Annotated in this window: 44 protein-coding genes and 3 tRNA genes; 35 read left to right on the forward strand and 12 right to left on the reverse strand. The window is 60.1% G+C overall.

Features of this window, described 5'->3' with window-relative positions:
- The first annotated feature begins 14 nt into the window (after positions 1-14).
- A tRNA-Met gene (locus tag ACR0KM_RS20190) sits at positions 15-91 on the forward strand.
- Between the two features lie 268 nt (positions 92-359).
- Here ACR0KM_RS20190 and ACR0KM_RS20195 read toward each other — a convergent pair.
- The 3 genes from ACR0KM_RS20195 to ACR0KM_RS20205 form a co-directional block, all read right to left on the reverse strand.
- The gene (locus ACR0KM_RS20195) at positions 360-1,193 is read right to left on the reverse strand and encodes a hypothetical protein (RefSeq protein WP_480824906.1); all 834 of its coding nucleotides are present in this window, start codon (positions 1,191-1,193) and stop codon (positions 360-362) included.
- Positions 1,194-1,386: 193 nt separating this feature from the next.
- The gene (locus tag ACR0KM_RS20200) at positions 1,387-3,132 is read right to left on the reverse strand and encodes an FkbM family methyltransferase (protein WP_480861540.1); all 1,746 of its coding nucleotides are present in this window, start codon (positions 3,130-3,132) and stop codon (positions 1,387-1,389) included.
- Between the two features lie 192 nt (positions 3,133-3,324).
- A tRNA-Thr gene (locus tag ACR0KM_RS20205) sits at positions 3,325-3,399 on the reverse strand.
- An 82-nt stretch (positions 3,400-3,481) separates the two neighbouring features.
- On the opposite strand from ACR0KM_RS20205, the gene ACR0KM_RS20210 reads away from it, so the two are divergent.
- The 22 genes from ACR0KM_RS20210 to ACR0KM_RS20315 all read left to right on the forward strand — a co-directional run bounded on the left by ACR0KM_RS20210 (position 3,482) and on the right by ACR0KM_RS20315 (position 19,875).
- Positions 3,482-3,637, forward strand: a complete 156-nt coding sequence (locus tag ACR0KM_RS20210) for a hypothetical protein (protein ID WP_480824902.1) — start codon at positions 3,482-3,484, stop codon at positions 3,635-3,637.
- Between the two features lie 6 nt (positions 3,638-3,643).
- The gene (gene murA / locus ACR0KM_RS20215) at positions 3,644-4,912 is read left to right on the forward strand and encodes a UDP-N-acetylglucosamine 1-carboxyvinyltransferase (protein ID WP_480861541.1); all 1,269 of its coding nucleotides are present in this window, start codon (positions 3,644-3,646) and stop codon (positions 4,910-4,912) included.
- Positions 4,909-5,385, forward strand: a complete 477-nt coding sequence (locus ACR0KM_RS20220) for a DUF2948 family protein (protein WP_480861542.1) — start codon at positions 4,909-4,911, stop codon at positions 5,383-5,385. Before murA ends, ACR0KM_RS20220 begins: the two co-directional genes overlap by 4 nt.
- A gap of 68 nt (positions 5,386-5,453) precedes the next feature.
- Positions 5,454-5,903, forward strand: a complete 450-nt coding sequence (locus ACR0KM_RS20225) for a GNAT family N-acetyltransferase (protein WP_480861543.1) — start codon at positions 5,454-5,456, stop codon at positions 5,901-5,903.
- Between the two features lie 60 nt (positions 5,904-5,963).
- Complete coding sequence (gene hisD / locus ACR0KM_RS20230) at positions 5,964-7,265, forward strand: histidinol dehydrogenase (protein ID WP_480861544.1); 1,302 nt, start codon at positions 5,964-5,966, stop codon at positions 7,263-7,265.
- Positions 7,266-7,360: 95 nt separating this feature from the next.
- Positions 7,361-7,840, forward strand: coding sequence for a UPF0262 family protein (locus ACR0KM_RS20235; RefSeq protein WP_480824892.1), 480 nt, complete (start codon positions 7,361-7,363; stop codon positions 7,838-7,840).
- A gap of 3 nt (positions 7,841-7,843) precedes the next feature.
- A complete protein-coding gene (locus ACR0KM_RS20240) occupies positions 7,844-8,296 on the forward strand; it encodes an arsenate-mycothiol transferase ArsC (protein WP_480861545.1) in 453 nt (150 codons plus the stop codon).
- Positions 8,297-8,298: 2 nt separating this feature from the next.
- Complete coding sequence (locus ACR0KM_RS20245) at positions 8,299-8,697, forward strand: ketosteroid isomerase-related protein (protein ID WP_480824888.1); 399 nt, start codon at positions 8,299-8,301, stop codon at positions 8,695-8,697.
- Positions 8,690-9,283, forward strand: coding sequence for a GNAT family N-acetyltransferase (locus tag ACR0KM_RS20250; protein WP_480861546.1), 594 nt, complete (start codon positions 8,690-8,692; stop codon positions 9,281-9,283). The genes ACR0KM_RS20245 and ACR0KM_RS20250 overlap by 8 nt, the downstream gene beginning before the upstream one ends.
- A 128-nt stretch (positions 9,284-9,411) precedes the next feature.
- Positions 9,412-10,089: an SOS response-associated peptidase gene (locus ACR0KM_RS20255; protein ID WP_480824884.1), complete on the forward strand. Its 678-nt coding sequence runs from the start codon at positions 9,412-9,414 to the stop codon at positions 10,087-10,089.
- A gap of 104 nt (positions 10,090-10,193) precedes the next feature.
- A complete protein-coding gene (locus tag ACR0KM_RS20260; RefSeq protein ID WP_480824882.1) occupies positions 10,194-11,069 on the forward strand; it encodes a carbon-nitrogen hydrolase family protein in 876 nt (291 codons plus the stop codon).
- A gap of 89 nt (positions 11,070-11,158) precedes the next feature.
- A complete protein-coding gene (gene infA / locus ACR0KM_RS20265; protein ID WP_005978431.1) occupies positions 11,159-11,377 on the forward strand; it encodes a translation initiation factor IF-1 in 219 nt (72 codons plus the stop codon).
- Positions 11,378-11,388: 11 nt separating this feature from the next.
- A complete protein-coding gene (locus ACR0KM_RS20270) occupies positions 11,389-11,967 on the forward strand; it encodes a Maf family protein (RefSeq protein WP_480861547.1) in 579 nt (192 codons plus the stop codon).
- Positions 11,964-12,986, forward strand: coding sequence for a ribonuclease E/G (locus tag ACR0KM_RS20275; RefSeq protein ID WP_480861549.1), 1,023 nt, complete (start codon positions 11,964-11,966; stop codon positions 12,984-12,986). Before ACR0KM_RS20270 ends, ACR0KM_RS20275 begins: the two co-directional genes overlap by 4 nt.
- Positions 12,983-13,165 carry a DNA gyrase inhibitor YacG gene (locus tag ACR0KM_RS20280; protein WP_480824876.1) on the forward strand — a complete coding sequence of 61 codons (183 nt, stop codon included), beginning with the start codon at positions 12,983-12,985 and terminating at the stop codon, positions 13,163-13,165. Before ACR0KM_RS20275 ends, ACR0KM_RS20280 begins: the two co-directional genes overlap by 4 nt.
- A 79-nt stretch (positions 13,166-13,244) precedes the next feature.
- Positions 13,245-13,319: transfer RNA gene (locus ACR0KM_RS20285), tRNA-Phe, on the forward strand.
- Positions 13,320-13,533: 214 nt separating this feature from the next.
- Positions 13,534-14,547, forward strand: coding sequence for a GlxA family transcriptional regulator (locus ACR0KM_RS20290; protein WP_480861551.1), 1,014 nt, complete (start codon positions 13,534-13,536; stop codon positions 14,545-14,547).
- A 132-nt stretch (positions 14,548-14,679) separates the two neighbouring features.
- A complete protein-coding gene (locus tag ACR0KM_RS20295; RefSeq protein ID WP_480861553.1) occupies positions 14,680-15,819 on the forward strand; it encodes an aromatic ring-hydroxylating oxygenase subunit alpha in 1,140 nt (379 codons plus the stop codon).
- Positions 15,816-17,351, forward strand: a complete 1,536-nt coding sequence (gene betC, locus ACR0KM_RS20300; RefSeq protein WP_480861555.1) for a choline-sulfatase — start codon at positions 15,816-15,818, stop codon at positions 17,349-17,351. The genes ACR0KM_RS20295 and betC overlap by 4 nt, the downstream gene beginning before the upstream one ends.
- Positions 17,348-18,142, forward strand: a complete 795-nt coding sequence (locus ACR0KM_RS20305; RefSeq protein WP_480861557.1) for an SDR family NAD(P)-dependent oxidoreductase — start codon at positions 17,348-17,350, stop codon at positions 18,140-18,142. Before betC ends, ACR0KM_RS20305 begins: the two co-directional genes overlap by 4 nt.
- Before the next feature lie 66 nt (positions 18,143-18,208).
- Positions 18,209-18,949, forward strand: coding sequence for an SDR family NAD(P)-dependent oxidoreductase (locus tag ACR0KM_RS20310; protein ID WP_480861559.1), 741 nt, complete (start codon positions 18,209-18,211; stop codon positions 18,947-18,949).
- A complete protein-coding gene (locus ACR0KM_RS20315) occupies positions 18,949-19,875 on the forward strand; it encodes a 3-hydroxyacyl-CoA dehydrogenase NAD-binding domain-containing protein (RefSeq protein ID WP_480861561.1) in 927 nt (308 codons plus the stop codon). Before ACR0KM_RS20310 ends, ACR0KM_RS20315 begins: the two co-directional genes overlap by 1 nt.
- 6 nt (positions 19,876-19,881) lie before the next feature.
- Here ACR0KM_RS20315 and ACR0KM_RS20320 read toward each other — a convergent pair whose 3' ends face one another.
- Entirely contained in the window at positions 19,882-20,979 is a 1,098-nt protein-coding gene (locus ACR0KM_RS20320) for a Gfo/Idh/MocA family protein (RefSeq protein ID WP_480861563.1), read from the reverse strand.
- 12 nt (positions 20,980-20,991) lie between these two features.
- The gene (locus tag ACR0KM_RS20325) at positions 20,992-21,717 is read right to left on the reverse strand and encodes a GntR family transcriptional regulator (RefSeq protein WP_480861565.1); all 726 of its coding nucleotides are present in this window, start codon (positions 21,715-21,717) and stop codon (positions 20,992-20,994) included.
- A 91-nt stretch (positions 21,718-21,808) separates the two neighbouring features.
- On the opposite strand from ACR0KM_RS20325, the gene ACR0KM_RS20330 reads away from it, so the two are divergent.
- Genes ACR0KM_RS20330 through ACR0KM_RS20355 form a run of 6 tightly spaced genes read left to right on the forward strand, consistent with a single transcriptional unit; the run spans position 21,809 to position 27,386 of the window.
- Entirely contained in the window at positions 21,809-22,963 is a 1,155-nt protein-coding gene (locus ACR0KM_RS20330) for an LLM class flavin-dependent oxidoreductase (protein WP_480861567.1), read from the forward strand.
- On the forward strand, positions 22,963-23,853 hold the full coding sequence (locus ACR0KM_RS20335; protein ID WP_480861569.1) for an aldo/keto reductase: 891 nt from the start codon (positions 22,963-22,965) through the stop codon (positions 23,851-23,853). The genes ACR0KM_RS20330 and ACR0KM_RS20335 overlap by 1 nt, the downstream gene beginning before the upstream one ends.
- Positions 23,853-24,368 (forward strand): flavin reductase family protein, encoded by a 516-nt coding sequence (locus ACR0KM_RS20340; RefSeq protein ID WP_480861597.1) that lies wholly within the window; start codon positions 23,853-23,855, stop codon positions 24,366-24,368. Before ACR0KM_RS20335 ends, ACR0KM_RS20340 begins: the two co-directional genes overlap by 1 nt.
- A 53-nt stretch (positions 24,369-24,421) precedes the next feature.
- Entirely contained in the window at positions 24,422-25,009 is a 588-nt protein-coding gene (locus ACR0KM_RS20345) for a TRAP transporter small permease (RefSeq protein ID WP_480824854.1), read from the forward strand.
- A complete protein-coding gene (locus ACR0KM_RS20350) occupies positions 25,010-26,299 on the forward strand; it encodes a TRAP transporter large permease (protein WP_480824852.1) in 1,290 nt (429 codons plus the stop codon).
- Positions 26,300-26,324: 25 nt separating this feature from the next.
- On the forward strand, positions 26,325-27,386 hold the full coding sequence (locus ACR0KM_RS20355) for a TRAP transporter substrate-binding protein (protein ID WP_480861571.1): 1,062 nt from the start codon (positions 26,325-26,327) through the stop codon (positions 27,384-27,386).
- 30 nt (positions 27,387-27,416) lie between these two features.
- Here ACR0KM_RS20355 and ACR0KM_RS20360 read toward each other — a convergent pair whose 3' ends face one another.
- Positions 27,417-27,887 (reverse strand): tetratricopeptide repeat protein, encoded by a 471-nt coding sequence (locus ACR0KM_RS20360; RefSeq protein WP_480861573.1) that lies wholly within the window; start codon positions 27,885-27,887, stop codon positions 27,417-27,419.
- Between the two features lie 42 nt (positions 27,888-27,929).
- Here ACR0KM_RS20360 and ACR0KM_RS20365 point away from each other — a divergent pair, with 42 nt between their 5' ends.
- The 3 genes from ACR0KM_RS20365 (at position 27,930) to ACR0KM_RS20375 (ending at position 31,805) form a co-directional block, all read left to right on the forward strand.
- Positions 27,930-29,171 carry a cytochrome-c peroxidase gene (locus ACR0KM_RS20365; protein WP_480861576.1) on the forward strand — a complete coding sequence of 414 codons (1,242 nt, stop codon included), beginning with the start codon at positions 27,930-27,932 and terminating at the stop codon, positions 29,169-29,171.
- Positions 29,172-29,247: 76 nt separating this feature from the next.
- On the forward strand, positions 29,248-30,633 hold the full coding sequence (locus ACR0KM_RS20370; RefSeq protein WP_480861578.1) for a bifunctional enoyl-CoA hydratase/phosphate acetyltransferase: 1,386 nt from the start codon (positions 29,248-29,250) through the stop codon (positions 30,631-30,633).
- Entirely contained in the window at positions 30,633-31,805 is a 1,173-nt protein-coding gene (locus ACR0KM_RS20375) for an acetate/propionate family kinase (RefSeq protein ID WP_480861580.1), read from the forward strand. The genes ACR0KM_RS20370 and ACR0KM_RS20375 overlap by 1 nt, the downstream gene beginning before the upstream one ends.
- Before the next feature lie 212 nt (positions 31,806-32,017).
- Here ACR0KM_RS20375 and gph read toward each other — a convergent pair whose 3' ends face one another.
- Positions 32,018-32,692: a phosphoglycolate phosphatase gene (gene gph / locus ACR0KM_RS20380; protein ID WP_480861582.1), complete on the reverse strand. Its 675-nt coding sequence runs from the start codon at positions 32,690-32,692 to the stop codon at positions 32,018-32,020.
- Between the two features lie 225 nt (positions 32,693-32,917).
- Between gph and hemP the strand changes: the two genes are divergently transcribed.
- Both hemP and ACR0KM_RS20390 read left to right on the forward strand, forming a co-directional pair.
- Positions 32,918-33,085, forward strand: coding sequence for a hemin uptake protein HemP (gene hemP, locus ACR0KM_RS20385; protein ID WP_480732285.1), 168 nt, complete (start codon positions 32,918-32,920; stop codon positions 33,083-33,085).
- Positions 33,082-33,558, forward strand: a complete 477-nt coding sequence (locus ACR0KM_RS20390) for a hypothetical protein (RefSeq protein ID WP_480861584.1) — start codon at positions 33,082-33,084, stop codon at positions 33,556-33,558. Before hemP ends, ACR0KM_RS20390 begins: the two co-directional genes overlap by 4 nt.
- A 46-nt stretch (positions 33,559-33,604) precedes the next feature.
- Here the strand turns inward: ACR0KM_RS20390 and ACR0KM_RS20395 are convergent, their stop codons facing one another.
- From ACR0KM_RS20395 to ACR0KM_RS20415, 5 genes are all read right to left on the reverse strand, one after another.
- Positions 33,605-36,664 (reverse strand): aminotransferase class III-fold pyridoxal phosphate-dependent enzyme, encoded by a 3,060-nt coding sequence (locus tag ACR0KM_RS20395; RefSeq protein WP_480861586.1) that lies wholly within the window; start codon positions 36,662-36,664, stop codon positions 33,605-33,607.
- A 112-nt stretch (positions 36,665-36,776) separates the two neighbouring features.
- Complete coding sequence (locus ACR0KM_RS20400) at positions 36,777-37,649, reverse strand: NAD(P)-dependent oxidoreductase (protein ID WP_480861588.1); 873 nt, start codon at positions 37,647-37,649, stop codon at positions 36,777-36,779.
- Positions 37,650-37,742: 93 nt separating this feature from the next.
- Entirely contained in the window at positions 37,743-38,132 is a 390-nt protein-coding gene (gene cueR / locus ACR0KM_RS20405; RefSeq protein ID WP_480732293.1) for a Cu(I)-responsive transcriptional regulator, read from the reverse strand.
- Entirely contained in the window at positions 38,129-40,603 is a 2,475-nt protein-coding gene (locus ACR0KM_RS20410; RefSeq protein ID WP_480861591.1) for a heavy metal translocating P-type ATPase, read from the reverse strand. The genes cueR and ACR0KM_RS20410 overlap by 4 nt, the downstream gene beginning before the upstream one ends.
- A gap of 106 nt (positions 40,604-40,709) precedes the next feature.
- Complete coding sequence (locus tag ACR0KM_RS20415) at positions 40,710-41,342, reverse strand: pyridoxamine 5'-phosphate oxidase family protein (protein WP_480861593.1); 633 nt, start codon at positions 41,340-41,342, stop codon at positions 40,710-40,712.
- A 191-nt stretch (positions 41,343-41,533) separates the two neighbouring features.
- Here ACR0KM_RS20415 and ACR0KM_RS20420 point away from each other — a divergent pair, with 191 nt between their 5' ends.
- Positions 41,534-42,691, forward strand: a complete 1,158-nt coding sequence (locus ACR0KM_RS20420) for an acyl-CoA dehydrogenase family protein (protein WP_480861595.1) — start codon at positions 41,534-41,536, stop codon at positions 42,689-42,691.
- Positions 42,692-42,772 lie beyond the last annotated feature (81 nt).

Genomic DNA, 42,772 nt, shown 5'->3' on the forward strand with positions numbered 1-42,772 from the left:
CCACAAAAAAGTGTCGCGGGATGGAGCAGCCCGGTAGCTCGTCAGGCTCATAACCTGAAGGTCGCAGGTTCAAATCCTGCTCCCGCAACCAATATCCAAACAGCCCGTTCAATCTACAAAAAGCCCACCAGACTGCGTGCTTAACGTCCTCACCGCGGCAGCCTCATAACCTGAAGGTCGTAGGTTCAAAGACAAACTGCCTAACAATCACGGCCCAGAAAATGCAACTCAAGCCGCCCTAGGGTGGATTTGTTTATTCCAGGTCAGCTTCGGAAATTCTTATCGATGACCCGAAAACTCTAACTCTGGAATTGCAACCTGATAGCAGCAAATTTGCGGGGTGGCTGCAACCGATAACTTTAATTTTGGATGCGCGTGTTAGTGTATCGCTGGTTTAGTTTTTCAATTTTCGACGCTTCGAGAAGAGATTCCTCAGAGTAGCCGAGTTTTGTTCCAAGCTCGATGACAGCATCTACCAAGCGGGGTTCCGGCTTTTGGATTTGCTGCGGCAATTTCCATTGAAGTTTGTCTTCAGGGGTGGCTTGGAGGTTATATTCCGCTTGCCCAACCAGATCGTTCAATAGCAGCGGCAGCTTGGGTTCGCTTCCTCGATACAAGTCTTCAAATCTGTAGAGCCCGACAAAACCCGATCTGTCGTGTTGTTCGGACATGAATTGATTCAATTCAAGCCAATGAAAAAGGTTGCGCTCAAAAGGTGAGAAGTTTTCGCCGATGGCCGCGATTTCGGTAAAATGCACCCTTGGATCATTTGTGTGCACCATCGCAATGCGTTGAAAGCGACCGCCGCGTTTGACCTGTGGCACAAACAGGCCATGCGTCGTAAGCGATGCGGCGACTTTGAAAGGGTTCCTGACCAGGTGGGCAAATCTCAATTGACTTGGGAAACGGTCCGCCAAATAGGGCAGCCATGCGTATGATGGCCAACCTACATCGAGATATGTTTTTCCAGCAGCCACAGCGTTTTCTATGTCGATCAGTTTTCGCTGGATCGGAACGTGTGCGCCCAGAACCCGGTGGAATTTTCTAGGTTGTCTGAAAACTCTTCGGGAAAAGTAATTCGGACCCAAGCCTTCGTGATCAATAACAGCATTGGGATGAGCGCGCTGTGCAATGGCAGCGATGTTTTGCGTGGATGTTCGTCCAGTTGATAGAATAAATCCAACTGTAGTCATTCAACTGGCTCCTGACCTTGACTTCTTTTCTTGACTGTTTTCCGGCCCAAACCATGCCGCAAGCGTTGTCTGAAGGCAGGCGTAACTGAATTCCGGTGAGCGCCGTTCGCCAGCCTCTGCCGTATGTAAGAGATTTTCTGAGCGTACCATATATCAGCCTGACGAATTGAGCGGGTATTGGTTCAGAAACGGCCTAGCGTCTGACACCAACCGGCAGGAGAGAGAAGTAGTGTTCACAATCTGCCGCATTGATTTCTCCCCTGTCCTTAAGCTCCTCCAAGCATAGACATGCAAGGTCAAAAGCCCCCATTACACTATCGGCCAAGACGCAGAGCTTAGACAGTTGCTCGTCTGAATACGTGTGAAGGGATCGTGGGTCTCTCACAAAGAACGCGTCCCCGTCCACGACCTGGGAAAAGGCGCGCCGACGAAACTTTTTTCTAAGAGCACGCTTGCCAAGGACCCTCTTGAGGAAATCAAAACTATGAAAAAACAACTTCTGTTCGCGAAGTTCTTTTTCCAGATCGCCAAATCCGGGTTCATTCTCATACAGAGGAAAGAACCGAACTTCGGTTTGCACAACCAAGGCTTGCGAGAGCTTATCGCGCCCATTTCGAATAACATCGAACTCTCCACCTTGAATGTCGATCTTCAGAAAATCGACAGGTCGTACGAAATCAAGATCGTCCAAGCGCTGGGTTTCAACCGCCTCTGTCCTTGTTACTTTCATATCCTTTCGAAAGCCCAGGTATTCGCCACTTGAATCGTCTGGTGGATACACGGATGAAAAGCCCGAATGTTGCGTCAAATGCAGGTTCGCCTCGCCACCTTTGCCAATCGCGAGACAATGATACTGCTCATTGATACCTTTCGATTTCATAAGCTCTTCGAAGGCGGCTTCATTAGGTTCGAAACCAACAAGGTTCGCCTGACCGGCCTCCAGCAAATGCGCGTAATTTGCGTCCCCCTCTATCGGGTTCGCGCCGACATCGACGATTTCAACCGGATTAAAGGACTTCAGCAGATTGATCAAACAACTCAGTCGTTCGGTTTTTTCATGCTGGTTTATCACCTTTTTACTTGGAGCCCCCTGGGACCGCTCGCGCGCTCTGACCAATGCTCGACCAACGTGATCTGGAGCTTCGCGCATGACGCGTCTGAGCCTATGTGGCGAGTATCTCTTTTCCCCGCTCGAGAACCGGCGAATTACTGTGGCCACAGTCGTCACCGGGTGATAAACGCGTTCACTGTCCTGAAGGTCCCGCACCGCCTCATACAAGTGCGGAGGATTGGTTGCAAAGCACCCCTTTTCGAAAACCCGTTCAAAATCATATAGGTTCGTGCACGTCACGCCCTTTGAATGTGCGACGCTTGCCAATATCGCTTCATCATTCACCCGTAACGGTGTGTGGTGGTTTTGAACCCGGTGTCTCAGCTTAAACAGATCTTCGATCAAGTCTTTCTGGACCCGAGTAAAGGAAAAAATACACCCGAAGTTCGGACTTTCACCCAGCAAAGCCAGGTCTTTTGAGAACCGAGGCGGCTTTTCGAACCGCCGAAGATCAGCGGCCAATGCTGCACTTTCATTTCCTTGTAGCACGGCCTTGACCGCCTGAATTTCTTTGGCGCCAAGGTAAACGTCCGCCTCAATCAAACAAAAGAAATCAAAGCCATCAATTTTTTCTGCCGCCGCATAGTAGCAATAGTCGCCACAGAGCCACCCCCAATCTCTTGGGTGCCGGTCGAACTTCCAATTGCTGGTCACTTTAGGGGAAAGTGAAATCTTGGGTGTATCCGGGATATCGACATGGCCAGCGCCTTCGTCGCAAACGACGAAGACGTTGTTGGACATATGCCTCTTGAGATTGCGCACCAATTCCTCAACTTGCCAGTTGTATTTGTGGGTGCGAACAAGGAAAGCTGTACGGTCGGTGGTCATGGAAAATCTATGCAGTCAAACAGACTGCGTCGCAACTTGATATTGTCGATAGTCGGATAGGCGTGTTCTGCCGACAAAACACGGTCCAAATCGGTCAATTTTAAGGTAGGTCGCCCAGCAACAATTCTTTGGGAATTTAAACGGGCGAAAGCCAAGGAAGCATCGCCAACGGTCAAATTTAGCAGGAAATCATGGTGCTGCTGGAGAGAATTGAACTCTCGACCTCTCCCTTACCAAGGGAGTGCTCTACCTCTGAGCTACAGCAGCGCCGTGGCGGGTGATTAGACTCAAACGAAACGCGGCGCAAGGGTGTCTGGACGGTTTTTTTCCACTCCTGTAGAGAAAGGCAATGGCAGATAAAAATTCACCTAAAAAGAACGGCAAATCCGGGGATGCGCGCGAAGAGAGGCTGAAGGCGGCGCTCAAGGCGAATATGGCGCGGCGCAAGGCGCAGGCCAAGGCACGCGCGGCATCTGGAGGCAAGGCCGGTAAGGACGAGGGATAAGAGCAAATGGATTCAATTCTGGTGACGGGCAACGGCCCATTGAACGGGCAAATCCCCATAGCAGGGGCAAAGAATGCATGCCTGACACTGATGCCAGCGACATTGCTCAGTGAAGAGCCGCTGACCCTGACCAATGCGCCCCGGCTGAGCGATATCAAGACCATGACTGAGTTGCTGCAATCGCTTGGGGCCGAGGTCTCGGCCCTGCAGGACGGGCAGGTGATCGCCATGTCCAGCCATGACCTGACCAGCCATGTCGCCGACTACGATATCGTGCGCAAGATGCGCGCCTCGAACCTTGTGCTGGGCCCGTTGCTGGCGCGGTTCGGGCAGGCGGTCGTCTCGCTGCCCGGTGGCTGCGCCATTGGCGCGCGGCCCATGGACCTGCATGTCGAAGGGCTGGAAGCGCTCGGGGCCGAGATCGAGCTGAAAGACGGCTACCTGCACGCCAACGCCCCCGACGGGCTGAAAGGTGCGGTGCATGAGATGCGTTTTGCATCCGTGGGCGCGACTGAGAACATCGTCATGGCCGCCACGCTGGCCAAGGGCACCACGGTGTTGAAAAACGCCGCGCGCGAGCCCGAGATTGTCGATCTGGTCGAATGCCTACGCAAGATGGGTGCGCAGATCTCGGGCGAAGGAACCTCGACCATCGAAATTCAGGGCGTTGACCGCCTGCATGGCGCAACTCATCAGGTCGTGACCGACCGGATCGAGCTGGGCACCTATATGCTGGCCCCGGCCATCTGCGGTGGCGAGGTCGAACTGCTGGGCGGCCGGATGCGGCTGGTCGAAAGCTTTGCCGCCAAGCTGGATGCGGCGGGGATCAATGTCGCCGAGACCGAGAAGGGCTTGAAAGTCGCTCGTAAGAATGGGCGGGTTCGGGCCGTGGATGTTGTCACCGAGCCGTTCCCCGGTTTCCCGACCGACCTGCAGGCGCAGATGATGGCGCTGATGTGCACTGCCGAAGGTGTGTCCGTTCTTGAAGAGCGTATTTTCGAGAATCGCTTTATGCATGCGCCAGAGCTTGTGCGCATGGGTGCGAATATTGAGGTGCATGGAGGTACGGCGACCGTCACCGGGGTTGAGCGCCTCAAAGGCGCGCCGGTGATGGCAACGGACCTGCGGGCCTCGGTCTCGTTGATCCTGGCGGGACTGGCGGCGGAAGGTGAAACAACGGTCAGCCGGGTCTATCATCTGGATCGCGGATATGAGCATGTGGTGCGCAAGCTGGAAGGCGTGGGCGCAAAGATTGAACGGATTAAGGGCCAATGACAGACGCGAGTTTCAAAGATGGCCGCGAGGCACCGCTGAACCTTGGGGCCGAGGATACCGATGACCTGCAGGTTATCGCGACGCTGACGCAGGACGCGATCTTCCCGGTGACCGAGATGACATGGCAACCGGCCCAGCGCCGCTTTGCCCTGCTGCTGAACCGGTTCCGGTGGGAGGACCGCGACGCCGCCACCAAACGTGGTCGCGCGTTCGAGCGGGTGCAGGCGGTGCTGATGTTCGGCTCGGTCCTGTCGGTGGCCAGCCAGGGCATCGACCGCAGCGACAAGGACATGATCCTGTCGCTGTTGTCGGTCGATTTCGAACCGGCCGAGGATGGCGCGGGCCAGATCCTGCTGACACTGGCCGGCGACGGCGCGATCCGTCTGACGGTCGAGGCGGTGGATGCCACGCTCAAGGACGTCACCCGCCCCTATATCGCCCCCTCGGGCCACGCCCCCCATCACCCCGAGTGACCAACAAACGCGGCATTGCGCAGGCCTTTCCCAACCCCCCGCAGGGTACTGAAATACGGCGGGCGACCGTGTTTGATGTTTTTGGCATCAGCCGCGTCCTGACCCGTTCGATCCGCGATCTGTGTCAGGCCGATCATCTGGATGATCCCGAAAAGCTTGACCAGTGGACCGCCAACAAGGACCCTGCCAGCATCCGCAGCTGGATCGACGGCGGAGCGGAGCTGTGGGTGGTAACCCGGGCTAACGAGGTCGCAGCGGTCGGCGGATTGCGCACTGGCGGAGAGGTCACACTACTTTATGTCGATCCCGATCACACCGGGCGCGGGCTTGGCGCTGCGCTGCTGGCCCGTATAGAAGATGCCTTGCGCGCACAGGGCTGCAGGCAGGCGCATCTGCACGCCACAAAAACCGCGCATGACTTCTATCTTGCGCAGGGGTGGCATGATCACGGCGACCCCGCAGACTGGCATGGCATCCCCCAATTCCCGATGCGCAAATCGCTGCACCCCTCGGGCTGAGGGTTGAGGACACCCCGCGCGGGCGATAAGACCCGGTGAAACGCCTTTCGGAGTACCGCCATGCCCGTTTTCCTCGACACCACCGCGCCCGATTTCGAGACCGCGTTTCAGGCGCTGTTGACCGCCAAGCGTGAGGACAGCCCCGATGTTGATGCGGTTGTGGCGCAGATCATCGACGACGTGCGGGCGCGCGGCGACATGGCTGTGATCGAACTGACCTCTAAATTCGACCGGCTGGAGCTGACGCCCGAAACCATGGCCTTCAGCGTCGATGAGATCGCTGAGGCCGTCGCGCAGGTCACGCCCGAGGATCGTGCCGCGCTTGAACTGGCCGCCGACCGCATCCGCGCCTATCACGCGCGCCAGATGCCCGAAGATCAGGAATGGACCGATGCGGCGGGCGCAACGCTCGGCTGGCGTTGGTCGGCGGTTTCGGCGGCGGGCTTGTATGTGCCGGGCGGGCTGGCCTCCTACCCGTCCTCTGTGCTGATGAACGCGATCCCGGCCAAGGTGGCGGGGGTTGAGCGGCTGGCCATCGTCGTGCCGACGCCGGACGGGCAAGTGAACCCTCTGGTCCTGCTGGCCGCGCAACTGGCGGGCGTGGATGAGGTCTATCGCATCGGCGGCGCGCAGGCGATTGCCGCGCTGGCTTATGGCACCGACACGATCGCGCCGGTCGACAAGATCACCGGGCCCGGCAATGCCTTTGTCGCCGCCGCCAAACGCCGCGTGTTCGGCAAGGTGGGCATCGACATGATCGCGGGCCCGTCCGAGATTCTGGTGATTGCCGACAAGGACAACGACCCCGACTGGATCGCTTTGGACCTGCTCAGCCAGGCCGAACATGACGAAAGCGCGCAATCCATTCTGATCACCGACGATGCCGGTTTTGGTCAGGCCGTCGCGCAGGCGGTTGAAAAGCGCCTCGAAACCCTGCAACGCCGCGCCATCGCGGGGGCAAGCTGGCGCGATTTCGGCGCGGTGATCACCGTGCGCGATCTGGATGAGGCCGCAGCGCTGTCCAACCGTATCGCCCCCGAACACCTTGAGCTGTGCGTAGCCGACCCGGTGGCGCTCAGCAAGAAAACCATCCACGCCGGTGCCATATTCCTTGGCCAATACACGCCCGAAGCCATCGGCGATTATGTCGGCGGGCCCAACCACGTGCTGCCCACGGCCCGCTCGGCACGGTTTTCCTCAGGCCTCAGCGTGATGGATTTCCTCAAACGCACCACGCTCAGCCAGATGACGCCAGAGGCGCTGCGCGCGGTCGGTCCTGCGGCTGAAACGCTGGCCCGATCCGAAAGCCTTGAGGCGCATGGCCTCTCTGTGACCGCGCGCCTGAACCGCTTGAATGGCTGAGTGCGCAATGACCCTGCGCCCGCGCGCTTCTGTGCGTTGCCCATTGAAATCCATTGCTATAGGTCTGTGCTGACGTAAGGATTGTGACCGTAAAGATGACCCGTATCTCGCATATCGAACTGGACGACCGAAACCTGCCCCCGCCGACCCCCGAGATCGAGCAGGAGCGCAAGGTTGCCATCTATGATCTGCTCGAACAGAATTCATTCACTCTGCCTGCCCGCGACGATCGTACGACCCCGGAGGGGCCGTATCATGTACAGCTGTCGATCCGCGACAAACGGCTGGTTTTTGACATCGAAACCGAAGCCAGCGAGAAGGCTGCCGAGTTTCACCTGTCGCTAGGTCCGTTCCGGCAGGTGGTCAAGGACTACTTCCAGATCTGTGAGAGCTATTTCAACGCGGTGAAGAACCTGCCCCCCAGCCAGATCGAAACAATCGACATGGCCCGGCGCGGCATCCACAACGAAGGCAGTCGCGTTTTGCAGGAACGGCTGGAAGGCAAGGCCGAGGTTGATACAGACACTGCCCGTCGCCTGTTCACGCTGATCTGCGTGCTGCATTTCGGAGGCTAACGGGTGACGCCTCTGCCGCAGTCGATCCTGTTCTGCTGTGACCATAACTCGGTCCGTTCGCCGATGGCCGAAGGCATCATGAAGAAATTCTACGGCACCGGCACCTATGTTCAGTCTGCCGGGGTGTACAGCGATCTGGAGATCGACGGCTTTTGCATTGCCGTTTGTCATGAGATTGACGTTGAACTATCGCGCCATCGCAGCCGCTCGTTCGATGAAATGGAAGAATGGGGCGACGACCTCAGTTCGTTTGACCTTATCGTTGCGCTTTCGCCTGCAAGCCAGCGCCGGGCGCTGGAACTGACCCGGATTTTTCACCTCGATGTCGATTATTGGCCAATTATGGACCCTACCGGATTAGGCGAGAGCCGCGAAGACAAGCTACGTCACTACCGACAGACCCGCGACCAGATCATCTCGCATCTGAAAGACCGCTGGGGCGAACCGACGGAGTGACCATGAACCCGACTGTAAGAACCTATTTCGATGCTTTTAATGCCGGTGATGTGGACGGCATGCTGAACTGCCTGTCCGATGACGTGGCCCATCACGTCAACGAAGGCCAGATCCGCGTCGGTAAAGAGAAATTTGCCGCGTTCTGTGCCCATATGAACCGCTGCTATCGCGAAAACCTGACCGACATCGTGATCTTCGAGGCCGAAAGCGGCACCCGCGCAGCGGCAGAATTCATCGTCAACGGCACTTATCTGGAAACCGACGAAGGCCTGCCCGAGGCACATGGCCAGACCTACCGTCTGCCCGCCGGATCTTTCTTTGACCTGAAGGATGACAAGATCACCCGCGTGACCACCTTTTACAACCTTGCCGACTGGACCAAACAGGTCTCGAATGGGTGAGATTTCAGATGTCCGTCCGCTGACAGGCGCTGCGCTCGAAGCGGCGCTGGATGATGTGGCCCGTCTCAGGATCGAAGTATTCAGGGTCTGGCCGTATCTCTATGATGGTGATCTGGCTTACGAACGGGACTATCTGCAATCCTATCGCGACAGCGATAGGGCCATTGTGGTTGGGGCCTTTGACGGCGATACGCTGGTCGGCGCCTCGACCGGCGCACCCCTGACCGATCATGCGGATGATTTCGCGGCAGCGTTCGAGGGGTCGGGGCTGGATCTTGGCCAGATCTTCTACTGCGCCGAATCCGTCCTGCTGCCCGCGTATCGTGGCCATGGCGTTGGCCACAGGTTCTTTGACCTGCGCGAGGCGCATGCGCGCGCGCTCGGGTTCTCAAAATGTGCCTTCTGCAGCGTACAGCGCCCCACCGACCACCCGAACCGCTCGACGCAGTACCGCCCACTGGATGCGTTCTGGCGGGCGCGTGGTTATGCCCCTCTGGAGGGTGTCGTGGCGCAGTTTTCCTGGAAAGATGTCGGGGAAGACGTTGAAAGCCCGAAGCCGCTGCAATTCTGGATCAGGGATCTGTAGCGCAACACCCGCATCTTCGGGCCGCGTAAATTCTGAAAGCTTCCGCCCCGGTTTGTCTAAGGAAATCGTGTCCCGCTGGCGATGATGTGCTAAGCCTGCAGCTATCGTGAACCACAAAGGCTATGTCCATGTGTGGCAAGTTTGCAGCCGGTCACCTGACACAACGCCAGATGCTGGCGATCATGGAGCATTTTCTTTTTGGCAAGGTTTCACCGCATCTTCCTGATCCGTTACCTGCTGGCGGCTATAACATCTCGCCCACCAATCGGGTGGGCATGGTTCGCTGGGATGGGGACAATGCAAAGCTAACGACTGCTCGCTGGCAGATCAAAGACCCGCGTAGCAAAAAACCGATGATCAATTCCAAGATAGAAAACACGGGGTTCTGGCAGGATTACTGGGATCGGGGCCGCTGTCTCATCCCGGCGATCGGGTACTATGAATGGCCCAAGGATCAGGGTCATGACTGCCCGGTCTACATTTCAGTTAAACGAAACGCGCCGGTGATGTTTTTCGCTGGATTTTACCGAACGGATGGCGGCAGTCACAGTTGCACGATCCTGACCCGCGAACCCAGTCCCCAGATTGCACATATCCACAATCGGATGCCGGTGATCCTGACTCCGGACGAGATCGAAAACTGGCTGTCGGGCGTCACCACAGCGCAAGATGCGCAACAGACTCTGGGCACGAAGTACGAAGGCCGGTTTGAATATCACACGGTGAAGCCGATCAAATCAGGGGCCGACGGTGAAGAGTTGATCGAAGCCTACACGCCGCCTGTTCAAACTGGTTTCGATTTCTGATCCGGCCTATGCCGTCCCGCTCACGAATGTGACGCGATCAGGCTATACATCTTACCGCCGCACGCCTAAACCTCGCGCGAAACCGAAGTCAGAGGACTCCGCCCATGAAAGTCGCAACTGCTGCATATGACCTCGATTGGCTCGATAGCTGGGCGCAGTATGAGGACAAACTGGACCGTTGGGTTTCTCAGGCCGTTCGTGCCGGAGCCGACTTGCTGGTCTTTCCCGAATACGGTGCGATGGAGCTTTCGACGCTGGACGGTCCTGAAACCGCCGCGGATCTTGAGCGCTCGATCCGTGCGGTGTCTGACCGCATGGAGGAGGTACAAGCCCTGCATCAGCGTCTCGCGACCGGGTACAAAACCTATATCCTGGGGGCGTCCGCCCCTGTGATCGACGGACCGGGCCGTCCCGTGAACCGGGCTGCGTTCTACGCGCCGCATGGCGGCGTTGATCATCAGGATAAACAGATCATGACCCGCTTTGAGCGTGAGGCTTGGGATATTGCGCCGGGGGGGCCGCTGAAACTGTTCGACACGGCCTTGGGCAGGATCGGCGTGCTGATCTGCTATGACAGCGAATTCCCTTTGTTGGGTCGCGCCTTGCAGGAGGCCGATCTGATCCTTGTCCCGTCCTGCACCGAGGCGCTGTCGGGGTACTGGCGTGTGCGCATCGGTGCCATGGCCCGAGCGTTGGAAAATCAATGTGTGACCGTTATGGCGTCGTTGGTTGGCAACAATGACTGGTCCGAGGCGGTGGACACGAATACGGGCGCGGGTGGTGTGTTTGGACCGCCTGACAAAGGCTTCCCGCAAACCGGGGTTTTGGCCGAAGGGGTCCTGAACCAGCCCGGCTGGACCTATGCCGACGTTGATCTGGATGCAATCGCTGCCGTTCGCGCCGACGGCCATGTTCTCAACCGCAGTCATTGGGCCGAGCAAGAGCCGCGAGTCCGTTCAGTCACAATATCACCCCTTTAGGTGATTCCGCCCTTGAAATAAGGGACAAATAGGCTCATTTAACGGCATCCTCGCAGATTCTGCGAGTGCAACGTAGTGATGGAGACAACATGGCCAAGGAAGATACGCTCGAATTTCCCGGTGTCGTGAAGGAACTCCTGCCTAATGCGACGTTTCGGGTCGAGCTGGAAAACGGCCATGAGATCATCGCACATACGGCAGGCAAGATGCGCAAGAACCGCATCCGTGTTCTGGCTGGCGACAAGGTGCAGGTCGAAATGACCCCCTATGATCTGACCAAGGGTCGGATCAACTACCGTTTCAAGTAACGCCCCACCCCATGGCGTTTATCCTCGGATCGGGCAGCCCAAGGCGGCTGGACCTGCTGGCGCAGCTTGGCATTAAACCCGATGCGATCCGCGCCCCGGATATTGACGAAACACCCCTTAAAGGTGAATTGCCCGTCCCGTATTGCCGACGGATCACGCGGGCAAAGGTTCAGGCGGTGACGGCGGACGACGATGATATCACGCTCTGCGCCGATACCACCGTCGCGCTGGGACGTCGAATTCTGGGCAAGCCCGCAGATGCTGCCGAGGCTGCCACATTCCTCTATGCCTTGTCGGGCCGCCGCCATCGCGTGATCACCTCGGTCGCGCTCAGACGCGGTGAGAGGATCCTGCAGCGCGATGTCGTTTCGCAGGTCAAGGTCAAGCGCCTGTCGGATGTCGAGATCAACGCCTATCTTGCCACCGGCGACTGGCAGGGCAAGGCGGGTGCCTACGCCATTCAGGGCCCTGCCGGGGCCTTCATCCCGTGGATTTCCGGTTCATTCACCGGTATCGTCGGCCTGCCCTTGTCCGAAACAGCCGCATTGCTACAGGCCATTGGTTATCCCTTGTACCGCGAGGCATCATGAAGGGTCGCACTATCATTCTGGACCATATCAACGACCGCGAAGCTGCGGCGTTGATGGTTGATGGCATCCTCGAGGATTTCCTGATTTCGGCAGATGCGCCCGTACCCGGTACAATATATCGGGCCCGTGCCGATCGCCCGGTCAAAGGCCAGGGCGGTATGTTTCTGTCGACCCCGGATGGCCCTGCCTTTCTGAGGCAGGTCAAAGGTTTGGCCCCGGGCGCGACGCTTCTGGTCCAGGTGACAGGCTACGCTGAACCCGGCAAGGCCATCCCTGTCACCAACCGCATTCTGTTCAAAAGCCGCTATGCGATCATCACGCCAGACGCGCCCGGCCTCAATATTTCGCGCCGAATCCGCGACGAAGAGGCGCGCGACCGCCTGCTCGAAGTTGCACATGAGCAGATGGGTGACAGCGCGCCCGGCCTGATCCTGCGGTCGTGTTGCCGGGAAGCGGATGTAGAAGATATTGCCGAAGATATCTCGGCAATGCTGGCACTGGCCGATCAGGTTCTGAACGATCCGGGAACCGAGCCTGAAACGCTCAGCCAGGGCGATGGGCCGCATATCCTGGCTTGGCGCGACTGGACTGATCCGGCCGAAGTCATCACTTCCCCCGGCGGCTTCGAAGATCACGGCGTTCTGGATGCGCTTGATACAGCCCTTGGCGTATCAGAGCCTCTGGCTGGCGGGGGGCATATATTTATTCAACCCACGCGCGCTTTGGTTGCCGTGGACGTGAACACTGGTGCGGACACTTCTCTGGCGGCCGGAACCAGGGCCAACTTCGCCTGCGCCAAAACCCTGCCGCGGGCTCTGCGCGTGCGGGGGCTGGGTGGTCAGATCACCTTGGATCTTGCCCCGATGCCCAAGAAAGACCGCCGCGGTTTCGAGGCCGCCCTGCGCGCCGCTTTCAAATCCGATCCGGACGAGACCATTCTGGCGGGTTGGACCCCGCTGGGTCATTTCGAATTGCAGCGAAAGCGAGCGCGATTGCCGCTGGCGGAGGTGATGAAATGAGCTGCCCGATCTGCGGCGAAGACACGATCCATGCGTTCCGTCCCTTCTGTTCGAAACGCTGCGCGGATATTGATCTAGCCAAATGGCTGAACGGCTCGTACGCGGTCCCATCTCAGCGTGAAGAGGACGCGGAAGCGGAGGTTTCTCAAGAGGAAACAGGGCCTGCGCTGCGACATTGAAAAAATGTCAAAAAGCCTCTGGACACTGCCTGTGGCAAGTCATAGAACGCCTCCACCCAACGGCGCGTGCCGTTCCCATGCCCGGGTAGCTCAGGGGTAGAGCAGTGGATTGAAAATCCTCGTGTCGGTGGTTCGATTCCGCCCCCGGGCACCATTTTTCAACAATACCCACCCTGTCTCAGCATCGGCCTTAGCGGTGAAAATGCGCCTTTCAGGTCGAAAGAGGAAGCCGGCTATCATGTGGTCGGGCGGTAAAATCGTCTAAATCCATCTTGCGCGCGCGAAGGTTTGCGTGCTCGATAACCGCGCTGCGGAAAAAGGTGTGGGCGTTCTGCATGGGCGAGGCGCGCGCGAGACAAGGTGACAGGATGTCAAAGGCCGAGTTATCAGGGACGCGCCTGCTGCTGCTGGTGACGCCGAGTTTCAATATCTCTGCCACAATGGGCTTTGTGGATCCCTTCCGGGCGGCGAATTACCTCGACGGCAGAACCTATTTTACATGGGAATTCGTTACCGAGACCGGTGGCTATTGCATTTCAAGCAACGGGGCTGGGACGGACACGATTGCGCTGAACAACTTTGATGCGCTGCCTGGCGATGTCCTGATTGTGTCGTCCAGCTGGACCCCTGAACGGCATCTGACCTCAAGAATTGCGACGGCCTTGCAGCAATGGGCGCGTCAGGGTGCGATCCTGGGCGCGCTGGATACTGGGGCGTTCATCTTGGCGCAGGCCGGGTTGTTGAATGGGCGGCGCGCGACTGTGCATTACGAACATATCGATGCATTTCAGGAACTCTACCCCAGTGTGGAAGTGACCGAGAACCTCTATGTGATTGATGGCAACCGGGCCACGTGCTGCGGTGGGGGCGCTTCGGTCGATTTTGCCCTGCAGTTGCTGAAAGGCATGCGCGGCAATGCACTGGCGAATGCCGCTGCGCGCTACATCTTTCACGACCGGTTTCGGGGGCCATCCGCGTTGCAGCAGCCCGAAGGGCTTGAGCCCTTGGGCGCTGCTGTCCCTGCAAAGCTAAAAGCGGCGATCCAGATTATGGAAGCGTATCTGGAAGATCCTCTGCCGATACCGGAGATTTGCAGGCAGGCGAATATCTCGCATCGGCAGCTTGACCGGTTGTTTGCTGCTCATATCCGAAAAACCCCGGCGCTGTATTACCGCGACATCCGACTGGACCGGGCGCGCGGATTGGTGACCCAGACAGACCTCCCGATTGCCGAGGTCGCGCTTGCATCGGGCTTTACCAGTCAGGTGCATTTCAGCCGGGCCTACAAAGAGCGGTTCGGCTTGCCACCCCGGCAGGACCGTGTCGCGGGTCGCGTGCCATTCGAATACAGAGCGTGGCCCATGCACCGTAAGCCGAGTTGAGCAGCGCCCGCGAATGGCGATAAAAATCATGAATATGGCGAAAAAAGTTTAGAAGCGGTATTGGATTCAGACAATCATATGCGACGAAAACCAAGCCAAGGGCTCTGAGCGGCCCCAATTGTGGAGACGTACATGAGCGAGCTGCCGTCCAGAGAACAGTTCCAACATATTTCCGATGGGTATAGCTCTGATCCATCTAACACTCAGTCGTTGAAGGCCGAAGCATATGTCGATCCGGTCTGGTATCAGGCAGACCTGAGAGAGATCCTTGCCAAAACCTGGCAATGGGTCTGCCATGTCGAAAAGCTGCGCGCGCCGGGATCGTATGTAGCGGTCGAGATTGCAGGCCACCCCATCGCGGTGGTCCGCGATCGCGAGGGCGTTCTGCGCGCGTTTTACAACGTCTGCAAACACCGCGCCCATCACCTGCTGACCGGCGAGGGTGAAACGACCCGTATCATGTGCCCCTATCACGCCTGGGTGTATAAGCTGGATGGCCAGTTGGTTCGCGCACCCGAGACGGAGAACCTCAGCAATTTCAGCACTCAGGATATCTGTCTGGATCAGGTTCAGGTCGAGGAATTCGCGGGCTTCATCTACGTCAATCTGGATCCCGACGCGCGTCCGCTGCGTGAGGTCTCGGGTGATCTTGAGACCGAGATTCGCCATTGGGCCCCAGATATCGAAAGCCTCACTTTCGGTCACCGTCTGACCTATGATATCAAGTCGAACTGGAAGAATGTGGTCGACAATTTCCTTGAATGTTACCACTGTCCTACGGCGCATAAGGACTTCTGCGATCTGGTCGATATGGACACCTACAAGGTGACCACCTACGGGGTTTATTCCAGCCACATGGCTGAGGCTGGCAAGGGCTCGAATACAGCCTACGACGTGTCCAATGCGACTGTGCGCACCCATGCGGTTTGGTGGTTGTGGCCCACGACCTGCCTGATGCGCTATCCGGGGCGGTCTTCGATGATTGTGCTGAACATCATCCCCATTGGCCCGGACCGGACGCTGGAGACATATGATTTCTTCCTGGAAACACCAGAACCGGATGCGGCAGAGCTGGAAGCGATCCGTTATTTGGATGAGGTCTTGCAGAAGGAAGACATCGACATCGTCGAAAGCGTGCAGCGCGGGATGAGCACGCCGGCCTTCACCCAAGGGCGGATCGTTCACGACCCCAGCGGTTCGGGCAAATCGGAACATGCGGTGCATCACTTCCATGGGCTTGTTCTGGACGCCTACGCAAAGGCGGCTCCGTGAGGCGGCCCAATATCGTTGTGGTCATGGCCGACCAGCTGGCACCGCAGTTTTGTGGCACCTATGGGCATCCGACCGTGAAGACACCACATATCGATGCTTTGGCCACAAGGGGCATGCGCTTCGATGCGGCCTATTGCAACTCACCGCTCTGCGCGCCGTCGCGCTTTGCGTTCATGTCCGGGCAGTTGATCAGCCGGATCGCCGCCTATGACAATGCCAGCGAATTCCGCGCCTCGGTTCCGACATTCGCACATTACCTGACGGCGCTGGGCTATCGCACCTGCCTTTCGGGCAAGATGCATTTTGTGGGCCCCGATCAGAAGCACGGGTTTCAGGACCGGGTGACCACCGACATCTACCCCGCCGATTTCGCCTGGACCCCGGATTGGGAGGCCCCGGACGAGCGCATCGACAAGTGGTATCACAACATGCAAACGGTCAAGGAAAGTGGCGAGGCAATCGCCACCTTCCAGACCGATTACGACGACGAGGTCGAGTTCGCCGCCCGCCGCTGGCTGATCGACCGGGGGCGGGATCGGGCGGCGGGGGACGAGGCCCCGTTCTGCCTGGTGGCCAGTTTTATCCACCCACATGACCCTTATGTGGCCAAGCCGGAATGGTGGAACCTCTACTCCGATGCCGATGTTCCAATGCCGGACTTCACGCTGACGCCTGATCAGCAAGACCCGTTCTCGCGCCGCGTCATGGACGGGATCGAGGCCAGCACGGTGCCGCTCAGCGAGACAGAGGTGCTGCGCGCACGTCGGGCCTATCTGGCGAATGTCAGTTATTTCGACAGCAAACTGGGCGCCATGGTGAAGACGTTGAAAGATATCGGAGAGCTGGACAACACGATCCTCATCGTCACCGCTGATCATGGCGATATGCTGGGTGAGCGGGGATTGTGGTACAAGATGAACTTCTTCGAACACTCCGCCCGCGTACCCCTTGTAATGGCCGGACCCGGTGTTGCGCAGGGCTCTGCTGCCAACGCATGTTCTCTGATTGATCTACTGCCGACTTTCGTTGATATCGCCGGGGGATCGACTGACATGCTGGGTGAACCCGTCGATGGGCGCTCGCTGATGCCTCTGGCGCGGGGCGAGGACGATCCGGTGGATGAGGCAATCGGCGAATACTGTGCCGAGATGACGCCTTATCCGGTCTTCATGATCCGACGCGGGTCGCTGAAATACATCCATTGCGACCCGGACCCGCCGCAGTTGTATGATTTGTTGCACGACCCGTTGGAGAAGGTGAACCTTGCGGATGATCCGGCCTATGCGGATGCGTCAGCGGCCTTTGCTGACGAAGTCGCGCGCCGTTGGGACAGCGAGAAGCTGCGCGCGGATGTAATCGCCACACAGAAATCCCGCCACGCACTGCATGCGGCGATGGAGGCCGGGGCGGGCGAGGCTTGGGATTACAATCCGCCGCGCGATGCCTCGCAGGAATATGTTCGCAATCACATGGATTGGACCGTGGCGGCAACCCACTATCGCTATCCACCGCTGAAGGAGAGCAAATCATGATACTCGACGGCAAAACCGCGCTGGTCACCGGCGGGCGCGGTGGGATCGGGCGCGCTATCGTTGCCCGGTTTCTGCGCGAAGGCGCGCGAGTCTATGCCGCTGATCTGACGCCACAGGGTTCGCTGGACGCCCATGACGATGACGGCAGCACTTTCGTGCGTCTGGACGTGACGCAAGAGGCCGATGCCATCGCCGCGATGGAACAGATCGGCCAAGAGGCGGGCCAGTTGGATATTCTGGTCAACGCGGCGGGGATCGAGATCGAAAAGACCATCGAGGACACCTCTCTGGAAGAATGGAACCTGTCGTTTGCGGTCAATGTGACGGGGACGTTTTTGACCTCGAAACACGCCTTGCCACTGATGCGCAAGGCGGCCGCATCGGGGTCCACGGCGTCGATCATAAATTTCGGCAGCTATGACGGGTTTATCGCCGATCCCGGCCTTGCGGCCTATTGCGCCACCAAGGGCGCGGTGCATGCGCTGACCAAAGCGATGGCCTGTGATCACGGCCCCGAGGGCATCAGGGTCAACGCGATCTGCCCTGGTTACGTGGACACGCCGATGTTGCAGAGCTTTTTCACCGGCGAAGGCTCGGGCGCAGGCGGCAAGTCCATTGATCAGTTGCAGCAGGCCGTACGCGATGTGCATCCGATGCGCAGCTACGGCACGCCCGAGGATATTGCCAATCTGGTCAACTGGCTGGGCTCGGACGAGGCGCGCTATGCCAGTGGCCAGCTTTGGGTTCTCGATGGCGGCCTGTCTGCGCAAGTGCAGCAGATGCGGCTATGAACCGGTGACGGAGGCAAAGGCGTTGGGCTCTTATCTGCCCACATATCATTTGATGGAGGGTCGTTGATGCGATTGGCAGGAAAAACGGCTCTGGTGACCGGAGGTCGGCAGGGGATCGGGCGCGGCATTGTTGAGGCGTTCAAGCGGGAAGGGGCCGACGTGGCGACCTGCGGTCGAGGCGCGCGGCCCGACGGTCTGGCGGATGATATCCTATGGCACAGTCTGGACGTTACGGATGTCGCGGCAGTCGATGAATTGGCGCGCACGGTGGAGGGGCTGGATATCCTCGTCAATAACGCAGGCGTTCAGGTTGAAAAAACCGTAACCGACAGTTCGGATGCCGATTGGGAGGCCGTGATCGGCACCAATTGCCGAGGCGTGTTCAACCTGTGCCGCGCTTTCATCCCGCGTATGTCCGAGGGTGGGTCGATCATCAACATCGGCTCCATCTCCGGCAGCGTCGCCGACCCATCCATGGCGCTTTACAATGCATCCAAGGCTTTTGTGCATGGGCTGACGCGTTCGATCGCGGTCGACCATGGCCCCCTTGTTCGATGCAACGCGATCTGTCCCGGTTGGATTGAAACCGGAATGCTGGATGCGGGCTTCGATCTGGCCGCCAACCCGCAGGCAGCCCGCGAGGATGCGCTGGCGCGGCATGCGACCCGCCGGTTTGGCAAGCCCGAGGATATTGCCAGCATGGCGGTCTGGCTGGCCTCGGATGAGGCCGGTTTCGCGACCGGACAACTCTTCACATTGGATGGCGGCATGACTGCGGCCTCGCCGCTGAACCCGGGATTGTTCTGATGGATGTTCAACACACGGCCTGTCTGGGTGGAGGCGTGATCGGAGCCAGTTGGGCTGCGCTGTTTCTGGCCTCGGGTCGCTCGGTCGCCCTCTATGATCCCGACCCAAAGGTTGCGGAAACCGTACGCCGCTATATCGATACCGCTTGGCCCGCAATGACCGAGCTGGGGCTGACCGACAACGGCACCCCGGACGCGATCCGCTTTTGCTTAAGCGCCGCTGCGGCGGTCGAGGGGGCTGGGTTCGTGCAGGAGAACGTCCCGGAACGGATGGAGATCAAGCACGCCACCTTCCGCGCCATCGAGCCTGCTTTGTCGCCCGAGGCTATCGTCGCCAGTTCGGCCTCGGGGCTGACGCTCAGCCAGATGCAGCCGGGCTGGCAGGACCCGGGGCGGTTTGTGCTGGGCCATCCGTTCAATCCGCCACATCTGATCCCGCTGGTTGAGGTGCTGGGCAATGGCCGCACCGCCGATGGTGTCGTCGAACGGGCGCAGGCGTTCTATCAGTCCGTCGGCAAGACCACGATCCGCCTGCACAAAGAGGTGCCCGGCCATGTTGCCAATCGCCTGCAGGCTGCGATCTGGCGCGAGGCGATACACCTTGTCACCTCAGGTGTGGCCTCGGTCGAAGATGTGGACAAGGCGGTCTGGGCGGGGCCGGGTCTCAGGTGGGCGGCGATGGGTCCGACCATGCTGTTCAACCTCGGTGCAGGCGAGGGTGGGCTTCAGGCGTTTTGCGATCACTTCGCCGACACGTTCAACGGATGGTGGGATGATCTGGGAGAGGTTCAGTTGACCGAAGATGTGACCCGCACGTTGGTCGACGGCGTCATGGCCGAAGCCCAGGGCGAAACACCCGCCGCGCTGTCGCAACGGCGGGATGCGCTGATCGTCGCGCTGCAGAAATCCGTCGCGAGCCTTCGCTGAGCGGCCTTAGGCGCTGAGGGTAACGGTTTCGCCGCACTCTGCCGCTTGCTGTGCGGCCAGCCCGACGCGCACCGCCCAGATGCCATCAGCCAGCGAGACATCCGGGGCCTGACGCTCACCACGCAGCAGCTCCAGAAAGCCCTTGTGCTGATAGTAGGTCGATCCGTTGTGGTCGCCTGCGGCCAGCAATTCGGGGTCAACCGGAATGTCGCGGGTGACCGGGCCTTTGGGCGCGCGCGGACTTACGATCAATTGAGGCACCGGGGGCTCGCCCAGATGGTCTGGCCAGAACCGCCCCGGTCCGGGGATCAGGGCCTCAAGTTTGGCGGCGGGGCCGATGGCGCAGATCTCTTCCTGATAACGTGATCCTTCGGCGAACATGCATAGCTCGAGCATTGCCCTCGCGCCCGAGGCAAAATCGACGATGACATAGCCGTTGTCCAGAATGTCCGGGGTCTCCCCCGCATATGCCTCATCCAGGTGGTTCACCGATTGTCCGCCGCTGGCCGATACACGCACCGGGTCCGATTGCAGGATCAGGCGCATGAGGTCGAAGAAGTGGCAGCACTTTTCGACAAAGGTCCCGCCGGTATTGCGGTTGAACCGGTTCCAGTTGCCGACCTTCTCAAGGAACGGAAAGCGGTGTTCCCGGATCGACAGCATCTTGACGCCACCGGTCGTCTGCGCCTCATCAATCAGCGCCGCGATGGGGGGCATATAGCGATACTCCATCGCCACCCAGATCGGGTGCGGGTAGGTGCGTTCCAACTGCTCAAGCCGGTCCAGATCGGTGGGATCGGTGAACAGCGGTTTTTCCACCAGCAGGGGCAGGGGGCGAGTGTGCGCGATCTCGACCAGCTGCTCGATATGCAGGTGATTGGGGCTGGCAATCACGAGGCAATCGAGATCATCGACCGCTAGCAGGTCTTGGATTGATGCGACCATCTTTGCCTCGGGCGCGATGGCCTGCGCCTTTTGCGCCATCTCCGGGTCGGGTTCGAGAATTGCGGCGACGCGCGTGCCTTCGAGCAACGCGATATTGTGCAGATGTTCCTGCCCCATCATGCCGCATCCGATCAGCCCGTAGTGGATGGTCTGGGTCATGCGCAGTTCCTTTTACTTCAGGCGTTGGACATAGGTGGCCCGATCGGGATCGAACCATGTTTTTGAAAACTCGATAGGTTCGGCCCTCTCGGACCAGCTGAACCGTTCAATATACCCTGCGGTTTGTCCTGCGGGTTTGGTGAAGCCTTCCGGCGTCCAGTCGGGCAAGGCACCGACCGACACACGGTCTTCGGCCCGGGTGATCCAGAAGCCAAGCTGCTGCTGGTAATAGCGATAAAGCGAGTCCGACAGCAGGCTCTGGTCGATGGTTCCGGCCGATTCGTCCAACCAGATTTCCTCGACCGCGATGATTGTGTCATTCAGATATCGCATCCGCCGTACCCGCGATCCGTGCTTGGATTGGCCGAAATCGGGCAGGTCAGATGGCTTCTCCAGATGATCGACCGAAAGAATATCGGCGCGCGGCAGGCCTCCGCCCTCAGGCAGTTCCAGCCGGAACATCGCGTAGACGCTGTTCTGCGTTCCAGTCTCGCGGATGTAATTGCCCGAGCCTTGAATACGCTCCAACATGCCTTTTTTCTCAAGCTCTGCCAGCGATTTTCGCAAGGTCCCGACCGAGACATTCAGGTTGGCGGCCATGTCCCGTTCAGGCGGCAGGCGTTCGCCATCGATCAAGCGACCCGCTGCGATATCACGGATCAGCAGCTCGGATATCTGCACATAGATCGGCAATGCGTTGGGATTGCGGCTGTTTGGGGTCACTGTCGCGCGCTTCATTCGGTCGCAGGAAAAATTGATACACTATTGATCTACATCAATGTGGTTGCTACGCAAGAGAAAAGTAAAAGACGTACGGAGCGCGAATCAAATGACCATCGTCCCCATCACATCCCCCGATCTGGATGCGGCTGAGGTCTCGTGGTTTGCCGCACTTTGCTCGGACGATTATCAGTTCCTTGGGGTGCCCGATGGCGATCTTCGGTCCAGTTGGGATCACTGTTCCGGCATCGTCAAAGAGGCCGAGGCGCAGGGGTTCCGCAACATCCTGTGCCCGTCCTCGTATCAGGTCGGTCAGGACACGCTGAGCTTTGTCGCCGGTTGCGCGCCAATCACCGACAAGATCAACCTGCTGGCCGCCGTGCGCTGTGGCGAGATGCAGCCCATCATGCTGGCGCGCACCATTGCGACGCTGGATCACATGCTGAAGGGGCGGCTGACCGTAAACATCATCTCGTCCGACTTCCCGGGTGAGAAAGCCGACAGTGCCTACCGGTATCAGCGTTCCCGCGAAGTGGTGGAGATACTCAAACAGGCCTGGACCCAGGACGAGATCAATCATGCGGGTGAGGTCTATACCTTCTCGGGCCTGACCACCGATCCGGCCCGACCCTATCAGACCGGTGGCCCGCTGCTCTATTTCGGTGGCTATTCCCCATCTGCTTTGGAACTGTGCGGCGAGCATTGCGATGTCTACCTCATGTGGCCCGAAACCAAGGACCAGCTGGCTGAACGGATGAAGGCCGTCCACGCGGTGGCCGAGAACTACAACCGCACGCTGGATTACGGCCTGCGCGTCCACATGATCGTGCGCGATACCGAGGCCGAGGCGCAGGAATATGCGGATTACATCGTCTCGAAACTGGATGATGACTATGGCCGCGCGATCCGGGAACGGGCGCTGGATGCGACCTCGCTGGGCGTGGCGCATCAGGCCAAGAACCGGGATCTGGCGGATGAATATGGCTATGTCGAACCGGGTCTGTGGACCGGCGTTGGCCGTGCGCGGTCGGGCTGTGGTGCTGCGCTGGTTGGGTCAACTGATCAGGTGATGACCAAGATCGAGGAATATCAGAAGATGGGCATACGTGCCTTTATCTTCTCTGGCTACCCGCACATGGATGAGGCTAAGCATTTTGGCGCGCGCGTGTTGCCCAACCTGAAAACCTGCTCGCTGCCCGAAGCCTATGGGCGCGTGCCTGCAACCACCCCGGCGACCCCGCTGGGCAACGGAGTTCGTCGCTGATGGAACGTGTGAAACTGTCCGAGACGCTGGAAATGAGCCGCCTTGTCTATGGCATGTGGCGGCTGGGCGATGACAGCGATACCTCGGCAGCGCATGTTGAGGCCAAGATACAGGCCTGTCTGGATCAGGGCATCACCACCTTCGATCAGGCGGATATCTATGGCGATTACAATGCCGAGGCCGTTCTGGGCGCGGCCCTGCGCGAAAATCCTGCGTTGCGCCAGAAGATGGAGATCGTCACCAAATGCGATATCGTCGCGCCATGCGGCAGGTATTCGCATGCCAAGGTCAAATACTACGACACGTCGCGGGACCATATCCTGAAATCGGTCGATACCTCGCTGACCGGGATGGCGATTGATCATATCGATCTGCTGCTGATCCACCGTCCCGATCCCTTCATGGATCACCATGAAACCGGCGCGGCACTGGATGAGGTCGTGGCCAGCGGCAAGGTTGGTGCGGTGGGTGTGTCAAACTTTCGTCCATGGGATTGGTCGCTGCTGCAATCGGCCATGAAAACGCAACTGGTCACCAACCAGATCGAGATTTCCCTGGGCGAGATCAGCCCCTTTACCAACGGCGATCTGGCCTTTCACCAGCAGCATGGCCACCCGCTGATGGCATGGTCTCCGCTGGGTGGGGGCGTGCTGATGGCCGGAAACCCGCCCGTCGGTGTTGTCGCGGATGAGATCGCAGAGGAGTTCGGCGTGGACCGCGCTGCTGTCGCGGTTGCTTTCCTGCTGGCGCATCCGGCCCATATCCTGCCCGTTCTTGGCACAAACAATCTGGACCGGATCAAACGCGCGTCGGACGCATTCAAGGTCAAACTGGACCGGGAAAGCTGGTTCCGCCTGTACGAGGCGGCGCTGGGCCAAGAGGTGCCATGATGAATGCAATCTCACGCGATATGACCCACACTTTTGTGCCGCACAAAGACGACACCCGCACCTTGCGCGACGCGTTTGGCCGCTTTGCCACCGGCGTCACCGTTGTGACCTGCGACAGCGAGGATGGGCCGATTTGCATCACCGCGAACAGCTTTTCGTCCCTGTCGCTGGACCCACCGCTCGTGATGTGGGCGGGCGACCGCAACTCGCGCCGGTTCCGCTATTTCCACGCGGCGCGACATTTCAGCGTGCATGTCCTGTCTGCCGAACAGGCCGAGCTGTGCTTTGGCTGTTCAAAAGACGCCCATGCGTTGCGGGACATCGAACATGACCGTTGTGAAAACGGCACCCCTTTGCTGCCGGGCAGTCTTGCCCGGTTCGAATGCGAGCAGCACGCCTACCACGACGCAGGCGATCACGTGATCATGGTGGGCAAAGTTCTGAAGGTCAGCATGGCGGATGGAGACGCGTTGACTTTCTTTGCCGGAAAACTCGGCCAATTCGCGCAAAGCTAGGCGCGATATGACGATCGCGGGAAACACCCGCGGCTGACAGTGGGAGGATCCGCATGGGCGGACTGGCATCGGCGTTGACGCCGATTGCATTCGTGAACGAAGCCGTGCTGCGACTGGGCCGCGCGGTAGGGGTTGTTGCGATTGCTTTCATGGTGATCGCAATCCTGATTCAGGTGTTCTTTCGATATGTCCTCGGCAATGCCCTGCCTTGGCCGGATGAAGCTGCCCGGTTCTGTATGCTGTGGATGACGGGCCTGATGGCCCCCACTGCATTCCGGCGCGGCGGGTTCGTGGCCATCGACATGGTGCCTATGATGCTGCCGCGTGTTCTTGGGCAGATTCTGATGCTGTTTCTGTTGTTTGTCTCTTTGGCGGTGCTTCTGGTTGCCGTGAATATCGGCTGGTCCGAGGTCACCGGCTTTGGCGGTCGTTTTGCAACTGCGGCGCTGTATCTTCCCACATCTCTTGGGTTCGACGAATGGTACCGCATCCCCCGCAGTTGGATGATGGCCTCTTTGCTTGTGGGGGTCGTTCTGCTGATCGCGGTGAATATCGAGCTGATCCTGCGCGCCGTCATCACTTTGCTGGGCGGAGGCGATCTGTTGCCGGAAATTGCAGACGCTCCGGTGGGGGCTGAATAGATGCTGATCTGGTTCCTACCCACCTTCCTCGTCTTCCTGATGATCGGCCTGCCGGTCTTCTTTGCGCTTCTGGCGGCCCCCGGCATCCTGTTGTGGCTGAACGGTCAAACCGCTGACATCACGCTGCTCTATCGCAATGTCTATAACGGTATGGACAGCTTTCCGCTGATGGCGATCCCGTTCTTCATGCTGGCGGGCGAGTTGATGAACCGCGGTGGCATCACCATCCGCCTTGTCGAGTTCAGCCAGGCCCTGATGGGCCACCTGCGGGGCGGCCTTGCGCATGTGAATGTGCTGAGCTCAATCCTGTTCGCCGGGCTTTCGGGGTCCGCCGTGGCGGATACCTCGGCGCTGGGCTCGATGCTGATCCCGGCGATGGAAAAGCAGGGCTACTCGCGCAAATTCGCTGCGGCGATCACGGCGGCGAGCTCGGTGATCGGGCCGATCATTCCGCCCTCGGGCATCATGATCATCTATGCCTATGTGATGGGCGAAAGCGTGGCGGCGTTGTTTCTTGCGGGCATCGTGCCGGGCGTGATGGTAGGCGTCGGCCTGATGCTGATGATCAAATTCATGGCCGACAAGTACGACTTTCCGGTTGCCAGCCGCAAATACACATGGGGCGAGCGTCGGCAGGCCAGCCTTAAGGCATTCTTTCCGCTAATGACGCCCGTGATCATTCTGGGCGGCATTTTGGGCGGAATCTTCACCCCGACCGAGGCCGCTGCGGTGGCCGTGGGCTATGCCTTCATCATCGGGTTCTTTGTCCTGCGGACGCTGACCCTGAAGGAGGTGCCCGAGATTCTCAGCAACGCGGGCCTGACCTCGGCCGTTGTGCTGCTGCTGGTGGGCGCTGCGATGGCGTTCAAGACGGTAGTCAGCCTCAGCCATGCGCCCGAGCAACTGGCCTCGCTGATCCTCAGCTTGTCCGAAAACCCGCTGATCCTGCTGTTTTTGATCAACCTGCTGCTGTTCATCGTGGGCATGTTTCTGGACGCGGGCCCCGCGATCATTATCCTCGGCCCGATCCTTGGCCCCATCTTTACCAGTCTCGGTGTAGACCCGATCCATTTTGCCATTATCATGAGCGTCAACCTGACCGTTGGTCTAGCGACGCCGCCTATGGGCCTGGTGTTGTTCGTGGCCGCAGCCGTATCACGCGAGAAGGTCGAGACCATTGCCAAGGCGATCCTGCCGTTTCTGGCTGTCGAAATCATAGTGATCTTCCTGATCACCTATGTCCCCGCACTATCCATGACGATCCCGAGGATAACGGGATTTGCAAACTGAACTGAGTATCACAGGGAGGAAACGCATGCTCAGAGATTTCATTAAAACCGCAGCGGTGGCCACGTCGCTGGTGGCTGCGTCCGCCATCGCCGCCACGGCCGCCGACTATACGCTGCGCGCCACTGCGAACTCGAACGAAAACGACGAGGACTATGACGGCCTGATCGTGTTCAAGAACTATGTCGAAGCCGCGTCGAACGGCGCGATTGAGGTGGAGTTGTTCATCGGCACGCAGCTGTGTTCGAACGGGGCCGAATGTCTGCAGGGCGTGGCTGATGGCACGATTGATATCTACATTTCGACCTCGGGCGGGGCCTCGGGCATCTTCCCCTACGTGCAGGTTCTGGACCTGCCTTACCTGATGGCCGATGATCGCATTGCCGAGCATGTTCTGTCTGGCGATTTCACCCGCACCATGCGCGACATGGCGCTGGAAGACTCTGGCGGCGCGATCCGTCTGATGACCATTGGCAACACAGGCGGCTGGCGCAACTTCGCCAATACGCAGCGCCGCATTGCAGAGCCTGCCGACATGGAAGGCCTGAAAATCCGCACAGTGGTCGCCGACCTGCCGCAGGAACTGGTCAAAGCCCTGGGCGCGTCGCCGACACCGATCCCATGGCCGGAACTGTTCACCAGCTTCCAGACCGGCGTGGTTGAGGGCTCCAAGAACGGCATCACCGACATCATGGGCATGAAATTCCCCGACGCGGGTCTGCAATATGTCACGCTGGACGGCCATGCCTATATGGGCGCGCTGTGGTGGATGAATAACGCCAAGTTCCAGGAGATGCCTGAGGATATGCGCCGCGTCGTTGTCGACGGTTTCTATGCGCTGCAACAGGCCACCTTTGCCTCGCCCAAGCGCAAGTCGATCCAGGCCTATGAGGATTTCGTGGCAGGGGGCGGCGATCTCTACGTCCTGACCCCTGACCAGAAAGCCGCTTTCAAAGAGGCTGCAACGCCTGTCTATGACTGGTTCCAGTCCAACGTGGCCCGCGGGGACGAGATCTTTGCGGCGCTGACCGAGGCTGTTGCTGCGGCTGAGGCCGATGTGAACGCGTCGCGCGATGCGGACCTGAACTAACCAAACAGGGCCGGGCGTCGCGTCCGGCCCTCACCGAAACGGGTACATCCACCCTTTGTAGTCGTTGACCAGAACATGCGCCCTTTCGATCTGCTCCGGCGACATTTTCTTGACCACTTCTTCAAGGCTGATCGCCGCATCGGGATCGCCGCCAATGGCGCTGAGCGTGTACCACATATAGGCGCGCACCAGATCGGGCGCGGGCATGCCCAGACCCAGCTCATAGTACCAGCCGATGCCCGATTGCGCGCCCGGATGCCCCTTCATCGACGCGCGCAGATACCACTCGAACGCGCGTTCATAATCCTGCTCGACCCCAAGACCCAGCCCGTACATGACCCCGATCAATTCCTCGGCCTCGGCATTGCCGGACCGGGCCGCTGGCAGCAGTTCTTCGCGCGCGGCTTCGAACTCTCCGGCCTCCATCATGTCGCGGGCCTGTTCCAGTTCGGCGAGCGCTGGGGATGCAAGGCAGCAAAGGGCAAATACAAGCTGGCGCATGGGGTTGTTTTCCTATTGGCCGGGGCGGCCGGAGCGCAGGAATTGCCGCGCCCGCTGACCGATGATGACTTTATTCCCTTTGATATGGAACAGGCCGCCATCGGTCATCAACTGTTTTACGATCCCATCCTGTCAGGCAACCAAAACATCAGCTGCGCCCATTGCCACCACCCCGATTTCGGCACGTCGGATGGGCTGTCTTTGGGCATCGGAGAGGGCGGGCAGGGGCTGGGGCCCGAGCGCACCCCCGGCACCGGAGCGGACAGGATACGCAAGCGTATCCCGCGCAACTCGCCGGGGCTTTGGAACCTTGGTGCCAAGGACATTCATACTGTGTTCCATGACGGGCGGCTGAGCATCTCGGACGTCTACGACAACGGCTTCAACTCGCCCGCGCAGGAATGGCTGCCCGAGGGGCTGAATTCCCTGTTGGCTGCGCAGGCGCTGTTTCCCCTGACCTCACAATTCGAAATGGCTGGCAATGTGGCTGAGAATGAGGTGACCGGCGCGGTGCATGACCGGATCGACAAGGGTTGGCCTATCCTTGCGAAACGGGTGCGCACCGATCCGCGGTATGGCCCGGCTATGGTCAAGGCGTTCGATGACATCGACACGACCGAGGACATCACCATCAGTCAGATCGCCAACGCACTGGCCGCCTTCATGGCGCTGGAATGGCGCAGTACCGACAGCCCGTTTGACCAATACCTGGCTGGCGACAGCACGGCCCTGACGCAGCGCCAGAAGACGGGCATGGATTTGTTCTTTGGCGAGGCAGGATGCGCAACCTGCCACTCGGGCCCGTTGCTGTCGGATCAGGAATTCCATGCGCTGGGCCTACCGCCCTTCGGACCCGGCAAGACCCGCCAATGGGACCCGTATGCCCGCGACGTGGGCCGTATGGGCGAGAGCAATCGTCTTGAGGATGCCTATCGCTTCCGCACTCCGATGCTGCGGAACGTGACCGAAACCGCCCCCTATGGTCACAACGGGGCGTTCCCCGACCTTGAAGGCATCATTCGCCACCATCTGAACCCGCTGCAAAGCCTCGATAGCTGGACGCTTGAGATGGCTGCATTGCCAGAGGTCCCGTGGCTGGCGCGCGTGGATTTCATCGTCTGGCAGGACCGGTTCGAGATGGATCGCCAGCGCCGGAAGATCGATATACGGCCGCAGGTGTTGACGGACACGCAGATTGCGGATCTTGTGGCCTTTCTGGGCGCGCTGAAAGGCACAACGCTTGATAAGCCGCTATTTGGTGTGCCTGAGGGTTTCGAGCCCTAGAAAAGCCCGTCCAATGTCATTGGATATTTACCCGAAATCTCATAATGCTCCGGGGAAACCAGCCGACGAGGACTTTATGCGGTATCACAACAAGCCATACGATCAGCTTAAGGTCGGCGACTCGGCCGAGTTGGCGCGGATCTGTACGGAAGATGACTTCTATGCCTTTGCCTCGAATTCGGGCAACCATAACCCATTGCATCTGGCTGACGAAGATGGGGATGGCGACGACAAGAACGAGGCGATTGCGCCTGCGATGTTTGTGGGGGCACTGATTTCAGCTGTGCTGGGGAACATCCTGCCGGGGGCTGGGACGCTCTACAAATCGCAAAGCCTGAGCTTCAGCACCCGCGCCCATGCAGGCGAGGAATTGGTCGCATGCGTTACCGTCGTGGAAAAGCGTGCCGATCGCGAGGTGGTGCTGGAAACCAAGGTGACCCGCCCCAGCGACGATGCCGTGATTGTTTCGGGCATTGCCGTTGTGATCGCGCCGGAACAAGAGATGTCGTTTCACGAGATCGAAGTGCCCGGCCTCGTGGTGCAGCGCCACCGGCACTTTGATGCCTTGCTTGACCGGTCGCGACCTCTGCCGCCCATTCCCACTGCGGTGGTTGCCCCGGAAGAACCCAACTCGCTTGGCGGTGCCCTGTTGGCGGCGCGTGAAACCATTATCGAACCCCTCCTGATCGGTGACCCGGACAAGATCAGGGCCGCCGCCGCCGAGATTGACCTGCCCCTGCGCAATGTCGAGATCATCCCAGTGCAGGACCACCTGGAAGCGGCCAACAAGGCCGTGGACCTGGTGTCAGAGGGCCGTGCCGAAGCCCTGATGAAAGGCCATCTGCATACCGATGACCTTCTGCGGGCCGCGCTGCGGCGCGACGGCGGACTAAAGGTCGGGCGCAGGTTTACCCATGTGTTTGTTATGGACGTACCCGGTCAGCCGCACCCGTTGCTGGTGACCGATGCGGCAATCAATATCGAACCGGACCTGAAAACCAAGATCGATATTACGCAGAATGCGATCGATCTGGCGATCTCGATTGGTATCGGGGCTCCGAAAGTCGGTGTTCTTTCGGCGGTCGAAACGGTGAACCCGGCGATCCGCTCGTCGATTGATGCGGCCTTGTTGTCGAAGATGGCCGAGCGTGGGCAGATCAAGGGAGGGCTGGTCGATGGCCCCCTTGCCATGGACAACGCGGTCAGCCTGGCGGCGGCGCGGACCAAGGGGATTGTGTCCGAGGTTGCAGGCCGGGCTGATATTCTGGTCGTACCCAATCTGGATGCTGGCAATATGCTGGCCAAACAGCTGACCTATATTGCCCACGCGGAAGGGGCCGGTGTGGTCATGGGCGCGCGCGTGCCCATCATCCTGAACAGCAGGGCGGATGATGACAAGGCGCGGCTGGCCTCTTGCGCTGTGGCGGCGCTGCATGCGGCGCGTCTGTCGGGAAAGGTTTGATGGATCATATCGCTACCCTGAATGCAGGGTCCTCCTCGCTGAAGTTCGGCTTGTTTGTCATAGGTTCCGGTGATCCCGATCCGGTTTGCACCGGGCTGGTCGATCGGATCGGCAGCGCCGAAGCTTCGGTCAGCCTGCGTGGACCCGATGGCCGCAAGCTGTTTGACGAACTCGCGGACACGGTCAGCGATCATGACAGCGCGCTTGATCGGGTTTTGGGACTGTTGCAGGCGCGGTTTCCATCGGCGCGGATCGCTGCAGTGGGTCATCGTATCGTCCATGGTGGACCGGCCAATGACCGTCCAATCCGCATCACCCCCGACATCCTGCGCGCGCTGGAAGACCTGGAACCCTTTGCGCCGTTGCACCAGCCCTACAATCTTGCGGGCGCACGGGCGGCGATGGCACGCTTCCCCGAGGCCGCTCAGGTGGCCTGCTTCGACACGGCCTTTCATCGGCATCACCCCTGGGTCAACGACACGTTTGCCCTGCCGACCGAGTATTATGATATCGGCGTCCGACGGTATGGCTTTCACGGGCTCAGCTATGACTATATCGCAGGCCATCTGGCGCAGACCGTGCCGCAGGTGCATGCAGGGCGGGTCATTGTGGCCCATCTGGGCAATGGTGCCTCGATGTGTGCGATGCGTGGGGGTCAGTCTGTCGGCTCGACCATGGGCTTTTCGGCGCTGGACGGCCTGCCGATGGGCACCCGTTGCGGTCAGCTTGATCCCGGCGTCATGCTGTATCTGATGGAGCAAAAGGGAATGGGCCCCGCCGAAATTGCGGACCTTCTCTATCGCAAGTCTGGTCTGCTGGGGCTTTCAGGCTTGTCCAACGATATGCGTACGCTGGAACAATCCGATGCGCCCGATGCGATCCGCGCGATCGAGTATTTCACGTTTCGGGCCCGGCGCGAGTTGGGGTCATTGGCTGCGGTTCTGGGCGGGCTCGATGCGATCGTGTTCACCGGAGGGATCGGCGAGAACTCGGCGCGTGTGCGCGCCCAGATTTGTGCGGATATGGCGTGGCTTGGGGTGGCGCTGGACGTCGAGGCAAATCGGCAGAGCAAGCGAGTCATTTCGGCCAAAGGTGCGACTGTGCAGGTGATGGTCATTCCAACCAATGAAGAGCTTGTGATTGCGCGCGCGGCAGCAGAATTGTCGGCCTGAGATGTCGCGATTTGCACGCGAACCGGCGTTATTTTGCTGGGGTTTGCGAAAATAATGGCCTGTCTACGGGAATCCCCCAATTTCGCTGCCCGCAGAGATTCATTAACTATTGGTTAACTACCGGGCGCAAACGCTCAAACCACTTTCACAAATTTCCCCCGATGAGGGGCTGGCTCTTTACCCCCTTGGCCGGCCCCTCTCTTTTTTGCAGGTCAGGTGTTTGGTGGCACGTCCTGCAGAACCTGCTGCACAAGATCGGGAAGATCGGCACTGTTGGCGTAGCTGTGCGTATGGTGCATCTGCGCGACAGGCGACTTGCGATAACCTTCGGTGAACAACAGAAAGGGCACCTGCGCCCGTTGCGCGGTTTCTGCGTCGACCTCGCTGTCGCCTACGAAAATAGTTGGACCTGCATCAGGCAGGGCGTCGAAGCATGCCTGTAAATGCGCAGGATCGGGTTTGCGCATGTGCAGCGTATCCCCGCCAATGATTGCATCGAAATAGTGGGACAGATTCAACGCATCCAGCACATGGCGCGCCGGGCTTTCAGGCTTGTTGGTGCAAATGCCCAACACGCACCCCATGGCTTGCAATCTGTCGAGTGCCTGCGTCACGCCTGGGTAAACAGTTGTCTGATCGGATGCGGAGGCGTTGTAGTGATGCAGCGTAAGCTGTGTCAGTTCTGCATGGCGGTCGGCAGATAGTCCACATTCGTTCATGACGCGTTCGACCAGCTTGGGCATCCCGTTGCCTACGAATCGTCTGATGGTTTGTTGGGACAGCGGGACGACCCCTTGATCCGCCAGCATCCTGTTTGCGGCGTTCGCTATATCGGCGATGCTGTCGACCAACGTGCCGTCCAAATCAAATGCAACCACTGCAACCATGTCCGAATCCATCTTTAGTACTTACGGACCAAGGCGTAGGGCGCAGCGGCAATATCCGCAACAGAAAGCCGTGGATAGGCCTGAAAAACCATGGGTTGACAAATCTTACTATTTTTATCAGATTAATGCTTAGGAACAGTCAGCCAGCCCGACAGCGGGTCAGCCAGATCAAGCGAACCACGAACAGACAAGGCTATATGCCAAAACCGCTCTGGAGATGCCCCGATGAACGCGCAGACCCCCAACCCGACCCAAAGCTATGCTGTCTCGATGCTGCCCGCCCATAAAGCCGAAGAACTGACCGCAGGCGGAAACCTGGCCCATATCGAGCTGGGCGATCAGCTGTATACCCTGCGCATCACCCGCGCGGGCAAATTGATCCTGACGAAATGAGCGCGCCTGCATCGCGCGGCGGTGCCGCAGTCGGACGTCTGTCCGACCTGACCCCGATTGAGGCGGGCGCAGTGATGTACCTTCGTCTCTGGGGCGATGGTGCCAGTGGCAGGGCCAATGCGGCCAGCGATTTTGACATCGCACTGGGTGCGGATCACGGACGCGCGGCGATGATGACGCTGGATCGATTGTGCTCGCTCTGTGCGCATCACGGCCGGCGGCCTCTGGTGCGGCACGGGCTTGGATGCGCCTGCCTGGGCGCGGATGAGAACTGCTTTGCCCAGATGATCGCCGCAGCCTCGGAAGGTGCGCGCGAAGATGCGATGATGATGGCCTCGCTGATCGTGCGGCCTGATTTTGCACCCGCGCTGACATCGCTGTCCGAAGAACTGGGCCTTGCCCTGCGCCGCATGACCGCAACAATCCCCCTGTCGACGACCGGGCACCAACCCCCAACTTCGGTGCTGCACTGATCGGCAAACGCAAAACCCCGGCTATTGCGCCGGGGTTTTGTTTGTCTCAGCAGCAGCCGCAGCCCGCGTGATGATGATCGCACGTGGGTTCGGGCGCATAATCACCCACCTCGGAAAACACGTCGCGCAAGGCCCAGAGGATCATATCTACATCCTCAGCCTCAATCGTCAGCGGCGGGCGGATTTTCAGGATGTTGTCCTTCGGCCCCTCGCTGCCGATCAGGATGCGATAATCCCGCATTCGGTTTTTGACATAGCTGCAAATCTCGGTGCCCTCGGACCCATCGGGATTGATCAGCTCGACCCCCAGAAACAGCCCCATGCCCCGCACATCTCCGACCTGCGGGAAATCGGCCTCGATTCGCCGCAGCCCATCCATCAGGCGCGCCCCCATGAGCCGCGCATTGTCCTGCAGGCCTTCGTCATCGACGATATCCAGCACCTCTTTGCCGATGCGGCAGGACAGCGTGGACCCTCCGAAGGTCGAGAAGAACTCGATCCCGTTGTCAAAGCTCTGCGCGATCTCCTTGGTGGTGACCAGCACGCCCAGAGGGTGCCCGTTGCCGATGGGTTTGCCCATTACCACAATATCGGGCAGCGCGCCCTGATGCTCAAAGCCGAAATAATGCTCACCCAGCCGGCCAAGCCCGGTCTGCACCTCATCGGCGATGCAAACACCGCCTGCGGCGCGTATTTTTTCATAAACCGCAGGCAGATAGCCTTTGGGCGGAATGATCTGCCCCCCGACCGAGGGGAAGGTTTCCGCGATGAAACCGGCAACCCCATGACCACGGTCCTGCAAAGCGGCAATCGCCGGATCCACAAAATCCGCGAATTTTGTGGCGCGGTCGGGATCATCGCGTTTGAACGACCCGCGATAGTCGTCTGCGACCTCAACCAGCTCGACCCAATCCGCCTTGCCGATGCCGCCCGGCTTGTTGAACTTATAGGCCGAGATCGCCACCGCCGCGTTGGTATTGCCGTGATACCCGTGATCCGGCGTCACGATCCCCTTCGCCCCGGTATGCGCGCGGGCCAGACGCAGCGCCAGCTCGTTGGCCTCGGTGCCGGAATTCACGAAAAAGCAGACCTCGAAATGTTCGGGCAGTTTCGACAAAACCTTCTCGGCAAAGGCCGTCTGTGCGGGGTGCAGATAGCGGGTGTTCGAATTCATCCGCTTCAACTGATCCGCCGCAACCGCCTGAATGCGCGGATGCGCGTGGCCCACATGAGGCACGTTGTTGTAGGCGTCCAGATAGGGGCGGCCCCATTCGTCGAACAGGTGGTGTTTCCACCCCCGCACCAGCATGACCGGATCATCGTACGTCAGGCTGAGGTTGCCGCCGAAGTGATCGCGCCGCCCCTGCAGGATCGCTTGTTTGTTCGTCGGCTGATACGCCACCTTGTCATCCGGCAGGTTCAGCAAGGCTGCGGGGTTCGGGCAGACGGCATTCCACAATTCCAACTCATCCGGGTCGGCCACGCCGGGCCAGTCGGCTTGCATCCCTTGCGTGGTCAGTGCCAGTTGGAAATGTACGTGCGGCGCCCAGCCGCCATTCTGTGTCGCATCCCCCAGCCGTGCAAAGGCTGCCCCCTGCGCCACCGGATCACCGGGTTTCAGGCGGTCGTAAACCTCGGGATCAAGATGGCCGTAGAGCGTATAGAACGCATCACCCTCGGGCGTCTCATGGTGCAAGATCACAACGCCACCATAGTCCAGATGCGCATCTCGGTTCTCAACCGCCTCGACCCCACCGCTGAGTGGAGCGTGCAACACTGTCCCGGCAGGCGCAAACACATCCACCGCCAGATGCACTGTCCGCCGGTCCGAGGCCTTCCATGGCCCCTTGCGAAACCCCGGCTCGGCATAGATCAGCCGGGGCTCGTTGTAATATCCTAACCAGAAACCTTCCCCGAATTCCTCACCCACCCGCGCGGCCTCGTCCAGCGGCATTTGAAACGGGTTCTGCGGCCATGTCGAGTTTTCAACTGACAGCGAACCCATCGGAACCTCGCTCAGATCCTGCCCGAACATCTGGGCGAACTGCCCGCGATGTTCAGCCAGATAGGCGTGGATACGTTCGGCCCCATCGACCACCGGCAGACCACAGACCGCGCGCAGACGCGCCGCCATCAGATCGCCATTGACCGAGGCGTTCTCAAGAAACCGCCACGCAGGGGCCTGACTGATCGTGACATAGGGATCATCCGGGTTCTCCGTCGCCATCAGGGTCGAGTTCACCACGGACACCGCCAACCGCATCCGCAGCAACGGCCAGATCAAATCGACCTCCTCCGCGCGCAACCGGTTGGCCGCATGGTACCCGCACACCAGCGCCGCCAGCGCCCTTTCCGGCGAGGGGTGGTCCAGTACCACATAAGCCCCGGCAATCGCCAGATCGCAAATCCGCGGCGCGGCACACATATCGCCCAGATCGATCAGACCCGAGACGCTGCGGCGGTCGCTCAGCTGACCCTCGACCAGGATGTTATAGTCGTTGACGTCATTGTGGATCGCCTGCAGGGGCAGATCATCCAACTGGCTGCGAACCGCATCAAAACCCGTCACAACATCCTGCAACAAGGCCCGCCGCGCGGGATCCGCAATCGCGCCCAACTGATCGGCAATCCAACCCGCCTGCATCAGGTCCCACTTGAAGCCTTCACGGTGCAGGCCGGGATGCTCAAACCCCTCCAACGCCCGATCCGTCGCGCCCAACACGCGACCCAGTTTCCGGATCAGATCCTCAGTCTTGGGCGCGCTGCGCGCATAGCATTCTCCGGGCATCCGCTCCAGCAACCAGACCAGCCGCTCGGCGCCAACATCATCCTCGATCACGGGCAACATCGTCCCCGAAAGGTCAGCAAAGACCTTCGGGAACGGCAGCCCGGGCGCGGCCGAGGCAACGTGCTCCAGCGCCTTGATCTGCAAATCGACCAGCCCCGGCGCACAGCCCGCCCGCATCACCTTCAGCACATAGTCCTGACCGTTGGTCGCACGCACCAGAAAGTTGAGGTCATACTCCCCATCCAACCGCGTCAACCGCGCCTCCAGCCCCCAGTGCTGACGCAGCTTCCCTGCCCAATACGCGTTCAAATCGCCCATGCGACACCCCATAGCTCTCCCCAAAAAAGGGATCTTCTTCATCTGGCCAAAAATATCCTCGGGGGGAATCGCGCCCGCAGGCGCGATGGGGGGCAGACAGCCCCCCTTGCGCTCACCCCAATGCGCGCAACCGCTTGATCAGTGAGGACGTATCCCAACGCCCGCCACCCAGCTTCTGCACGTCCTTATAGAACTGATCCACCAAAGCCGTCACCGGCAGGGAGGCCCCGGTTTCATCCGCCGTCGCCAGACAAATTCCCAAATCCTTGCGCATCCAGTCCACGGCGAACCCATGCTCGAAATGATCGTCCAGCATGGTCTCATAGCGGTTGGCCATCTGCCAGCTGCCCGCAGCGCCCTGACTGATCACCTCGACCACCGCGCGGCCATCCAGCCCGGCTTTCTCGGCAAAATGCAACGCCTCGCTGAGACCCTGAACCAGCCCGGCGATGGCGATCTGGTTGCACATCTTGGTCATCTGGCCTGCACCACTCTCGCCAATCCGACGGCAGATTTTCGAATAGACCTGCATCACTGGCTCGGCCGTGTCATACGCCGCCTGATCCCCGCCGCACATGATTGACAGCACGCCGTTCTCGGCCCCCGCCTGACCGCCCGAAATCGGAGCATCGACGAAGGCAATGCTCTGCGTCCGGCCTGCTTCGTACAACTCGCGCGTCACCTTGGCCGAGACGGTGGTGTGATCCACAAAGACGGCACCCTCGGCCATGCCGTGAAAAGCACCATCTTCTCCGGTGCAAACCATGCGCAGATCATCGTCGTTGCCCACGCAGGCCATCACGAAGTCCGCGCCCTCCGCGGCCGCGCGCGGGGCTGCCGCCATCGCGCCGCCATGTTGCGCAACCCAAGCCTCGGCTTTGGCGCTCGTACGGTTGTAAACCGTCACCTCATGCCCGGCGGCCTGCAGATGCCCCGCCATCGGATAGCCCATGACGCCCAGGCCAAGAAACGCGACTTTTGCCATTTTCCGAAATCCCCTCCGCTGACCGGCTGCGCAGAGCGCGCCGGAATGTTCAGCGAAGACAAAGCAAAGCTGAGCCCAAAGGGCAACCCCGTGTCACGCTTTGCTGCCGAGGTCTTTCAGTATCGGACAATCCGGGCGGTCATCCCCGGCGCAGGCGTCGACAAGATGGCTCAGCGTATCTCGCATCCCCTTCAGGTCAGCGATCTTGGCGTCGATCTGCGCCAGATGATCGCGCGCCACGCGTTTCACATCGGCGCTGGCGCGGGATTCGTCCTCGTAAAGCGCCATCAGGGTGCGGCAGTCCTCGATCGTGAACCCCAGCGCACGGGCACGGCCCAGAAAGTTCAGCTTGTGAATGTCCTGATCGCGAAAGCGCCGATATCCGTTGTCATCGCGCAGCGGTTTGATCAGGTTGATATCCTCGTAGTACCGGATGGTCTTGGCGGGCAGGCCGGTGCGGGTCGAGACATCTCCGATATTCATGCCGCTACCTCTTGTGGGGTTGTGTTGGCTTGCGCCTCAGGCAGGCTGGCGCGCACCCGGCGCAGGCGCAGCGCGTTCGAGACGACAAAGACGCTGGACAGCGCCATCGCTCCGGCGGCCAGAGCCGGCGACAACAGATGCCCACCAAACGGATAGAGCACGCCCGCCGCAACCGGGATCAGCAACGTATTATAGCCAAACGCCCAGCCGAGGTTCTGTCGGATGTTGCGCATGGTCCGGCGACTGATCTCGACCGCGTTGGCCACGCCGCGCAGATCACCGGACATCAGCACCACATCGGCGGTTTCAATCGCGACATCGGTGCCGGTACCAATCGCGACCCCAATATCCGCCGTGGCCAGCGCCGGGGCGTCGTTGATCCCATCGCCCACAAAGGCGAGCGTACCGAATTGCTGCTGCAGGGCCGAGATCGCGGCGACCTTGCCATCGGGCAACACCTCGGCTGCGACATGGTCGATGCCCAGACGGTCGGCCAAGGCCTGCGCAGTCCGCGCATTGTCGCCGGTGACCATCGCCAGCGTCACACCCATGTCATGCAAGCGGGCCAACGCCTCGGGCGTGCCGGGCTTGATCGGGTCCGACACCGTCAGAGCCGCCGCAGCCTGACCGTCGACCGCGACATAGATCGGAGTCGCCCCTTCGGCGGCGCGCTTCTGCGCCTCGGGGTGCAAATCGCCCAGATCAATGCCGTTCTGCGCCATCAGCCGATCCGCGCCCACCAGCACGGCGCGCCCCTCAATCGTTGCGCGCAGGCCGAGACCTGTGAGCGACTCGAACGTCTCAACCTCGGGCAGAACCTCGGGCCCGGCGCGGGTAATTGCGGTGGCAATCGGGTGTTCGGATCGGGCCTCGGCGGCGGCGGCAAGGCGCAGCACCTCGGCGCGGTCAAAGCCGTTTGTGGTGATGACCTCGTCCAGCTCGGGCCGTCCAAGGGTCAGTGTGCCAGTCTTGTCCAGCGCGATGACCCTGGCCTGCTGCAGCTGCTGCAGTGCGTCGCCCTTACGGAACAGGACGCCCAGTTCTGCCGCGCGGCCCGTACCGACCATGATCGAGGTCGGCGTGGCCAGACCCATGGCACAAGGGCAAGCAATGATCAGCACCGACACGCCTGCGACCAAAGCCAGTGGCAAAGCCGGGGCGGGGCCAAAGATCAGCCAGACAGCAACCGTCAGTAATGCCACCGCCATCACGGCGGGGACAAAATAATAGGTGATCCGGTCAACAAGTCCCTGAATGGGCAGCTTTGCCCCTTGCGCCTGTTCGACCATGCCGATGACCTGCGCCAGCACCGTATCGGCACCCACATGGGTCGCCTTGATGCGCAGCGCCCCGGTGCCGTTCACCGTGCCGCCGACCACCGCCGTGCCGATGGCCTTGCCGACGGGCACCGGCTCACCCGTGATCATGCTTTCGTCGACATAAGAGCTGCCATCCAGCACCTCGCCATCCACGGGCACGCGCTCTCCGGGGCGGATTTGTACGATGTCGCCAACCACGATCTCGGCGATGGGTCGGTCGATCAGTGTGCCATTGTCCTCGACCCGCGCGGTTTTGGGCTGCAGGCCCACCAGTTTGCGGATGGCCGCCCCGGTCCGGCCCTTGGCGCGGGCTTCCATCAGGCGGCCCAGCAGGATCAGAACGACGATAACGGCGGCGGCCTCGAAATAGACATTGGCGGTGCCCTGCGGCAGCAGCCCCGGCGCAAAGGTCGCGAGGACTGAATACAGATAGGCCGCGCCGGTTCCCAGAGCCACCAGCGCGTTCATATCCGGCGCACCGCGCAGCAGGGCGGGGAGGCCTTTGGCATAAAACACCCGCCCGGGCCCGATCAGAAGCACCGAGGTCAGGGCAAACTGGATCAGATGACTGGTCTGCGTGCCAATCGTCGTCATCACCCAATGATGAAAGGCCGGGATCATATGCCCGCCCATTTCAAGTACGAAGACCGGCAACGCCAGCGCCGCCGCGATCAAAGTCGTGCGGCGCAGACCGTCCAGTTCATCGGCTTTGGCATCCTGATCCGTTGCGTCGGAAGCCGCGGGTCGTGCCGCGTAGCCCGCTTCGGCCACAATCCGCGCCAACCGGGCGGGATCGGTCGCACCTTCGACATAAGCGATGCGCGCGCTTTGGGTGGCAAGGTTGACCGACGCCGTGGTGACGCCGGCGCTGGCCTGCAGGGTACGCTCGATCCGGGACACGCAGGATGCGCAGCTCATCCCGTCGATCTTCAGGTGTACCTCGCGCATTGCTGCCGGGTATCCTGCTGTCTCAAGCGCGGTCAGGATCTCTGACAGCGGGCCGTCATGGCGCACATCTGCCGTCTCTGTCGCGAAATTGACTGCGGCTTCGCGAACACCGGGCAAATCCCGCAGCGCGGCCTCGACCCGGCCAACGCAAGAGGCGCAGCCCATGCCCGTGATTTTGATTTGATCGCGCCGCGGTACGGTCATCCGAGTCGTCCTGACAATGACTTTCGCCCCTCACATAAGGGTTCCAGTCACGGGAAGGTCAAGGGCGAAGCCGTCCGTTTTGCAGCCCGCGTCGGTTTGGCGCGGGCTAGGACGCGCCGGATTTCAACGCGGCCAATTCGCGTTGCAACCGCTGGTTCTCGGCCTGCAGCACCGCCAAGTCCTGACCCAGCGCGTTCAGGTGGGGCCGCAACTCGGCCTCGGTAAAGCGGGGCGTGATATGGCGCGGGCAGTTCCAGTCGAGCGCTTCGACACGCACAATCGCCGCACGTTCCGCCTGTGCCTCGGCGCCAGCGGGGTAAAGGTCGGCCGCGGCCTCTGCGCCCTCAGAAAATGCCATCCGCCCGAGGATCTTCATGCGGCGACTGTTGGCGTAGTCCATCAGGATCAACGCCACCCGGTCGTTCCCGTCCAGATTACCGCGCGAGATATACTGCTGATTGCCCGAGAAATCCGCATAGCCGATGGTCTTTTCGTCGAGAACCCTGAGGAAACCGACAGGGCCGCCGCGAAACTGCACATAGGGCCAACCGGTCTCGGACACGGTGGCCTGATAGAAGCCGTCGCGGGCCTGTATGAACGCTTTTTCAGCGGGTCCGATGCGATGACCCTGCCGCTGTCCGTCTTCTATGAACTGCGCATAGGTTGCAGCCGATCCCATCCGCTCTTGGTGCGCGCGCACGGCGGGGGTGAAGGTCAGTTCCGGGAAAGCGCGTGGCATGGTCTTCCTTTCATCAGCCGTTGGAGGGCATAAAAGCCGGTTCCGCCCGGCCTGTCACGCCATCCAACTCAGATGTGATGCCAGGGGTGGGGACGTTGCGTAGCCGGGTATACGGACGCCACGTCACATGGATTGGCAGCGCTTCGCTGCGCGGATAGCTTTGAACAAACACCTGAACCGGAGAGCTCTTGATGTCGCTTTTTACCAGCACCGCCGCCTGGGTTACGGATGAACACCGGATGTTTGCCGATATGGCTGGCCGGTTTATGGATGATGCACTGGTGCCAAACGCCGAACGCTGGGTCGAAAACGGCATGGTGGATCGGGCGTTCTGGCGGCAAGCCGGTCAGGCTGGGCTGATGGCAGGTTCGATTGCCGAAGAACATGGCGGCGTGGGCGGCGGCATGGGGTTCGATTCTGTGACGCTCTATGAGCAGTCCGCGCGCGGGGATGTCGGTTGGGGCTATGGCATTCAGTCGATCGTGACCCATTACATCACCGCCTATGGCAGTGAGGATCAGAAGGCGCGCTGGCTGCCCAAGCTGGCTTCGGGCGAGATGATCGGGGCGCTGGCCATGACCGAACCGGGCACCGGATCGGATGTGCAGGCGGTCAAGACGAGCGCCGAGAAGGACGGTAATTCCTATCGGCTGAACGGGTCCAAGATATTCATCACCAACGGCCAGTCTGCCGATCTGGTGATTGTCGCGGCCAAGACCGACAAATCGCTGGGTGCCAAAGGCGTCTCGCTGATTGCGGTCGAGACCAACGGGGCCGAGGGGTTCCGCCGTGGGCGCAACCTTGAGAAGCTGGGGATGAAGGGCAACGATACCGCCGAGCTTTTCTTTGAAGACGTCAAAGTGCCCATGACCAACCTGCTGGGCCCGGAAGAGGGGCAGGGGTTCTATCAGCTGATGAAGCAACTGCCGTGGGAACGGCTGACCATCGGCATCATGGCGCTGGGCGCGATTGACTTCGCTATCGCCGAAACGGTGAAATATGTGCAGGAGCGCAAGGCCTTCGGGCAGCGAGTGATGGATTTTCAGAACACCCGATTCAAGCTGGCCGAATGCAAGACCAAGGCCGAGGTGCTGCGCAGTTTCGTCAATGATTGCATCGGCAAGCTGGAGGCCGGTGAGTTGGATGCGGCTACCGCCTCGATGGTCAAGTATTGGGGGTCCGAGGTGCAGAACGAGATCATGCACGAATGCCTTCAACTCTTCGGCGGGTACGGCTTCATGATGGAGTATCCGATCGCGCGGCTCTATGCGGATGCGCGGGTGCAGATGATCTATGGCGGCACCAATGAAGTGATGAAAGAGCTCATCGCTCGTTCACTGGACGTCTGAGGCAAAGCGCTCCCGCCCGTCGTCGACATTCCTTACGGAACGTCTCCTTCTGTTGGGCCGGGCAGGCGCGGGAGCAGCACG

The organism is Ruegeria sp. G10 (assembly GCF_056533645.1).

Coding starts and splice junctions, on each gene's coding strand:
- ACR0KM_RS20260 (WP_480824882.1), top strand. CDS start 10,194: ATGAAAGTCGCAACTGCTGCATATGACCTCGATTGGCTCGATAGCTGG.
- ACR0KM_RS20270 (WP_480861547.1), top strand. CDS start 11,389: ATGGCGTTTATCCTCGGATCGGGCAGCCCAAGGCGGCTGGACCTGCTG.
- ACR0KM_RS20295 (WP_480861553.1), top strand. CDS start 14,680: ATGAGCGAGCTGCCGTCCAGAGAACAGTTCCAACATATTTCCGATGGG.
- ACR0KM_RS20400 (WP_480861588.1), bottom strand. CDS start 37,649: ATGGCAAAAGTCGCGTTTCTTGGCCTGGGCGTCATGGGCTATCCGATG.
- hisD (WP_480861544.1), top strand. CDS start 5,964: ATGCCCGTTTTCCTCGACACCACCGCGCCCGATTTCGAGACCGCGTTT.
- ACR0KM_RS20410 (WP_480861591.1), bottom strand. CDS start 40,603: ATGACCGTACCGCGGCGCGATCAAATCAAAATCACGGGCATGGGCTGC.
- ACR0KM_RS20220 (WP_480861542.1), top strand. CDS start 4,909: ATGACAGACGCGAGTTTCAAAGATGGCCGCGAGGCACCGCTGAACCTT.
- ACR0KM_RS20355 (WP_480861571.1), top strand. CDS start 26,325: ATGCTCAGAGATTTCATTAAAACCGCAGCGGTGGCCACGTCGCTGGTG.
- ACR0KM_RS20200 (WP_480861540.1), bottom strand. CDS start 3,132: ATGACCACCGACCGTACAGCTTTCCTTGTTCGCACCCACAAATACAAC.
- ACR0KM_RS20330 (WP_480861567.1), top strand. CDS start 21,809: ATGACCATCGTCCCCATCACATCCCCCGATCTGGATGCGGCTGAGGTC.
- ACR0KM_RS20395 (WP_480861586.1), bottom strand. CDS start 36,664: ATGGGCGATTTGAACGCGTATTGGGCAGGGAAGCTGCGTCAGCACTGG.
- cueR (WP_480732293.1), bottom strand. CDS start 38,132: ATGAATATCGGAGATGTCTCGACCCGCACCGGCCTGCCCGCCAAGACC.
- ACR0KM_RS20245 (WP_480824888.1), top strand. CDS start 8,299: ATGAACCCGACTGTAAGAACCTATTTCGATGCTTTTAATGCCGGTGAT.
- infA (WP_005978431.1), top strand. CDS start 11,159: ATGGCCAAGGAAGATACGCTCGAATTTCCCGGTGTCGTGAAGGAACTC.
- ACR0KM_RS20360 (WP_480861573.1), bottom strand. CDS start 27,887: ATGCGCCAGCTTGTATTTGCCCTTTGCTGCCTTGCATCCCCAGCGCTC.
- ACR0KM_RS20290 (WP_480861551.1), top strand. CDS start 13,534: ATGTCAAAGGCCGAGTTATCAGGGACGCGCCTGCTGCTGCTGGTGACG.
- ACR0KM_RS20195 (WP_480824906.1), bottom strand. CDS start 1,193: ATGACTACAGTTGGATTTATTCTATCAACTGGACGAACATCCACGCAA.
- ACR0KM_RS20320 (WP_480861563.1), bottom strand. CDS start 20,979: ATGACCCAGACCATCCACTACGGGCTGATCGGATGCGGCATGATGGGG.
- ACR0KM_RS20350 (WP_480824852.1), top strand. CDS start 25,010: ATGCTGATCTGGTTCCTACCCACCTTCCTCGTCTTCCTGATGATCGGC.
- ACR0KM_RS20250 (WP_480861546.1), top strand. CDS start 8,690: ATGGGTGAGATTTCAGATGTCCGTCCGCTGACAGGCGCTGCGCTCGAA.
- ACR0KM_RS20345 (WP_480824854.1), top strand. CDS start 24,422: ATGGGCGGACTGGCATCGGCGTTGACGCCGATTGCATTCGTGAACGAA.
- gph (WP_480861582.1), bottom strand. CDS start 32,692: ATGGTTGCAGTGGTTGCATTTGATTTGGACGGCACGTTGGTCGACAGC.
- ACR0KM_RS20280 (WP_480824876.1), top strand. CDS start 12,983: ATGAGCTGCCCGATCTGCGGCGAAGACACGATCCATGCGTTCCGTCCC.
- ACR0KM_RS20210 (WP_480824902.1), top strand. CDS start 3,482: ATGGCAGATAAAAATTCACCTAAAAAGAACGGCAAATCCGGGGATGCG.
- ACR0KM_RS20325 (WP_480861565.1), bottom strand. CDS start 21,717: ATGAAGCGCGCGACAGTGACCCCAAACAGCCGCAATCCCAACGCATTG.
- ACR0KM_RS20420 (WP_480861595.1), top strand. CDS start 41,534: ATGTCGCTTTTTACCAGCACCGCCGCCTGGGTTACGGATGAACACCGG.
- ACR0KM_RS20340 (WP_480861597.1), top strand. CDS start 23,853: ATGAATGCAATCTCACGCGATATGACCCACACTTTTGTGCCGCACAAA.
- ACR0KM_RS20335 (WP_480861569.1), top strand. CDS start 22,963: ATGGAACGTGTGAAACTGTCCGAGACGCTGGAAATGAGCCGCCTTGTC.
- ACR0KM_RS20310 (WP_480861559.1), top strand. CDS start 18,209: ATGCGATTGGCAGGAAAAACGGCTCTGGTGACCGGAGGTCGGCAGGGG.
- ACR0KM_RS20375 (WP_480861580.1), top strand. CDS start 30,633: ATGGATCATATCGCTACCCTGAATGCAGGGTCCTCCTCGCTGAAGTTC.
- ACR0KM_RS20315 (WP_480861561.1), top strand. CDS start 18,949: ATGGATGTTCAACACACGGCCTGTCTGGGTGGAGGCGTGATCGGAGCC.
- ACR0KM_RS20235 (WP_480824892.1), top strand. CDS start 7,361: ATGACCCGTATCTCGCATATCGAACTGGACGACCGAAACCTGCCCCCG.
- ACR0KM_RS20305 (WP_480861557.1), top strand. CDS start 17,348: ATGATACTCGACGGCAAAACCGCGCTGGTCACCGGCGGGCGCGGTGGG.
- murA (WP_480861541.1), top strand. CDS start 3,644: ATGGATTCAATTCTGGTGACGGGCAACGGCCCATTGAACGGGCAAATC.
- ACR0KM_RS20370 (WP_480861578.1), top strand. CDS start 29,248: ATGCGGTATCACAACAAGCCATACGATCAGCTTAAGGTCGGCGACTCG.
- ACR0KM_RS20255 (WP_480824884.1), top strand. CDS start 9,412: ATGTGTGGCAAGTTTGCAGCCGGTCACCTGACACAACGCCAGATGCTG.
- hemP (WP_480732285.1), top strand. CDS start 32,918: ATGAACGCGCAGACCCCCAACCCGACCCAAAGCTATGCTGTCTCGATG.
- ACR0KM_RS20275 (WP_480861549.1), top strand. CDS start 11,964: ATGAAGGGTCGCACTATCATTCTGGACCATATCAACGACCGCGAAGCT.
- ACR0KM_RS20390 (WP_480861584.1), top strand. CDS start 33,082: ATGAGCGCGCCTGCATCGCGCGGCGGTGCCGCAGTCGGACGTCTGTCC.
- ACR0KM_RS20415 (WP_480861593.1), bottom strand. CDS start 41,342: ATGCCACGCGCTTTCCCGGAACTGACCTTCACCCCCGCCGTGCGCGCG.